The following is a 56,464-nucleotide window of genomic DNA, read 5'->3' as shown; positions in this document are numbered from 1 at the left end:
ATCTTCAATTTCAGTCAGGGGAATGCGCACCCACATCTGGCTGGCCTGGGGAGGCTGGATCCAGATGATGTAGTGATCCTGGATTTCAACTCTGACCCTGGTATCCCCTTTCAATTCGCGGCTGATGCTCTGCTCCAGATAGGGGTAGGGCTTGGAATCATTCAGCCCGTGCTGCTCCGCCTCGCTCTGGGTATAGATGTCGCTGCCAGTGGTCACATAGACCAGCGCCTCGGCATCTTCACTGAGCGCCAGCTGGTTGTTGTCCACCGGAAAGATGAGTTTGACCTGGTTTGCCAGCAGGTGGCTGATCTGCTTGACGGTCGGCGCCAGCAGGTAGTTGTAGAAGGTAACGTAGGAGACGACTTGATAGACCACCAGCACGGCAGCCAGAAACCAGAGCATACGGGAGAACATGCTGCCCACTTTCTTCATGCGTTCTCACCGTCCGGTACGAACACATACCCCAGACCCCAGACGGTCTGCAGATAGCGAGGCTGGGCCGGGTCCTGTTCCAGCAGGCGGCGCAGGCGGGAGACCTGCACATCAATGCTGCGCTCGGTGGCCGTGTACTCGCGACCACGGGCCAGGTTCATCAGCTTGTCACGGGAGAGCGGTTCGCGAGGATGACTCACCAGCACCTTGAGCACGGCGAACTCCCCGCTGGTCAGGGCAACCGGTTCGCCATCACGGCTCAGTTCACGGGTCGCCAGATTGAGCTGGTAGGCCCCGAAACTTACCATCTTCTCCGCCGCGGAAGGGGCGCCGGGCAGCTCCACGGTATGGCGGCGCAGCACGGCGCGGATCCGGGCCAGCAGCTCACGGGGGTTGAACGGCTTGGGCAGATAATCGTCGGCCCCCATCTCCAGACCGACGATGCGATCCACTTCGTCCCCCTTGGCGGTGAGCATCAAGACAGGGATCTGGTTGCCGGCCTCGCGCAGGCGGCGGCAGATGGAGAGGCCGTCTTCCCCCGGCAGCATCAGATCAAGCACCATCAGGCTGAAGTTTTCACGCGTCAGCAGGCGATCGGCCTGCTCCCCGTTGGCGACACCTCGCACTACAAACCCCTGCTCGGTGAGGTAGCGCTCCAGCAAGGAACGCAGTTTCAGATCGTCGTCCACCACCAGGACCTTGTATTGCTGACTCATTGCCACCTCTCTTTTCTGTCTCCCCTCATACTAGAGCCGCCCCCTGCAACCACAAAGCATAAATATGTTACCGGTTATTGCCCTCATTCGGCCCCGTAGCCGGGAAGGATGGATGGCCAGCTCTGCTTTTTGCTCGACAGCGCGGCGACAATGACTAAGATCCCGAGCAACCGGATGCAATTGGCGAGGGAGTGATAACTCCATGAAAACCAAACTCATTACCCGTGAAGGCTACACCAGGCTCCGGCAGGAGCACGACATGCTCTGGCGGGAGGAGAGGCCCGATGTCACCAAAAAAGTGGCCTGGGCGGCGAGCCTGGGTGATCGCAGCGAGAATGCCGATTACCAGTACAACAAGAAACGCCTGCGGGAGATCGACCGCCGGGTTCGCTACCTGCGCAAGTGCCTGGAAGAGCTGACCATAGTCGACTACTCCCCCTCCCAGGAGGGCAAGGTCTTCTTCGGCGCCTGGGTCGAGGTAGAAAACGACGAGGGTGAGACCAAGCGCTTTCGCATCGTCGGCTATGACGAGATCTTCGGCCGCAAGGATTACATCTCCATCGACTCCCCCATGGCCCGTGCCCTGCTCAAGAAAGAGGTGGGCGATGAAGCCTTGGTGCAAACGCCAGTGGGTGACGCCTGCTGGTACGTCAATGAGATCAGCTATCCCAAATAAGCCAGGCCGACCCTGACTGCCAAATCGGCTGACAAGGCCAGGAGAGACCGCAATGCTGATCAGTTAAGGATCCATTGACCGATCCTTCTGCTGTAGGACAATCCGGAACCAATCACTGGTTCCGGATTTTTTTATGTCTATTGCAAACGATCTGAACGATGTTGTTGAGGCATCTGGCGACATGCTGGCTCGGCTGGCCATTTTTGCCGACCATATTCCCGACGAATGGATTACTGCCGCTGCCGCCTTGTCTGAAAAGGCCACTATCCGCCGACGCCGCTTACCTTCTGATATGGTCTTGTGGCTCGTCGTGGGGATGGCCTTTTTCCGCAATGAGCCCATCTCCGAGGTCGCTCGGCGCCTCAACATCTGTGCAGAAGGGTTGGCCAATGATGCCTTGCTCGCGGACAGTGCCCTGTCTCAGGCCCGTCAGCGACTCGGCAAACAGCCGCTCGAGTGGCTGTTCAAACAGTGCGCCGATGTGTGGGGGCGGGAACGTTATCCTGAAGACCATTGGCACGGTTTACAGGTCTTTGCCATCGATGGGGCCCTGTTCCGAACCCAGGATATGCCTGAACTCAGAGCACATTTCGGCTCGGGTAACACCTCAACCAACCGGCAGACACCCTACCCGATGCTGCGGTTGGTCACGCTCATGAATGTCCGCTCGCATGTCATTGCCAACGCGGCCATCAGCCCGTACCGCAAAGGGGAAATCCCCCTGGCCAGCGAGTTCATTCACTCATTGCCGGACAAGTCAGTGACCCTGCTGGATAAAGGCTTCTTCGGTGCCGACCTGTTGCTGCGTATTCAGGCCGAAGACACCGACCGTCACTGGCTCATCCCGGAACGCAAGGGGCTGGTATACACGGAACTTGAGCGCTATGGCGACGGTGACCGTCTGTTGCAAATGACGGTCTCGCCTCAGGCTCGCAAGAAAAACCCGGCGTTGCCGACACACTGGCAAGTTCGCGCAGTGACCTATGAGGTGGCAGGCAAGGAGAAAACGGTCTTTACCTCCCTGCCCGTGGCGCGATTCAGTGCAGCTCAGGTGGCGACCCTGTACCACGAGCGCTGGGAAATCGAGCTGGGATACCGGGATATCAAAAGCGCGATGCAGCACAACGCCATCACGCTGAGAAGCAAGAAAGTGGACTTGGTCTATCAGGAGCTGTGGGGATTGCTGCTTGGATACAATCTGGTCAGGCGGGAGGCCAGCCAGGCCGCCGTAGCCCATCAGCGAGCGCCCAATGAGGTGAGCTTTAAGTTTGCCTGTCAGTTCATCGCGAACCAGATGGCAGTGATGGCGGGCGCGTTATCGCCAGCCCATACGCCACGGAGGTTGGCGGAGTTGCGGGGCTGCATAGGCGTCATGTTCATAGAAAAACGCCCCAGGCCATCGAGACCCAGGGCGGTGAAGATATCAAAGACCCGTTTTCCGGTAAATCGCAATGCGGCTCCGCTTAAGTGAACAGCATTGCAGGAGAGACCGAGCATGTCCGCCCACCGGGTATGAGAAACGTCATTTCTACCGGGGTGGCATCCCGCTGCCCGACCCCATATAGTGCTCACACCCGGCGCCTTGCGGCGCCAACCGGCCCGCGCGGCAGTGGCCTGGCAGGTATCTAAAGTATCGCCAGGACAGACCCCCCTGTTCGGCGACATAGCCCCACGCTGGCCAGTTAGACAGGACCCGACCAAGAGACCCTCGATGCAAAGCCACGTAATAGAACATCAGATCGCCGGTGAGCTGAATGCCCGCCCGGAACAGGTGCAGGCAGCCGTTCGCCTGCTGGACGAAGGCGCGACCGTTCCCTTCATCGCCCGTTACCGCAAAGAGGTGACCGGCGGTCTGGACGACAGCCAGCTGCGTACCCTGGAGAGCCGCCTCGGCTACCTGCGTGAACTGGCGGATCGCCGCCAGGTGATCCTGCGCTCCATTGAAGAGCAGGGCAAACTGACCCCCGAGCTGGCCCGCGAGCTGAACGATGCCGACAGCAAGACCCGGCTGGAAGACCTCTACCTCCCCTACAAGCCCAAGCGGCGCACCAAGGGGCAGATGGCCATCGAGGCGGGGCTGGAGCCACTGGCGGATTTGCTGCTGGGTGACCCCATGAAGGATCCCGAGCAAGAGGCGGTTCGCTTCCTCAATGCCGAGCAGGGGATCACCGACGGCAAGGCCGCCCTCGACGGTGCCCGTTACATCCTGATGGAGCGCTTCGCCGAGCAGGCCGATCTCCTTGAGAAGTTGCGGGACTACCTGTGGCACAACGCCACCCTGCGTGCCCGCGTGGTGGCCGGCAAGGAGCAGGAAGGGGCCAAATTCAAGGACTACTTCGAACACGACGAACCCCTGCACAAGGCCCCCTCCCACCGGGTGCTGGCCATGTTGCGCGGCCGCAACGAGGGGATCCTCAACCTGGCGCTGGTCACCGGCGAGGATGAGGGTACCAGCCCCTGCGAAGGGATCATTGCCCATCACCTCAGACTCAACCTGCAACACCGCCCGGCCGACAAGTGGCTGCAGGGGGTGGTGAGCTGGACCTGGAAGATCAAGCTCTCCCTGCAGATGGAAACCGAGCTGATCGGCCGTATCCGCGAGTCAGCGGAGGAGGAGGCGATCAAGGTGTTCGCCATGAACCTCAAGGATCTGCTGATGGCGGCACCGGCCGGCATGCGCTGCACCATGGGGCTGGATCCCGGCATCCGCACCGGGGTCAAGGTGGCGGTGGTGGATGCCACCGGCAAGCTGGTCGATCACGCGACCATCTATCCGTTCGAACCCAAACGCCAGGTTGACCAGAGTCTCAAGACCCTGAGCGAGCTGTGCCAGAAGCACAAGGTCGAGCTCATCAGCATCGGCAACGGCACCGCATCCCGGGAAACCGACCGCCTGGTGAGCGATCTGTTCGAGCGCTACCCGGCCGCCAAGGCACAGAAGATAGTAGTGAGTGAAGCGGGGGCATCGGTCTACTCCGCCTCCGAGCTCGCCTCTCAGGAATTCCCGGATCTCGACGTCTCCATTCGCGGCGCCGTCTCCATCGCCCGCCGGTTGCAGGATCCCCTGGCCGAGCTGGTCAAGATCGATCCCAAGAGCATCGGTGTGGGCCAGTACCAGCACGATGTCGGCCAGAGCCAGCTGGCCCGCCGCCTCGACGCGGTGGTCGAGGATTGCGTGAACGCGGTGGGGGTGGATGTGAATACCGCCTCGGTCGCCCTGCTCAACCGGGTTTCCGGCCTCTCCCAGACCCTGGCGCAGAACATCGTCGCCTACCGCGACGAGAACGGCGCCTTCAAGAGTCGTCAGCAGTTGCTGAAAGTTGGCCGACTCGGGCCCAAGGCATTCGAGCAATGCGCCGGCTTCCTGCGCATTCGGGGCGGCAGCAACCCGCTGGACGGCTCGGCGGTGCACCCGGAATCCTACCCGGTGGTGGAGCGGATCCTCGCCAAGCTGGAGCAGACCGTGGACAGCCTGCTCGGCAACAGCAGCCTGCTGCGCACCCTCAAGCCCACCGACTACACCGACGAGCAGTTCGGGGTGCCTACCGTCACCGACATCATCGGCGAGCTGGACAAGCCTGGCCGCGACCCGCGTCCCGAGTTCAAGACCGCCACCTTCAAGGAAGGGGTGGAGAAAATCAGCGATCTGGTGCCCGAGATGGTGCTGGAGGGTGTGGTCACCAACGTCACCAACTTCGGCGCCTTCGTCGACATCGGCGTCCATCAGGACGGGCTGGTGCACATTTCTTCCCTCACCGATCGCTTCGTCAAGGATCCCCGCGAGGTGGTCAAGGCCGGTGACATCGTCCGGGTCAAGGTGCTGGAAGTCGACGTACCGCGCAAACGCATCAGTCTGACCATGCGTCTGGATGAAAAAGCCGGCCAGCCTGCACGCAAACCGGCCGAGCCGCGTCACACCGGCAACGCCCGACCGAAACAGGCGCCCCGTCAGAGCGCTCCGACCGAGGGTGCCATGGGCAACGCCTTCGCGGCTGCCCTGTCGAAACTGAAGAAATAAGCCCCCAGAATGCAAAAAAGCCCCGAAAGGGGCTTTTTCATGCCTGCACGGAGCGGGATCAAACGTCCTGACTCAGGCTATGCGGGGAGGCTGGCCTCACCGCTTGCTGATAGTGCCTGGCAATCACCTGGTTTCGATTGTCCATATAAGCACCGAGCGGGCCTGTGGTTTCCTGCCTGAGGGTCATCAGATCCTTGCGGGCCTGTGCCTCCTTGCCAGAGGCGGCGCGGGCCACACTCATGTCTTGTGACGATGGTTCATCGGGAGCCAGTGCAGCGGCACGCACCTGCTGCATCTTGGCGATGGTCGCGGCGGGATCCCCGGGAATGGTCCCCGTGTCGATGACCACCTCCCCCCCGGTGGCATAACGCTTGCCATCCGGCCCACGGGAAAACTGGTAGGTAGGGCTCCCCGCATGCTCGCCGCCGGCTGCCTGGTGAGCCTGTTCGTGCTTGCGAACTTCGAGATCCCGTTCGACCAGCGCAGCCACCTGACGCTGCTGCTTTTGCTGCTCCTGCTGTTCACCCTCCTGACGTTGTCGACGCTCCCCCTCCTCCCCCGTTGCCTCGACAAAACGGTGCGCCACCATCACGGGGCCGGTCTGGCCGTTCTCTTTCGTGGACGAGGATGGGGCGGCGGGATTGGCCTGGGCGGCCCGGGATCTCTCTTTCTGGGAACCGACGCCGGACTCGGCGTTGGACGCCTCACTCTGGCGGCTGGGGGGCACCAGTTCTGCGCGGCGGTTGTCAGTCTGTGCCGATTCCGTCTGCGGCTGCAGTTGATTCGGAATGATGGTCGGCAGACTGACGTTGATGTTCATGTCACACCCGGATATCGATCAGGGTGCCCAGCATGTCGCTGGCCGTCTGGATCACCTTGGCGGATGCCCCGGCATGCAGCTCGGCCACCTTGAGATTCACCAGTTCATCCGGTAACTGCACCTGATCACCCGCTGGCGTATTGAGACGGGCGATCTGGCTGGAAGCCTGGCCCGCCAACTGCTCGGCCCGTTGGAACCCCTGCACGCCCGCCGTCATGGCTGATTCGATACGCATTGGCACACTCCTCTGTAGGGTTGGCTAATTATCCATCAACCTGACGAGTTATTGAAGCCTGCCGCTCAAATCTCAGTCAATGAACTGCCGCAGGAGGGTGATGAACTGCTCTGGATGGGAGATGAAGGGAGCATGGGATGCCTTCTCCAGCACCAGACTGTGGCTAGCAGGGTAACTCGCATCCAGCAAGGGAATGGCGGCCTTCGGCACCAGGGTATCCAGCCTGCCGTAAAGACGCAGCCAGGGCAGATCCAGGCCGATCAGTTCATCCCGCAGATCGACCTCGGCCAGCAGGCCCAGACCCGCCTCCAGGGCCGCAAGCCGGGGAGCGGGTCGCTCCGCCAGCCAGTGACGCAACTGGCGAATGTCGTTTCTGGCGTGCTCGCTGCCCATGGCCTGGATCGCGAGGAAGCGCTCTATGGTCTGCATGAAGTCGCCGGCCAGCATCTGGTTGAACCCCGCCAGCACCTTGGGGGCAATCCCGGGCCACTCGTCGCGGGCCATAAAGCAGGGAGAGCTGGCTACGGTAATGAGAGAGTGAAGGCGCTCAGGCATGGTCAGCGCCAACTGGCTCGCCACCAGACCACCGAGGGACCAGCCGAGCAGATGGCATTTTTCAGGCAATATGGCCGCCACCTGCTCTGCCAGCCAGGGCAGGGTGTAGTCTGTCCCTGCTTGCAGGGGGCTGTTGCCAAAGCCGGGCAGGTCCACCAGATGCAGCCGATAGTGGGCAGCCAGTTCTTGGGCAATACCGTGCCAGACGGCCCCGTTCATGCCCCAGCCATGCAACAACACCAGGTCCGGGCCCTGGCCAAACCGCTCAACCGATACGCTCATCTAGACTCAAGATCCCTGTTTATCTGCTTGGAGCCTGCATGTTAAAGCGGCTGCTCGCCAAAGCAAGTCCGATCCTTGGCACCCAGTCCGACTGGCTCGGTCTGTGCCTGCTCTGTCGCCAACCCTGTGACGAGACGCCCTTGTTGTGCTCCTGGTGCCGCCACGCCCAGCGCCAGCACGACAGACGATGCCTGATGTGTGCAGCACCGCTGCCGGAGCAACATCGCGAGAGCGAACTGCTGTGCGGACGCTGCCAGCGCAGACCCGCCCCCTGGGAGCGTTTGCAGGTGATCGGCGATTATCAGGCACCTTATCCCCAACTCATCCCCCGGCTGAAGTATTCCGGTCAGATCCTGCTCGCGCCGCTGCTTGCCCGCCTGCTGGCAGACCATCTGGACCTCGCCAACCCACCGCAGGTCATCATTCCGGTTCCCCTGCACTGGTGGCGCCAGTGGTGGCGCGGCTTCAATCAGGCAGAAGAAATCGGCCATGCCCTGAGCGCACTCACCGGCATTCCTTGCGACACCCGCGTACTGCGCCGGACAAGGTCGACCCCGCAACAGACCCGGCTCAGTGCCGGCCAGCGGCGACGCAATCTGCGTGGCGCCTTCGAAATAGAACCTCACCACTACCGGCATGTGGCACTGCTTGATGATGTGGTCACCACGGGCGCCACCGCAGGTCAGCTCACCCGGTTGCTCCATGAGCACGGCGTCACCACGGTAGAGGTGTGGGCCATCTGCCGTACCCTCCGACACCTGAAATAACCGGGCAGGGATCCGGCCCAGGAGGCCGCTGGCGGCATGATTCCGATACGCCCGGGCTCACAGGCTCGCCATCGGCACGCTACCCAAGCCCCGCCAAGCGAGTTATCATGAATACCCTAGTCGTACACTCAGGTTTATGAGGATAGTGATGATCAGCATTTCCGACACCGCCCAGGCCCACTTCCGCAAGTTGCTGGAGAAGCAGCCTGATGGCACCAACATCCGGGTGTTTGTGGTCAATCCGGGAACCCAGAATGCCGAGTGCGGCGTATCCTATTGCCCACCCGACGCGGTCGATCCGGAAGATCAGCACCTGCCCTTCAGCGGCTTCGACTGCCTGGTCGATCCCCTGAGCGCCCCCTTCCTGGTGGATGCCACCATCGACTTCGTCACCGATCAGATGGGCTCTCAGCTCACCCTGAAAGCCCCGAACGCCAAGATGCGCAAAGTGGCCGACGACGCCCCGCTGATCGACCGCATCGAGTACGTGTTGATGTCCGAGGTGAACCCCATGCTGGCCGGTCACGGCGGCAAGGTCACCCTGGTCGAGCTGACCGACGACAAACTGGCCATCCTGCAGTTCGGCGGCGGTTGCAACGGTTGCTCCATGGTCGACTACACCCTGAAAGAGGGGATCGAGAAGCAGTTGCTGGAGAAATTCCCGGGCGAACTCAACGGCGTCAAGGATGCCACCGAGCACCAGCGCGGCGATCACTCCTACTACTGATTTGCTGCCGCTGTCGCAAAGACATGCGGCAAAGAAAAGGCCCCGCCAGCTGGCGGGGCCTTTTGCATTCTGCAGCGGGCGGATCACTCGTCCTTCTTGTCTCGCGACAGCAGGGCGATGGCCGCCTCTTTCGGATTCTTGCCTTCGTACAGCACCTTGAAGATCTGCTCGCAGATGGGCATCTCGACGCCACAGCGGGCCGCCAGCAGATGCACCTCCTTGGTGTTGCGATAGCCTTCCACCACCTGGCCTATCTCGGTCATGGCGGTGTTCACATCCTTGCCGGCCCCGAGGGCCAGCCCGAAGCGACGGTTGCGCGACTGGTTGTCGGTACAGGTAAGCACCAGATCCCCGAGCCCCGCCATCCCCATGAAGGTCTTGGCGTCGGCACCCAGCGCAGCGCCCAGACGCTGCATCTCTACCAGGCCCCGGGTGATGAGCGCGGTCCTGGCGTTGGCGCCAAAACCGAGTCCGTCGGAGAGACCGGCACCGATGGCGATGACGTTCTTGACCGCCCCGCCCAGTTGCAGACCGATGAAGTCCGGATTGGTATAGACCCGGAACGAACGGCCACAATGCAGCAGGTGGGAGAGATCGTCGGCAAAGTCGTCGTGGGTCGAGGCCACCGAGATGGCGGTCGGCAGACCGGCGGCCAGCTCGCGGGCGAAGGTCGGGCCCGAGATGACCGCCAGTGGAATGGCATCCCCCAGCACCTCCCGAGCCACCTCTTGCAGCAGACGGCCGCTGTCCGGCTCCAGCCCCTTGGTCGCCCAGGCGATCCGGGTATCCGGGCGCAGGAAGGGTTTGACCCGGGCCAGTACCTGGCCGAACACATGGCTCGGCACCACCAGCAGCAGTACGGGAGCGGCTTGCACCGCCGCCTGCAGATCCGACGTCAGTTGCAGATCGGCCGGGAAGGGGACATCCGGCAAGAATGCCTTGTTGCAGCGATCCTGTTCCAGCTCGGCGACATGGGCAGGGTCGTGACCCCACAGCAGGGTCGGATGACCATTGCGCGCCAGAGAAATGGCAAGGGCGGAGCCATAAGACCCCGCCCCCAGGACCGAGATTGCGATCTGGTCGGCCATTATCAGGCTTCCGCAGTCGCCTGCTGGGCCTGTACCTGCGCCATGTGCTGGGCGAACAGGGCGTCGAAGTTGACCGGTGCCAGGTTCAGCTGCGGGAAGGAACCCTTGCTCACCAGGTTGGACACCGCTTCGCGGGCATACGGGAACAGGATGTTCGGGCAGAAGGCCGCCAGACAGTGGGCCAGTTGCGGCTCAGGCAGGTTGCCGATGGTGAAGATGCCGGCTTGCTGCACTTCGCACAGGAAGGCGGTCTCGGTTTCCAGCTTACAGGTGACAGTCAGGGTCAGCACCACTTCATAGACGCTGTCGGCCAGGACATTGGTCTTGGTGTCCATGTCCAGCTTGACGTCCGGCTGCCACTCTTTCTGGAAGATGTGCGGAGTATTCGGGGCTTCGAAGGAAACATCCTTGGTGTAGACACGCTGGATGTGGAATTCCGGTTGCACTTCCTGGTTGTTGATTTCGTCAGCCATTTCGTTTGATTCCTTTTTAAGATAATGAGTGGGCGCAGGCCCTTAAATCAGCGTTTTTTGGTCACCGGCAGATTGTCTGCACGCCATTGGGCCATGCCACCGCTGAGCACATACACCTGCTTGAAACCGGCCTTGCTCAGTTGGCGACCCGCGCCACCAGCGGTCATCCCCGACTCGCACACCACTATGATGGGGGCATCCTTGTGCTTTTCAACCGGACCCAGATTATTCGCCTGGATCTGGGCGAGCGGCAGGTGATGGGCCCCGGCCAGATGACCCTTGGCAAATTCATCCTGACTGCGAATGTCCACGACGGTGGCATTTTCACGGTTGATAAGCAGGGTAGCGGCGTGGTTGTTGACCGCCTTCACCGGAGAAAAACGAGCACGCACAGTGGTATACACCAGGGTGCCTGCCAGGCCCAACCAGGCTGCGGTCAGCAGCGGATTGCGGGCCGCGAAATCCAAATACTCTTGCATCTTCTACTATCCAGGGACCAAGACAAGGGCCCGAGTATACATGGGGCCCTGCATAAGATCAGCCATCTTGGCGGCAAAGCGAGAGCAAGCTCCCATCAGGGATGGCTGCCGATTCTTCCTCCTCCAACCGGGCCGAACGAGAGGATGCGCCATGCCGAAAAGAGGGGGGAAACAGCGGAAAACCCGCCGCGGCAGACAAGCCGGCAACATGCCTAAAACAGCGGGGTAACAGTTAAAAAGCGAGGCTGGAGAGGGACTTGGCTATCAGGTGACTATTTCGGCAGATGTAGTAATATTACGCTAGTTTCACTTCCCGCAATTCATTCCTATCCGAGAGGACATAGCCTTATGTCAACAGCTAAGAAACCGCTGGTTCTGGTCATCATGGACGGTTGGGGCTACAGCACCAAGCAAGAGTACAACGCCGTTGCTGCTGCCAAGACCCCCAATCTGGATCGCCTGGCCCGTGACTACACCAGCACCCTGATCTCCGGCTCCGGCCTGGACGTGGGTCTGCCGGACGGCCAGATGGGCAACTCCGAAGTGGGCCACACCAACATCGGTGCCGGTCGCGTCGTCTATCAGGAGCTGACCCGCATCTCCAAGGACATCCAGGACGGCGACTTCTTCCAGAACGTCGAGCTGGCCAAGGCTGTCGACGCTGCCGTGACCAAGGGCAAGGCCGTGCACATCATGGGTCTGATGTCCCCGGGTGGCGTACACAGCCACGAAGAGCACATCATGGGCATGATCGAGATGGCCGCCAAGCGTGGCGCCGAGCAGATCTACTTCCACGCCTTCCTGGATGGCCGCGACGTCCCGCCGCGCAGTGCCCAGTCCTCCATCGAGCTGTTCGACGCCCTGTTTGCCCGCCTGGGCAAGGGTCGTTTCGCCTCCATGATCGGTCGTTACTACGCCATGGACCGCGACAACCGCTGGGATCGCGTGCAGCAGGCCTATGACCTGATGACCCAGGGCAAGGGCGAATTCACCGCCGACAACGCCACCGACGCGCTGGCCGCCGCCTATGCCCGCAACGAGAACGACGAGTTCGTCAAAGCCACCCGCATCGGCGACGCTGTACCGATGGAAGATGGCGATGCGCTGATCTTCATGAACTTCCGTGCCGACCGCGCCCGCGAGATCACCCGCGCCTTCGTCGATACCGACTTCACCGGCTTCGCCCGCACCGCCACCCCGGCCCTGCACTTCGTGATGCTGACCGAATACGCGGCCGACATCAAAACCGCCTGCGCCTATCCGCCCACCGCCCTGGTCAACACCCTGGGTGAGTGGCTGGCCAAGCAGGGCAAGACCCAGCTGCGCATCTCCGAGACCGAGAAGTACGCCCACGTCACCTTCTTCTTCAACGGTGGCGAAGAGGCCTGCTTCACTGGCGAAGATCGCGAAATCGTAGCGAGCCCGAAAGTGGCTACCTATGACCTGCAGCCGGAGATGAGCTCCGAAGAGCTGACCGACAAGCTGGTTGCGGCCATCAAGAGCGGCAAGTACGACGTCATCATCTGCAACTACCCGAACGGCGACATGGTCGGCCACACCGGCGTGTTCGATGCGGCCGTCAAAGCCTGTGAAGCAGTCGACCACTGCATCGGTCGCGTCACCGACGCCCTGGCGGAAGTGGGTGGCGAGTGCCTCATCACCGCAGACCATGGCAACGCCGAGAAGATGATGGACGAAGAGACTGGTCAGGCCCACACCGCCCACACCAATCTGCCGGTTCCCCTCATCTACTTCGGTCGTAAAGCCGAGGTCGCCGAAGGTGGCAAACTGTCCGATCTGGCCCCCACCATGCTGACCCTGATGGGTCTGCCGGTGCCGCCGGAAATGACTGGCAAGCCCCTGATGATTCTGAAATAATCCTGCCCCATGCGGGGATGCGAAATTATTTCACAGAAAACCAGTCGCGTCGGCCTGTTGGCCGGCGCGCTGTTTTTTTGCCTGATCGGCGGTACCGGCACAGCCCAGGCTGCGAACCAGCAGCTAGGGGCCATGCAGTCCCAGATCAAGGAACAGCAACAGACCCTCAAGCTCAGCAAGCAGGAGCTTGCCAAGCTCAACACCCAGCTCAAGGCTGACGAGCAGGCCATTTCGGCTGCCGCCGCCAAACTCGAGCAGACCAGACAGCAACTCCGGCAGAACCAGCAGAAGCTGGCGTCCCTGCAGCAGGACAAGCTGGCACTGGAGCAACAAGCAAAACATCAGAAACAGTTGCTGGCCAAGCAGGCGGAAAGCGCCTTCCAGGCGGGCAACCACGATTACCTCAAACTGCTGCTCAACCAGCAGGATCCGGCCAAGCTGAGCCGCGCCCTCGACTACTTCGACTACCTCAACAAGGCCCGCATCGAGGCCATTGAAGCCCTGCGCGCCACCCGTGACAAGCTGGCCAAGAACCAGCAGGCCACCAGAGAGACCGAGAACCGCCTCCAGACCCTGCTCGGCGAGCAGCAGGAGCATCACCAGAGCCTGCTGGCCAGCCAGCAGAGCCGTGCCAAGGTGCGCAACCAGTTGCAGCAGTCGGTGCAGGCCGACGAGCAGAAGCTCGACAAGCTGGTCAAGGCGGAGAAGGCGCTCAAGGCGCGGCTGGAAGAGCTGCGTCGTCAGCAGGAAGAAAAGGAACGCCGCGAACGGGCCGAGCGGGAGCGCCTCGCCAAGATCAAGGCCGAGCAGGAGCGCCAGCGCCGTCTGGAGGCCCAGCGCCTGGCAGCCGAACAGAAACGCATCGAGGAGCAGCAGCGGATCGCCGCCCAGCAGCGCCAGGTCGGCGAACAGCAGCGGCTGGCGGCCCAGCAGCAACGCGTCGCCGAACAGCAGGCCAAGGTGGCGCACCAGCAAGCAGCCGCCCGCAACAGCGCCAAGGCAAGCAGCAACGGCTACGGCGGTCTGAGCACGGGTGGCAACCTGCGCTGGCCGGTGCAGGGCCCCATCCTCATCTCCTACGGCTCGCCACGTACCGCCGAGCTGAAGTGGAAGGGCACCCTGATCGGCGCCAGCGAAGGGACCCAGGTCAAGGCGGTGGCACCGGGACAGGTGGTCTACGCCGACTGGCTCGACGGCTTCGGCATGCTGCTGGTCATCGACCACGGCAAGGGCTACATGAGCCTCTACGGCCACAACCAGTCGCTGCTGCGCCAGGTGGGACAAAAGGTGGAGCAGGGTGAGCCCGTGGCCCTGGTCGGCGACAGCGGCGGACAGGAGCGCTCCGGCCTCTACTTCGAGATCCGCTATCAGGGCGAGGCCATCAACCCGACCAAGTGGCTGGCCAGACGCTAAGCCCGCCTTGTCGGTGCCCGATCGGAGTCCGCTACCTCATCCCCAGCCCTTCTCCCGCGAGGGGGGCAGGGAGCAAAAGACAGCAACACCGCGTCGTTTACCACTTCACCTGACAAAAAGTCTGCATCGCGCAGGCTTTTTGCTTGGCAGGGGAGGCACCACACCGCCCGCCCCGATGATGAAAACTTACCTCTTTTCCACCCCGCTCAGGGGAAGACCACCAGCCCGATCTGCTCCAGCAGCCCCTGCTGCTGATCTTCATTGATCTGCACCCCGGCGAGGTTGACCCGGCGCAGATCCAGACCGGGTAGATCGCACTGGCGCAGATCGCAGCCTTGCAGGTTGAAGCTGGTCCAGTCGATTTGCCCGAACTCGGAGCCGCTGAGATCCGAGCCTGCCAGGGAGGCGCCCAGCAGGTTGGCCCCCTGCCAGCGGTTGCCGGCAAGCTCGCACCGCTCCAGCAGGCAGCTTTCGAAGTTGGCGTAGCTGAAGTTGTTGCCGGTGAGGTGGGCCTCGCAGAAGTAGCTTTTGGCGGTGATCCGGTTGGCGAAGCTGGCATGGGCGAAGTTGATCCCCATGGCCTGGCAGTCGCGCATCTCCAGCCCAAGACACTGGCTGCGGCCGAAGTCCGCCAGGGTGAGATCGCAGCGCAGGAAGCTCGCCTCCCTCAGATCGCAGCCCTGAAACAGGCATCCCAGCTCCCGTTCCCTGTCATAGAAGCTGCAGTCGACGAAGCGGCTCTCCCCGAGATCGAGCCAGGAGAAGTGACAGCCGATGAAGCGGCACCCCTGGAACTGCTCCCCCTCCACCTCCTGCTGCTCGAAGTGGACCCCCTCGAAACACCTGCCCTTGATCATCCCCTGCCCCCTGTTGATGGCGTCATATGCTGACATTGCCGTGCAAAAACGGTAATGTTACGTGTAACATTTTTTGCCGGATCCCCAGATGAACGACACCCGCAAGCGCCGCCCTACCCTGCAGGACATTGCCGACCTGACCGGTGTCACCAAGATGACCGTCAGCCGCTACCTGCGCGACCCGTCCGCCGTGGCCGAAGGGACCCGCGAGCGCATCGCCGCCGCGGTGGAGGAGCTCGGCTACATCCCGAACCGGGCGCCGGACATGCTGTCGAACGCCACCAGCAAGGCGATCGGCATCCTGATCCCCTCCCTCTCCAACCAGGTCTTCTCGGCGGTGATCCACGGCATCGAGGCGGTGACCCGGCCCGCCGGCTACCAGACCCTGCTCGCCCACTATGGCTACAGCCCGGAGCGGGAGGAGGAGCAGGTCGCCTCGCTCCTCTCCTACAACGTGGACGGGCTCATCCTCTCGGACACCCAGCACACCGAGCGCACCCGCAAGATGATCGCCACCGCCGGCATCCCGGTGGTGGAGACCATGGATCTGCCCCTCTCCCCCATCGACATGGTGGTGGGCATGGATCACCGGGCCGCCGCCCGGGCCATGGTAACAGAGATGCTGCGCCGGGGACGGCGCAAGGTGATCTACCTCGGCGCCCGGCTCGACGTGCGCACCCAGCTGCGAATGGAAGGCTACTACCAGGCGATGGCCGATTTCGGTCTGACCGGCCAGCACCTGCTGACGGAGCAATCCTCCAGCTTCACCCTGGGGGGAGAGCTGCTGGCCCAGGCCATGGCGCGCTTCCCCGATCTCGACGGCCTGTTCTGCACCAACGACGACCTCGCAGTGGGGGCCCTGCTGCAATGCCAGGCCAGGTGGATCCCGGTGCCCCAGCAGGTGGCCATCGCCGGCAGCAACGCCCTCGACATCGGCCACGCCATGACCCCCAAGCTCGCCAGCATCGTCACCCCCCGCGAGACCATAGGTCGCGAAGCCGCCATCATGCTGCTGGCCCGCCTCGGCGGCCAGCCGCTGGCGACCAGGTGCAAGGACATCGGCTTCTCCCTCTATGAGGGGGAAAGCCTCGGCTGATCCCCGTCCATCATGGCGCGTTCGACCGCCATGATGGCGCCTTCTCCCCTCTCCCCTCGCCGCCCCCTGGCCTATGCTGGCTCTTCCATCCACCCTGTCAGGAGCAGACCATGCACCACACCGAACGATTGAAAGCCTGCCTGCAGCGCGTCATCTGCGATCCCGCCTTCCCCCTGTCGGAGCTCGACGCCTGGTTCACCCCCGACTACTGCCAGGAGGTGAACGGCGAGCGGCTCGACTACCCGGCGTTTCACCAGCACATCGCCACACTGCGCCGCCATCTGGCCGGTGCGAGCATCGAGTTTGTCGCCACCCTGGCGCAGGGGGAGCGGGTGCACTCGACCCATGTGGTACGGGCCACCCGCCAGGACGGCGGCACCCTGGTCTACAAGGTGAGCGGCCTCTTCACCTTTCGCGGCGATCGGATCTGCCACACCGACGAGGTGACCTGTCTGCTGGCAGGCAGCAAGGAGGATGCGGATATCGGCTCGCGGCGCTGACTGCCGGCAACCCGCAGACACCGCCATGGCGGGAAGGAAGGCAGACGACGGGCCCTCAGGCCGCCGGTTCGCGCCGAGCAAGGCGCTGGAGGGCGCGGGACAAGGCGCCGGGATCTTCGTAGCCGAGCCGATCGGCGATCTGGGCCAGCGTTAGCCCCCGGTGCTGCAACTGGCGCGCCCGTCCCAGCACCACCTGCTCCCGCCACTGGCGAAAGCTGCACCCCAGCTGCTGGAGGAAGAGCCGGTTGAGGGTGCGCACCGAGGCGCCGCAATCTGCTGCCAGCGCCGTCAGCGTCAGATGGATGGCGGGTGCCTGGCACACCCTGTCCAGCACCCGCAGCAGGCGCGGGTCCAGCTCCCCGGTGAGGGGAATGCGCGCCGCGAGCGGGTCGGCGCGCTCCAGCTCCTGGCCAAGCACCGTCAGATAGGCCCCCTTCACCTCCCCCTCGGCCAGCTCGGGCAGGCGGGCGAAGAGGCCCGCCAGCAGCGTGCTGGCCTGCAGGGGGCCGAAGGCGGTGCGGGCCGACGTCGGCACATAGAGGAGGGAGAGCCGGGAGCGGCGCAGCACGCGAAACTCGTGCTCCCACCCCGCCGGAATAAAGCAGATCTGGCCCGCCACCAGCAGTTCTCCCTCCCCTCGCCCCGTGATGATGCCGCCCCCGTCGTGCAGATAGCAGTATTGGGCATGGGGGTGGCAGTGCAGCGCGGTGAAGTGCCCTTGCGGGTAGGATGGATGCAGACAGGACATGAAGGCTCCAGGGGAGAGGGGCGGCCCCCGACCTTAAGCCAGGGCGAGGCCGGAAGCAAACGGCCCACCCCCTCCGGGGGCGGAAAAACAGCAGGCCACCCGGGGGTGGCCTGTTTAATTTTTCTAAACGATATTTGCTTATCGTTTAACCAATTCAACCGCTTCCCGGGAGAGGCGGGTCACCTCCTCCCAGTTGCCGCTCTTGACGGCGTCTGCCGGCAGCATCCAGGAGCCGCCGACGGTGGCCACACATTTCAGCGCCAGGTAGTCGGCCACGTTTTTCGGGCCGATGCCGCCGGTGGGGCAGAATTTCACCTGGGGCAGGGGCGCCGCGATGGCGGAGAGTGCCTTGGTGCCGCCGTTCGCCTCGGCCGGGAAAAATTTGAGGTGGTCGTAGCCTGCTTCCAGCGCCTGCATCACCTCGGACGGGGTGGCCACGCCCGGGATCAGCGGCGCCGTGCTCTTGGCCGCGTGGGCCAGCAGGGCCGGGGTCATGCCCGGGGAGATGACGAAGCGGGCACCGGCAGCGACGGCGGCATCAAACTGCGCGCAGTTGAGCACGGTACCGGCACCGACCATGGCATCCGGCATCGCCTTGGCGATGAGGGCGATGGCGTCCAGCGCCACCGGGGTGCGCAGGGTGATCTCGAACACCGAGATGCCACCATCCAGCAGGGCCTTGGCCATGGGCAGGGCCTGCTCCAGGTCGTTGATGACCATCACGGGTACCAGGGGGGAGGCGGCAAACACCTCGGCAGGGGTCACTTTCCAGTTCTGCATAGCTCTTCCTTAGTCAAAGATGGTGGCGCCGCACTCGGCGCTCGATACCGCGCGACGCATCACGCTGAACAGTTCACGGCCCCACCCCTCTTGTTCCAGGGTGAGGTCGATCTCGGCCTGGGTACGGCCGCTCAAATCGGTCAGGCAGTCGAGGCGGCCTGACTCGGCATCCACCCGCAGCAGGTCGCCATTGGCGAGCAGGCCGATGGCCCCGCCGTGCAGGGCTTCCGGGGTGACGTGGATGGCGGCCGGGATCTTGCCGGAGGCGCCGGAGAGGCGGCCGTCGGTGACCAGCGCCACCTTGTGACCCGCCTTCTGCAGGTTGCCAAGTACCGGCATCAGCTTGTGCAGCTCCGGCATGCCGTTGGCGGCCGGGCCGTTGTGGCGCACCACGATGACGGCGTCCTGGTTCAACTCACCGGCCTTGTAGGCCGCCTCCACCGCATGCTGGGAGGAGAAGACCCGGGCCGGGGCCTCGATGACCCGATACTCGGGCGCGACGGCGGAGACCTTGACCACGGCGCGGCCCAGGTTGCCCGCCAGCAGCTTGGTGCCGCCGGTGGCCTGGAACTCGCTGCCAGAGGGAGAGAGCACGCTCGGATCCGCGCTCTCGCCCACCGGTTGCCACACCAGCTTGCCATCCACCAGTGCCGGACGGCTGAGGTAGTCCTGCATCTCGCCGAAGACCGGGGTAGCATCCATGTGGATCAGCCCCTCTTCGGCCAGACGACGCATCAGGCCGGGCACGCCCCCCGCCTGTTCGAAGGCGTTGACGTCCGCCGGGCCGTTCGGGTACATGCGCACCAGGAGCGGCACCACGTCGGAGAGATCGCTCAGGTCGTCCCAGGTCAGCTCCAGCCCGGCGGCACGGGCCAGCGCCACCATGTGGATGCTGTGGTTGGTGCTGCCGCCGGAGGCGAGCAGGGCCACCAGGCCGTTGACCAGGGCGCGCTCGTCGATCACCGCACTCAGGGGGCGATAGGCCGGGGAGCCCGGGATCATGGCGCTGATGCGGCGGGCCGCTTCCTCGGTGAGGGCGTGGCGCAGCTCGCTGTGCGGATGCACGAAGGCGGAACCCGGCAGCATCAGGCCCATGGCTTCGAACACCAGCTGGTTGGTGTTGGCGGTGCCGTAGAAGGTGCAGGTGCCCGCCGCGTGGTAGGCGCCGCACTCCATCTTGAGCAGGGCGTCGCGGCCCACTTCACCGGCAGCGTACTGCTGGCGCACCTTCACCTTCTCGTCGTTGCTGATGCCGCTCGCCATGGGACCGGCAGGCACGAAGGCGGTGGGCAGGTGGGCGTGGGAAAGCGCCCCCATGATCTGGCCCGGGGCAATCTTGTCGCAGATGCCGAGCAGCAGGGTGGCGTCGAAGGTGTTGTGGGAGAGGGAGACCGCGGTGGCCTGGGCGATGAGATCCCGGGAGAAGAGGGACATGTCCATCCCCGGCTGACCCTGGGTCACGCCGTCGCACATGGCGGGCACGCCGCCGGCGACCTGGGCGCTGTGGCCGAGCTCGGCCAGGGCGCCCTTGATGATGTCCGGGTAGCCCTGATAGGGCTGATGGGCACTCAGCATGTCGTTGTAGGCGGTGACGATGGCCACGTTGGCGCGGGTCATGTCGAGGATCCGCCCCTTCTCGTCACAGCTCGAGGCGGCCACGGCGTGGGCCAGGTTGCCGCAGGAGAGGGAGGCGCGGGTCTTGCCCTGATCGGCCTGGCGCTGGATGCGGGCCAGGAAGCGGGCACGGCGGGCGGTGCTGCGCTCGCGGATGCGGTTGGTCACCTGGGTGATCACGGGATGGGTCATAGCTTTCTCTCCAACTCTATATACGGGCGCGGTCGGCCGCAGCCGGGCGCGCGACATGGCTCATTGCGCCTGCGTCAGCGCGGTGACGGCACGGTCGACCACCTGTTCGAAGGTCCCGTCGATATCGATGCGAAACACGCCGGGCTCGCCATCCGGTCGCTCCAGGGTATCAAACTGGCTTTGTACCATGGCTTCGCGCATGAAGTGGCCCTGCCGTGCCCGCATCCGTTCGAGAATGAGGGACTGGCTGCCATCCAGAAACAGGAAACTCACCGAGTCGTTGCCCTCGCGGATCTGGTCGCGGTACTGCTTCTTGAGGGCCGAGCAGACGATGACGCCGAGCTCGTTCTTGCGCTCCAGGCTGTAGGCCGCATCGCGGATCCGCTCCAGCCAGGGGGCCCTGTCTTCGTCGTTGAGCGGGTTGCCCGCCGCCATCTTCTGGATGTTCGCGCGAGGGTGCAGATCATCGCCGTCGATGAACTTGGCCCCCAGGGCATTGGCCACCTTGAGGCCGATGCTGGACTTGCCGCTGCCACACACACCCATCACGATAATGCACTTGCCCGCCATTATTTGACCTCTCTCTCACTTTTCAAAAAACGTTCGCCTGATGGGTTCTAAGCTACCACGTTACCGGTAACATGTTACCGGTAACGTTTCGCAATGTGAAGTGCAGCACAGAAATGTGCAGAACAACAACTAGAACCATTTGAGGACAATTTTATGGACGGAGCAATGAACACACCCGATGTCGCCTATCTGCTCTCGGTAGCGGGCGGAGCCATTGTCATGTTGCTGGTGCTGATCATGCGATTCAAGGTACATGCCTTCGTGGCATTGACCCTGGTCAGCATGCTGACGGCCCTGGCCACCGGAGTCACCTATGACCAGGTGATCCCCACCATGCTGACCGGTTTCGGCGGCACCCTGGCCTCGGTCGCGCTGCTGGTCGGCCTCGGCGCCATGATAGGCCGGATCCTGGAGATGACGGGGGGCGCCAAGGTACTGGCCGATACCCTGATCAACCGCTTCGGCTCCCACCGCGCCCCCTTCGCGCTGGGTGTGGCCTCCCTGCTGTTCGGCTTCCCGATCTTCTTCGACGCCGGCCTCATCGTCATGCTGCCCATCATCTTCAGCGTGGCGAAGCAGTTCGGCGGCTCCGTCCTCAAGTATGCCCTGCCCTCCGCCGGCGCCTTCGCGGTGATGCATGCCTTCCTGCCGCCCCACCCGGGCCCGGTGGCCGCCAGCGAGCTGCTGGGTGCCAACATCGGTCTGCTCACCGTCGTGGGCCTGCTGGTCGCGCTGCCCACCTGGTATCTGGGTGCCTACCTGTTCGGGCTCTGGTCCGGCAAGAAGTTTGAGCTGCCCCTGCCCCCGAGCTTCACCGCCAGTGCCGAGCAGATCTCCGACAAGGCGCCGAGCTTCGGCCAGGTGATCTCCATCCTGCTGCTGCCGCTGGTGCTCATCTTCATGGATACCGGCCTCAATACCCTGGGCGTCATGGGCGTCATCGACAAGGGTGCGGACTGGGTCAACGTGCTGCGCATGGTCGGCAAGACCCCGGTCGCCCTGCTCATCACTGTGCTGTACGCCCTCTGGATGTTCCGCCAGAGCCAGGGCAAGGTGCAGCTCGAGAAGTTCTGCAACGACGCCCTGGCCCCGGTCTGCGCCGTCATCCTGGTCACCGGTGCCGGCGGCATGTTCGGCGGCGTATTGCGGGCGAGCGGCATCGGCACCGCGCTGGCCGACGTGCTCTCCGATACCGGCATGCCGGTGATCCTCGCGGCCTTCCTGGTATCCGCCGCGCTGCGGGTTGCCCAGGGTTCCGCCACCGTGGCCCTGACCACCACCGCCGCCCTGATGGCGCCGACCGTGGCCGCCACCACCGGCCTGAGCGAGCTGGACCTGACCTTCATCGTCATCGCCATCGCCGGGGGCGCCACCGTGCTCTCCCACTTCAATGACTCCGGCTTCTGGCTGGTCAGCCGCTTCCTCAACATGGACGAGAAGACCACCCTCAAGACCTGGACCGTGATGGAGACCCTGCTCGGCACCATCGCCTTCCTCATCGTGGCCACGGCCAGCGCCATCCTCTGACGGAAACACATCGGGGCCGCATCCGTCGGCCCCGATGTGATATTGCACCGACTTTTTACGGATTCTTGCTTGGGCCCATCGCCACAGATTGCTAGAATTGCCTATTCTTCGCCCCGAGTGGAACGCTTCATCCCGTGATTTCAGGCTTCTCTATGCATTCATCGGCACATTATCGACAGCTGCTGACCCGCTTACCCCAGATCGCGGTTGCCGCGGATCAGTTCCAGATACTCAGCAGCGCCAAAGACTTCAAGAGCCGGATCCTGTCGCTCATCGCCCATGCGACCCAGCGCATCTATCTGATCGCGCTCTATCTGCAGGATGACGAGGCGGGACGGGAGATCCTCTCCGCCCTCTATGCCGCCAAGCAGCGCAATCCCTCTCTCGACATCAAGGTGTTCGTCGACTTCCACCGCGCCCAGCGCGGCCTGATCGGCAAGGGCAAGCAGGGGGGCAACCACCTGATGTACCAGGCCATGGCCGCCAGCCACCAACACCAGATCGAGATCTACGGCGTGCCGGTCAAGGGCCGCGAGCTGCTCGGGGTGCTGCACCTCAAGGGCTTCATCTTCGACAACACCCTGCTTTACTCCGGCGCCAGCCTCAACGACATCTACCTGCACCAGCAGGAGCGCTACCGCTTCGATCGCTATCACCAGATCCACAGCCCGGCACTGACCCGCAGCATGGTCAACTACGTGGATGACGTCTTCCTCGGCAGCGAGGCCGTCCAGCGGCTGGATCGCACAGGCATCCCCGGCGCCAAGCAGCTCAAGGGACCGATCCGCCGCTTCAAGCAGCGCCTGCGCCTCTGCCAGTACCGCTTCGAGAGCATCCAGCCCAACGATCGGGAGATCGCCGTGACCCCCATGGTGGGCCTGGGCAAGCGGGGCAACCAGCTCAACCGGATGATCCGCAACCTGGTGCGGGCCACCGAGCGGGAGATCTTCATCTGCACCCCCTACTTCAACCCCCCCAAGGAGTTGAACAAGGACGTGGAGGCGCTGCTCAAACGCGGCTGCAAGGTGACCATCGTCGTGGGCGACAAGACCGCCAACGACTTCTTCATCCCCCCGGAGGAGAAGTTCTCCACCATCGGCGGTCTGCCCTATCTCTACGAGACCAACCTGCGCAAGTTTGCCGAGCGCAACCAGCACCACATCGACAACGGCCGGCTCAACCTCATGCTCTGGTGCTGCGAGAAGAACTCCTATCATCTCAAGGGGATCTTCGTGGATGAGGAGTGGGCCCTGCTCACCGGCAACAACCTCAATCCCCGAGCCTGGGCGCTGGATCTGGAGAACGGCCTGCTGGTACACGACCAGCACCATCACCTGCGCGAGCAGTTCAGTGCGGAGCGGGAGAACATCCTGGCCCACACCCGCCGCATCAGTCACTTCGACCAGATAGAGCAGATCAAGGATTACCCGGATCAGGTGCGCAAGCTGCTGGCCCGGATCCACAGGGTCAAGGCTCACCTCCTGCTCAAGCGCATCATCTGACCGCCAGGGCGCCCCGTCAGTGAAAAGGCCTGCCGTTTCCGGCAGGCCTTTTTCATGGATGACCCTCCCTCTGCTCCCTTGCCCACCAGCCCGGAACGGCACAACGCGGCTTGCATCGAGGCCGCAACACCCCCTATCATCTGGACATATTTACAGTGTTTTCGGGCATCTAATTGATGAAATTGGATAAAATCTCCCTCGACAGCCTCAAGGGTGTCGGCAGCAAGATGCTGGAGAAACTCGAGCGGCTGGGGCTGGCCACGGTACAGGACCTGCTGTTCCACCTCCCCCTGCGCTACGAGGACCGCACCCAGGTGTGGCCCATCGGCGATCTGCCGCCCGGACTGCACGGTGCCGTCGAGGGCGAGATCCAGGACACCCAGCTGGTGATGGGGCGCCGCCGCATGCTGGTGTGCCGTATCAGCGACGGCACCGGCAGCCTGACCCTGCGCTTCTTCAATTTCACCGCTGCCCAGAAAAACAGCCTGGCCCAGGGCCGCCTTATCCGCTGCTTCGGCGAGACACGTCCCGGCAAGTACGGCCTGGAGATGGCCCACCCCGAGTACAAGCTGCTCGGCGAGGAGCAGGCCGGCCAGACCGAAGAGGCCCTCACCCCCGTCTACCCCACCACAGAGGGGCTGCGCCAGCTCACCCTGCGCAGCCTCACGGATCAGGCCCTAGCCCAGCTCGACCTCTACGGGGTCGAGGAGCTGCTGCCTGCCGGCCTCTATCCCCAGCAGATCGATCTTGCCGCCGCCCTGAAGCTGCTGCACCGCCCGCCTCCCTCGGTGGCGCTGGCCCTGCTCGAGAGCGGCCAGCACCCGGCACAGCAGCGGCTGGTACTGGAAGAGCTGCTGGCCCACAACCTCTCGGTCTTGAAGGTGCGGGCCCAGGCACAGACCCAGCTGGCCCGTGCCCTCAAACCCGCTCCCGAGCTGGTCCGGCAGCTGCTCGGCGCCCTGCCGTTCACCCCCACCGGCGCCCAGAGCCGGGTGGTGGCGGAGATAGCCAGGGATCTGCAACAGAGCCACCCCATGATGCGGCTGGTGCAGGGGGACGTGGGCTCAGGTAAAACGCTGGTCGCGGCGCTGGCCGCCCTGCAGGCCATCGGCAACGGCTGCCAGGTGGGGCTGATGGCCCCGACCGAGCTGCTGGCCGAACAGCACGCCATCAACTTCGCCAGGTGGCTGGAGCCGCTCGGCATCAAGGTGGGCTGGCTGGCGGGCAAGCAGAAGGGCAAAGCGCGGGAAGAGGCGCTGGCCGCGATCAAAGATGGCAGCGTCAAGATGGTGGTGGGCACCCACGCCATCTTCCAGGAGCAGGTGGTGTTCCAGCGCCTCGCCCTGGTCATCATCGACGAACAGCACAGATTCGGCGTGCATCAGCGCCTCGCCCTGCGGGAAAAAGGAGAGCGGGAAGGGGTGCATCCCCATCAGCTCATCATGACCGCCACCCCCATCCCCCGCACCCTGGCGATGACCGCCTATGCCGACCTCGACACCTCGGTCATCGACGAGCTGCCGCCGGGCCGCACTCCCATTACCACGGTCGCCCTGCCGGACAGTCGCCGCCAGGACGTGATCGAGCGGGTGAGGCTCGCCTGCGAGGAGGGCAAGCAGGCCTACTGGGTCTGCACCCTGATCGAGGAGTCGGAGGTGCTGGAGTGCCAGGCCGCCGAAGACACTGCCGCCGAGCTGCAAACCCTGCTGCCCGGCCTGCACATCGGCCTGGTACACGGCCGGATGCTCCCCGTCGAGAAACAACGGGTGATGGAGGAGTTCAAGACGGGCATACTGCAACTGCTGGTCGCCACCACCGTCATCGAGGTGGGGGTGGATGTGCCCAATGCCAGCCTGATGATCATCGAAAACCCGGAGCGACTGGGGCTGGCCCAGTTGCACCAGCTGCGCGGCCGGGTCGGGCGGGGGTCGGTGGCCTCTCACTGCGTGCTGCTCTATCATGCCCCCTTGTCCAAGACCGCCCAGAGCCGCCTCGGGGTACTGCGGGAGACCAATGACGGCTTTCTCATCGCCCAGCGGGATCTGGAACTGCGCGGCCCAGGCGAGCTGCTCGGTACCCGCCAGACCGGCCTGGCCGATCTCAAGATCGCCGATCTGGTGCGCGACCAGCCGCTCATTCCCCAGGTGCAGAAGATGGCGCGCTTCCTGATGGACAAACACCCGGCTCATGTCGAGCCCCTGATCCGCCGCTGGTTGGGCCTGCGGGACCACTACTCCAATGCTTGACCAGGGCAGATGCAGAAGAGGGTCACCTTGCCTGATGGATAAACACCCGAGCCATGTCGAACCCTTGATACGATGCTGGCTCGGTCTACGGGATCACTACTCGAATGCCTGACCAAGCAACAGAAACAGGAGGAAAGCACTGATGAATTCCTGGCTGCGCGGCCTGCTCTACACCTTTGCCTTCCTGCTGCTCTTTGTCTGGGTCGGTCTCGGCCTGTTCGATGCCGAGCGCGCCAAAGGCCCCATCGCCAACTGGCTCAGCCAGCAGACCGGGGTGCCCGTCACCATAGGCCGGCTGGTGTTCAATCCGCTGCACCCCTACACCCTGCTGGCGGAACAGGTGCGCTATGGGGATGCGGTACAGCTGGAAAAACTCTATCTGGAGATCGAGCACATCGACTGGTTGAACCGGGATGTGCGCATCGCCCACCTGGACCTCATCCGTCCCGTCATCAAGCTGCCGCTCCCCAACCAGTTGCCAAGCCTGCCGGTTCACTCCCTCACCATCAGCGACAGCACCATCGACAACCTGAGCCTGCAGAGCGAGGCCCTGACCCTGCGCGGCCTCAGTGCGTCCCTGAGTGACTGGGAACTGATCGACCCGAGACGCCAGCCCCAGGCCAACCTCACCCTGGGCATCAACCAGCTGGAGACCCCCATGTTCACCCTGGCCCGTCTCAGCCTCAAGGGGCGGCTGGAGGGGCAGGTGCTCAGCACCGACAGACTGAGCACCAACCTGTTCGACGGCCTGCTCGAGACCGGCATGGTGCTGAACTGGCCAGAGCGCAGCCTGCAACTGCACGATCTCAAGGCCCGCGCCATGCGCCTCGAGCTTGGTGACATTCCCCCTGGCGAGCTCCCCCTGCGCCGCATCACCCTGGACAGGGGTCAGCTTGCCCAGATGAGCATCAATGCCATCGATCAGGAGCTCTCCCTCAACAACTTCAACGGCCAGCTCACCGCCTTCGACTGGCAGGCGGGCAGCCAGCCCAGCGGCTATCTGGCGGGCACCCTGGGCGACATGGGCCGCGGCCTGTTCCAGCTTGAGGCCGTCGAGGGCAAGCTCGCCTTCTCCCCCCGGCAGCTGGATGCCGAGCTGCGGGGCAAAGCATACGAAGGGGAGTTCAACGTCGAGCTGGCCCTCGACACCCAGCAGCAGAAGCTGACACTGAAGGATCTGGCCCTGAGCGGTATGGACATCAGTTTGCCCCAGGGGTGGTGGCAGGATTGGCAGGGCTGGCGCCCGCAACAGATCGACATCCGCAAACTGGCCTTCGACAAGCTCAAGGTGCTCTCTTTCGACGACACCCTGCCCCTCTCCCTGACCGGCTGGCAACTCTACCTGAACGATCTCGCCCTACGGGGCAACCAGCCAGGCCCCCTGCTGGGGCGAGCCCGCATCGAGAGCAAGTGGTTCGAGCTGGTGTGGGACGGTCTCAGTGCCCGCAACGGCACCCTGGATGGCGAGCTGACCCCCAGCTCCTGGCAGCTAAACACCCTCGCCACCTCCCTGCCCGACGAGGGCTCCCTCAACCTGAGCGGCCAGTGGGGCAGAACGCCCGGGCAGGAGAGCCGTATGCAGTTGCAGGGCAAGCAGCTGGATCTGGAGCAGTGGGGCAAGTTGCTGCACTCCCCCGTCTCCTTCGCGGGCAAGGTGGATCTGGCAGCAGATCTGCAGGCCGACCTCAACGGGCAACCCGGCGAGCAGACGGCCAACTGGCGCCGGACCCTTCAGGGCAGCCTGAGCCTGGAGAGCAAGGATCCCTTCTGGGACAAGGTCGGCATCGACCCCCTGCTGGATGACTGGTTCAGGGAGCAGACCCCCCCCGATCTGACACCGCAGACGCTGTGGCAGGCGATGCAACGCGGAGACACCCCCTTCTATCAGATCAGGCTGGATGCCAGGGCGGAGCAGGGCAAGGTGCGGATCGAGCAAGGCGGTGCCTCCACCATCACCCACCTGCTGGCACTGCAAGGGGGTGTCGACCTGGCCGCAGACCAGTGGCAGCTCGACCTCGGGGTCCTGAACAAGGGACGCTGCGCCGAGCTGCTCGCCCGCTGGCGCGGCCCCCTCAATGCGCCCGACCTGGGCTGGAGTTTCCCCACTGGACAGGACGCCTGTGGCTGGGAGGCGGGTGTGCGCTACCCCGCCCAGGGACGAAGCGGCCCGCTCTGGCGCCCCCGGCCCCCGGCCCCTGCCGCCCAATAACGAACAAGGCCTCGCGAAGAGGCCTTGTTGCTGTGAACATCAGAGATCAGCGTGCGCCGCGCTTGATGGGCAGTACCACATACTGACCGACAAACTCCACCGCCAGCTTGCGGCCGCTGAACAGCTGCACCCGCAGGCTGAACTTGGCGGATTCTCCGCCCCTCAGCGGCTCGAGCACGGCGGGCATGCCCTCCCGGGCCACCCGCGCCTCCGGCTCTTCGCTCACCGGCCGGTAATACTTGATGTTGCCCTCGGCCAGCACGGTATCCCCTCCCAGCCCTGCCTCCTTGAGCTGCAACCAGATGAGACCCCAGCCCGCCAGCACACACTGGCTGTAAATGCTGCCGGCGAACATGGTGTCGTGGACGTTGAGATTGGCCGCAAGGTTGGCCTTGAGGTGGAAGGTCTGGCCATCGTAGTGGGTGATGTGCACCCCCATCTTCTCGCTGATGGGAATGCCCCGCGACCAGCGGGTGGTGAGATCCTGGCACCACTCCGGACGGTACTGGATGGTCTGCATGGGACTCAGGGACTTGATCATCTGGCGGTGAGGGATGCGGCCGAAGGAGACGGGGCCTTCCCCAACCTCGAGGAAGCCGCAGCGGCGATAGAACTCCACCGCCTCCTGGCGGGCGTTCATCACCAGCCGTTTCACCTTCTCGTCGCGGGCAAGCTGCTCGAGATCCTCCACCATGCGGGCGCCCAGCCCCTGGCCGCGAAATTCGGGTCGCAGCGCCATAAAGCGGATCTGGGCTTCATCGCCGCCCACAAAGAGGCGACCCACGGCGATGGGCGTTCCGTCGGGGGAGAGCATCAGCCGATGAATGGCGACGGTATCGTACTCGTCACGCTCGGAGCCCAGGGGCAGATTGAAGGGTTTGCGCAGAAGTTCCCAGCGCAACTGATAGTAAGCATCCAGCTCCGCTGGTGTTTCTGGGGTGACTACCCGGTACATAAAGCGATCCTTGAGTGTGCGCCGACTGGCAGATGGAAGGACTGACGCAACCATTTCTCCCGGCGCAGCCTGTAGTAGGTATCCAGCTCGGCTGCCGTTTGGGGGGTGACCACCCGGTACATAACAACATCCTTGAGTTACACTGGTCGAAAGCCATCTTGCCGTGCAAATTCATGGACTTCAATCTGCAAGCGTACCAAGCCGATCACTTATTGCACCTCAGTGCCAAACCCGAACGCCGCGTTTCGGTGCTTGAAAATGCCCGTCATCGCTGGCTGGAAATGGACGGCGTGGTGCAATCCGCCATGAGCCTCCACCAACCGGCCCGCCTCTGTCTGCCTCATCAACGGAGCATCGCGGAGCAGTTGCCAAAGCAGGCAAGCCGGATCCTGGAGCTGGGGTTGGGCGGAGGGGATCTCACCCGTCACCTGGCGGCACGCTGGCCCGATGCCCACCACGACTGCGTGGATCTGGATGCCGAGATCCTCACCCTGTTCCAGCAGTTCTTCCTCCCCTCGTCAGGGGGCTCGCCTCGGCTGCATCACGCCGATGCGCTGCACTTCCTGCACCAGAGCCAGGAGAGCTACGATCTGGTGCTGCTGGATTTGTTCAGCCAGGACGGCAACCCCCTGCTGCTGTTCCAGGCTCCGCTCTATCAGGCGCTGGCCAGCCGCCTGAGCGGCACCCTCATCATCAATCTGCTGCCCCGCACCCGGCTCGAACAGGCACAGGCTCTGCGATTGGCAGAGGAGTGGATAGGCCAGACCCACGTCCACGACGTGCCCGGCTACCGCAACGTCATCCTGCACGCGACCCGTCAGCTTAGCCTGGGCGGGCGAGCACCGGCAGGGTGAAGAACCTGCGAAGTGTGCAGGCATCGCGTCCTGCCCTCCGGTGAGTCCTGACCTGCCCGCCACCCTTATACCTGCAGCCAGAAGGTGACGGGGCCGTCGTTGAGCAGCCTGACCTTCATGTCGGCGGCGAAGCGGCCGGTTTCGGTCGGCACGCCGCTCTCCCTGGCGCGGGCCACGAAGTACTCATAGAGTCGCTCGGCATCTGCGGGATGGGCGCCACCGGAGAAGCTGGGTCTCATCCCCTTGCCGGTATCCGCCGCCAGGGTGAACTGGGAGACCACCAGCAGGCTGCCACCCACCTGACTCACGTTGAGGTTCATCTTGCCGTTCTCGTCAGAGAAGATGCGATAGCCGCTCACCTTGTGCAGCAGCTTGTCGGCCTTGGCCTCGTCATCCCCCTGCTCCACCCCGAGCAGCACCAGCAACCCCTGGCCGATGGCCCCAGTCACCTCTCCCTCTACCGTTACGCTGGCCTCGCTGACCCGCTGAATCAGTGCAATCACATCCCTCTCCTCTCAAAACAGCACGACCGCCCATCCTGCAGGATGAGCGGTCGTCGATGCTACCAATAAATGCCCTGCCCGGGCCAACGTCTTTGTGCCGGGATCCGGTGTGATGGCCGGCCGGCGTCAGGCCAGCTCCTCTGCACCGGGCTTCTCGTACTCCCCGAGGCAGGCGGTGGTCTCGGCCCCCAGCAACACCACCAGCCAGCTCAGATACACCCAGACGAACAGGATGGGAATGGTCGCCAGGGCGCCATAGATGGCCTGGTAGGAGGGGAAGTTGGTGATGTAGATGGCAAAGCCGCGCTTGGCCAGCTCGAACAGGGTGGCCGCCACCAGGGCACCGATGAAGGCGTGGGTCAGCCGCACGCGGCAGTTGGGCACCACGGTATAGATCAGCAGGAAGGTGAGCACGGAGAAGAGGAACGGCAGGCTGCGCAGCAGCAGATAGCCGATACCGAACAGGCTGTCAGCCGCGAACAACCTGAGCGAGAGAATGTAGGAGGAGATGGCGATGCTGGCACCGATGAGCACGGGGCCCAGGGTCAGGATCATCCAGTACATGGCGAATGCCTGGGCCAAGGGCCGGCTTCGGGTGGATCGCCAGATGTAGTTGAGGTTCTTGTCGATGGCCGAGATGAGCATCAGGGCCACCACGATCAGGGCACCGATACCGACGGCCGTGGTGTTGGTGGCGTTGGCCACGAAGCCGTCGATGTACTCCTTGAGCATCTCGCCGGCGGTGGGGACGAAGTTGTGATAGACGAACTGCTCCATCGCCTGCTTCAGGCTCTGGAACACCGGAAAGGCCGACATCATGCCGAACACCACGGCGATCATGGGCACCAGGGAGAGCAGGGTGACATAGGCCAGGTAACCGGCAGTCACCGTCAATCTGTCCTGCTGGAAGCGGCCCCAGACAAACTGGGCGAAGTGGGCACCATCGTGGCGCAAGAAGGAGAGTGCATGGGCCAGACGGCCGCGGATCTGCTGCTGCATCTTGTTTCTCGTAAGCGTGATCATGCAGACATTGTGTCAGATAGGGTGGTCATTTGGCCACCCGCAGACCGGCCGGATGCGCCGCCATCGAGCTCAAACCCCATGCGCCCTCATGTCGAGCCCATAAAAAAAGAGGCCATAAGGCCTCTCTTTGGTCTGTCGATGAACAGCTATCGATCAAGCACGACCGGCGCGCTTGCGATCCATCTCGGTCAGCAGTTTCTTGCGGATACGGATGGCTTTCGGGGTGATCTCCACCAGCTCGTCGTTGTCGATGAACTCGAGAGCCTGCTCCAGGGTCATGCGGATCGGCGGAGTCAGCACCTGGGCTTCGTCGGTACCGGAGGCACGCATGTTGGTCAGCTGCTTGCCTTTCAGGCAGTTGACGGTCAGGTCGTTGGAGCGGGAGTGGATCCCGATGACCTGGCCTTCGTACACTTCGGTCGCGTGACCGATGAACAGACGACCGCGGTCTTGCAGACCGAACAGGGCGAAGGTCAGGGCCTTGCCGGTGGCGTTGGAGATCAGCACGCCGTTCTGACGCTCACCGATGCTGCCACCCTTGTGCGGACCGTAGTGGTCGAAGGTGTGATACAGCAGACCGGTACCAGAGGTCATGGTCAGGAACTCGGTCTGGAAGCCGATCAGGCCACGGCTCGGGATGATGAAGTCCAGACGGACGCGACCCTTGCCATCCGGGGTCATGTTGGTCATCTCGCCTTTACGCAGGCCGAGCTGCTCCATCACGGAACCCTGATGCGCTTCTTCCACGTCCACAGTAACGGTTTCGAACGGTTCTTGCAGTTCGCCGTCCACGGTACGCAGGATAACTTCCGGACGGGATACCGCCAGTTCGTAACCTTCGCGACGCATGTTTTCGATCAGGATGGAGAGGTGCAGTTCACCACGGCCGGAGACGCGGAACTTGTCCGGATCTTCGGTCTCTTCCACGCGCAGGGCCACGTTGTGGACTAGTTCCTGGTTCAGACGCTCCAGAATGTTGCGGGAGGTGACGAACTTGCCTTCTTTACCGGCGAACGGCGAGGTGTTGACCTGGAAGGTCATGTTCACGGTCGGCTCGTCAACGGAGAGCGGCGGCAGGGCTTCGACGGCACTGTTGTCACAGATGGTGTCGGAGATCTTCAGCTCGCCCAGACCTGTGATGGCGATGATGTCGCCCGCTTGCGCGTCGGTCACTTCGGTACGGGACAGGCCCAGGTAGCCCAGCACCTGACCGACCTTGCCGGTACGCGGTTTGCCGTTGGCACTGACGATGGTGACCTGCTGGTTGGTCTTGACGCGACCACGAGTGATGCGGCCGATACCGATGACGCCCACGTAGGAGTTGTAGTCCAGCTGGGAGATTTGCATCTGGAAGGCACCGTCAACGTCGCCCTTCGGGGCTTCCACGTTGTCGACGATGGCCTGGAACAGGGGTTCCATGTTCTCGGACGGGACGTCCTGATCCAGGGTGGCCCAACCGTTCAGTGCAGAGGCGTAAACAACCTTGAAGTCCAGTTGCTCATCGGTGGCACCCAGGTTGTCGAACAGATCGAAGACCTGATCCATTACCCAGTCAGGACGAGCACCCGGACGGTCGATCTTGTTGATGACCACGATGGGCTTCAGACCCTGGGCGAACGCCTTCTGGGTCACGAAACGGGTCTGCGGCATCGGGCCGTCAACGGCGTCGACCAGCAGCAGCACGGAGTCAACCATGGAGAGTACGCGCTCAACTTCACCACCGAAGTCGGCGTGACCCGGGGTATCCACGATGTTGATGCGGTAGTCGTTCCAGCGGATCGCAGTGTTCTTGGCGAGAATGGTGATGCCACGTTCCCGTTCCAGATCATTGGAGTCCATGATCCGTTCCTGACCTTCGCTGGTGCGATCCAGAGTGCCGGATTGCTGCAGCAGCTTATCAACCAGAGTCGTTTTGCCGTGGTCAACGTGCGCAATAATCGCAATATTGCGTAAATTCTCTAACATTCTCGCCTCAAATCACCGGGTAAAATTGGGCGCTAATTGTACTCTCGCCTTTGTGATCTGCCTAGCAGAATTGCAACACATTCACACACAACAAAGGATCAGGATCATGGACCCCGCGGCAAAAGGCTGCTTAGATGGCCTGGATACGCTGGCGCACCATCTCGGTGCACCAAAACGATCCAAGGTTGCACCACTTTAATGCAGCAACCGGCATGAGAACGGGTTTCTCGGCAGCCTGAAACGGTGCAAGTGCCCTGAAATCAAGCTGTCACAAACTTGGCACGATACTGGCTTATGTGAATGTGACGACGCATTCACCCAAAGAGTTTTAACACCGGAGGTTACTTAGCATGTCAGCCCAGAACGTTTTGGCCCTGATCCAGGAACACGAAGTCAAGTTTGTTGATCTGCGTTTTACCGACACCAAGGGTAAAGAGCAGCACGTATCCATCCCTTCCCACCAGGTTGACGAAGACTTCTTCGAAGACGGCAAGATGTTCGATGGTTCCTCCATCGGCGGCTGGAAGGGCATCAACGAGTCTGACATGGTGCTGATGCCGGACCCGGCTTCCGCCAAACTGGACCCGTTCACCGAAGAGACCACTCTGAACATCGTCTGTGACGTGCTTGAACCCGCCACCATGCAAGGCTATGACCGTGATCCGCGCTCCATCGCCAAGCGTGCCGAAGATTTCCTGAAGTCCAGCGGCATCGCTGACACCGTGCTGTTCGGGCCGGAGCCGGAATTCTTCATGTTCGACAACATCACCTTCTCCAACACCATGGGCCACAGCTTCGTGAAGATCGAATCCGAAGAAGCTGCCTGGAACTCCGGTACCGACTACGAGCACGGCAACAAGGGTCACCGTCCGTTCGTCAAGGGTGGTTACTTCCCGGTTGCCCCGGTTGACTCCTCCCAGGACATCCGTGCCGCCATGTGCCTGGTGCTGGAAGAGATGGGCCAGGTCGTCGAAGCTCACCACCACGAAGTGGCGACTGCCGGTCAGAACGAGATCGCAACCCGCTTCAACACCCTCACCCTGAAGGCTGACGAAGTGCAGGTCCTGAAGTACGTGATCCACAACGTGGCCCACGCCTACAACAAGACCGTCACCTTCATGCCGAAACCCATGTTTGGCGACAACGGCTCCGGCATGCACTGCCACCAGTCCCTGGCCAAAGACGGCGTCAACCTGTTCGCAGGTGACCTGTATGGCGGTCTGTCCGAGATGGCACTGCACTACATCGGCGGCATCATCAAGCACGCCAAGGCCATCAACGCCTTCGCCAACCCGACCACCAACTCCTACAAGCGTCTGGTGCCGGGCTATGAAGCACCGGTCATGCTGGCCTACTCCGCCCGCAACCGCTCTGCCTCCATCCGTATCCCGGTCGTGCCGAGCCCGAAAGCCCGCCGCATCGAAGTACGCTTCCCGGATCCGGCTGCCAACCCGTACCTGGCCTTCGCTGCCCAGCTGATGGCCGGTCTGGACGGTATCATCAACAAGATCCATCCGGGCGATGCCATGGACAAGAACCTGTACGATCTGCCGCCGGAAGAAGCCGCCGAAGTGCCGACCGTTGCCGGTTCCCTGGACGAAGCGCTGTCCGCACTGGATGCAGACCGTGAGTTCCTGACCCGTGGTGGCGTGTTCAGCGATGACTTCATCAACTCCTACCTGGAACTGAAACAGCAGGATGTTGACCGCGTGCGCATGACCCCGCACCCGCTGGAGTTCGAGCTGTACTACTCCGTCTAATCCGCCTTCCCATGACAAACCCGCCATCTGGCGGGTTTTTTTTCATTCTGGCAACGGAAATACCGCCGAACGGGCACGATCGTGCAGAAAGATGATCCCATTCACGGAGCCGTACCACCCTCGGCTGTTCACACCCCGACCCCGTGGTTTTTCTCTGATAGGATTAAGGTGAACCCCGTCAAGGAGAGATGGATGAACACTGTACCCTGGCTGCTGAGCCTCCTGCTGATGGCCTCCTGTTCCGCACAGGCCGCCCGCGTCTACTCCTGGGTCGATCCCCAGGGGGTGACCCACTACACCGATGCCCCTCCTCCCGGCAAGAGCGCAAAAGAGGTGGACCTGCGGGTCTCGCCGCTCATCGGCACAGCCCCCCACTCGGTCCAGGTGGACAACTTCAACAGCCTGACCGGTGTCGATGCCAGGAAAGCCCTGGAAGCGGCTCCCCTGGAGATCGATCTCATCTCTCCGGAACCGGGCAGCACATTGCGCGACAATACCGGCAACATCGTCTTCCAGGGCGAGATCTCTCCCCAGGTCCCGGTGCAATACGATGTGCGCCTGATCCTGAACGGCAAGGCGGTGCCCCTGGTTCACAACAGCCTGGCCATACGGGTGGAAAACCTCGATAGGGGCGCCTATGAGGCACGGCTCGAGTTGCTCGCCAAAGACGGTACGATCCTTGCTAAATCTAAGCCAACCACCTTTTACCTGCACAGGGCGTCGGTGAATCAGGCTCCCAGAGCCGCCCCCAAGGCCAATTAGGGGTGATGTGACGCACCGATGCGGGTAAACTTGATGCACTATATTGGTGCATTCTAGGTGTACAGCACCGTTTTAGGGAGAAACCTGTGCCAACCCGCTCGGACAACGCCAAGACACTCTTGGACAATCTGCTGACCGCCGTCATTCTCATGGATGAACGTCTCTGCATTCAATTCGTCAACCCGGCGGCAGAGCAGCTGCTTTCCCTCAGCGAACGACGACTGATCGGCATCGAACTGCCCCACCTGCTGGAACACATCTCTCTCGATCTGCAGCGTTTCAAACAGTGCCTCATTTCGGGGCAGGGCTTCACCGACAGCGAAGTCACCCTGGTGGTGGAGGGGGAGCCCAGGCTGGTAGAGATCAGCGTCAGCCCCATGGCCGATCATGAACAGCGACTGATGGTGGTAGAACTGCGCAAGATCGATCAGCAGAAGAAGATCAGCCAGGAGCTGCAGCAACACGCCCAGCAGCAGGCCGCCAAGGAGCTGGTGCGCGGCCTGGCGCACGAGATCAAGAACCCCCTAGGGGGATTGCGCGGCGCGGCCCAACTGCTGCAAAAAGAGTTGCCCGACCCGGCCTTGCGTGAATACACCGGCATCATCATCGAGCAGGCCGATCGCCTGCGGGTGCTGGTCGACAGGTTGCTCGGTCCCCAGCGTCCCGGCCGTCACCAGATGCACAATGTTCACTCCGTGCTGGAACAGGTGCGCCGTCTGGTGGACCTGGAGCTGCCGCCGCAGATCCGCATCGAGCGGGACTACGACCCCAGCATCCCCGAATTCGAGATGGAATCGGACCAGCTGCAACAGGCGTTCCTGAACATAGTGCGCAACGCCGCCGAGGCCCTTGGGGATCAGGACGGCCTCATCCGCATCAAGACGCGCACCGCCTTCCAGATCACCATCCATGGCCAGCGCTATCGCCTGGCGGCCGAAATCAAGATCATCGACAACGGCCCCGGCATTCCCGACGCCATTCGCGACACCCTCTTCTACCCCATGATCACCGGCAAGGAAGGGGGAACGGGCCTGGGCCTCTCCATCGCCCAGAACCTGATCGATCAGCACAAGGGTCGCATCGACTGCATCAGCTGGCCGGGCCACACCGAATTCACCATTTATTTACCACTTCGCAAGTAAGGGAACCTCATGACAGCAAAAGTGTGGATCGTCGATGACGACAGCTCCATCCGGTGGGTTCTGGAGCGCACCCTTGGCAGCGAAGGCTTCGAATGCGAAAGTTTCGCCGACGGCGAAGCCCTGCTGAGTTCACTGGAGATGCGCTCACCGGACGTGATCCTCTCGGATATCCGCATGCCGGGCATCGACGGCCTGAGCCTGCTGGAGCAGATCCATCGCCGCCAGGCCGATCTGCCCATCATCATCATGACGGCCCACTCGGACCTCGACAGCGCGGTCAACGCCTACCAGCGCGGTGCCTTCGAATACCTGCCCAAGCCGTTCGACATCGACGAGGCGGTCACCCTGGTACGCCGAGCCGAGAACCACCTCAAGGAGCAACGTACCAAGCGCAAGGCTCGCCAACAGGAAGCCACCACCACCCCGGAGATCATCGGCGAAGCCCCTGCCATGCAGGAGGTGTTCCGCGCCATCGGCCGGCTGTCGCGCTCCAGCATCTCGGTGCTCATCAACGGTCAAAGCGGTACCGGCAAGGAGCTGGTTGCCCATGCCCTGCACAAGCACAGCCCCCGGGCCCACAAGAACTTCATCGCCCTCAACATGGCGGCCATCCCGAAAGATCTCATCGAATCCGAGCTGTTCGGTCATGAGAAGGGAGCCTTCACCGGCGCCAACAACATTCGTCACGGCCGCTTCGAACAGGCCGATGGTGGCACCCTGTTTCTCGACGAAATAGGCGACATGCCGCTGGACGTGCAGACCCGGTTGCTGCGGGTTCTGGCGGACGGGCAGTTCTACCGGGTTGGTGGCCACCAACCGGTGCAGGTGGATGTGCGGATCATTGCCGCCACCCACCAGAATCTGGAGAAACGGGTCGCCGACGGCGAGTTTCGGGAAGACCTGTTCCACCGCCTCAACGTCATCCGCATCCATATTCCGGCCCTCAAGGAGCGCCGGGAGGACATCCCCCAGCTGGCCCAGCACTTCCTGCTGCGAGCCGCCAAGGAGCTGAACGTGGAGGCCAAGAGCCTGCACCCGGATACCCAGACCTACATCAGCCGTCTCCCCTGGCCGGGCAACGTGCGCCAGCTGGAGAACGTCTGCCGCTGGCTGACGGTGATGGCCTCGGGCCAGGAGGTGCTGGTAGGCGATCTGCCCACCGAGCTGCTGACGCCCATCACCAGCACCGCCGAGCCGGGCCAGCCCGCCCTGACCGGTGGCTGGCAGCAGCAGTTGCAGGACTGGGTGGCCGCCAAGCTGGCGCTGGGGGAGACCGATATCCTGGCGGATGCCATGCCCCAGTTCGAACGGATCATGCTGGAGACGGCACTGGATCACACCCATGGTCACAAGCAGGAGGCAGCCCGCCTGCTCGGCTGGGGCCGCAATACTCTGACCCGCAAGCTCAAGGAGCTCGACATTCCCTGAGCCTGCGGGAAAAACGATTCCCATCACGCCTTGAGGGAAAGCCTGACCAATCACACCCCGTTTGCTTGCAAACGGGGTATCTTTTTCAGGCGTCCCGCCTAGAATGGCAGGCTTTCCAACCCGACTCGCAGAAGGTGCCCCATGATTGACAGATCCCTCCCCCTGACCGACCTGCATCGCCATCTGGATGGCAACATCCGCCCGCAGACCATTCTCGAGCTGGGACGTCAGCACAACTTCCGACTGCCGGCCGATGAGCTGGAAGCCCTGCGCCCGCACGTGCAGATCGTCGAGAACGAGCCGAGTCTGGTGGCCTTCCTGAAGAAACTGGACTGGGGCGTGGCCGTGCTGGCCGACTACGATGCCTGCCGCCGGGTCGCCTACGAAAACGTGGAGGATCTGCTGCGTGCCGGGATCGACTATGCCGAGCTGCGCTTCAGCCCGGCCTACATGGCGATGACCCACAAACTGCACCCGCAGGGCGTGGTCGAAGCCATCATCGACGGCGTGGCCGCAGGCAGCCGTGACTTCGGCATCAAGACCAACCTCATCGGCATCATGAGCCGTACCTTCGGCACCGAGCAGTGCAAGCAGGAGCTGGATGCCTGTCTGGCTCATCGCGATCGCCTGGTCGCCATCGATCTGGCCGGCGACGAACTGGGCTTCCCGGGCGATCTCTTCACCGACCACTTCCGCCGGGTGCGGGATGCAGGCATGCGGGTCACCGTGCACGCCGGTGAAGCCGCCGGCCCCGAGAGCATGTGGCAGGCCATTCGCGAGCTGGGAGCCGAGCGCATCGGCCACGGGGTCAAGGCCATCCAGGATCCGGCCCTGATGGCCTATCTGGCCGAACACCGCATCGGCATCGAGTCCTGCCTCACCTCCAACCTCCAGACCACCACGGTGGCGAGTCTGGCCGATCACCCGATCCGCCAGTTCCTGGCCGCCGGCGTGCTGGCCTGCCTCAATACCGACGATCCGGCGGTGGAGGGGATCGACTTGCCCCATGAATACGAGGTGGCGGCCTCGGCTGCCGGCATGACGGTGAGCGAGATCCGCACCGCCCAGCAAAACGGCCTGACCCTGGCCTTCCTGAGCGAAGCCGAGAAGGCCGAGCTGAGTGCCCGTGCGGCTCAACGCTGAGCAGGGGTAAAACCCAATAAAAAAACCGCCGAAAGGCGGTTTTTTTATTGTCCCACGACATTGCCCGGCCTAGATCACCCGGGAGAACTGCTGCTGGCGCGCCTTGTTGCGCAGGTAGACATCGAAGCACATGCAGATGTTGCGGATCAGCAGCTGACCGGTGGAGACCACCTCCAGCCCCTCTTCGGTCATGCGCACCAGACCGTCGTCGATGAAGGTCTGCAACAGCTTGAGATCCTCGGCAAAATACTCCTTGAACACCAGGCCGTGGGCCTGCTCCACAGCGGCGAAGTTCAGGGAAAAATCGCAGATGAGGCGCTTGATCACCTCACGACGGATCAGATCGTCCCGATTGAGGGAGCACCCCTTCCACTGGGCATGGCCCAGTGACTCGACCTGGGCGTAGTAGGTTTTGAGATCCTTCTGGTTCTGGGAATAGGCATCCCCCATCATGCTGATGGAAGAGACCCCCAGCCCCAGCAGATCGCAATCCCCCTGGGTGGTATAGCCCTGGAAGTTGCGATGCAGCTTGCCCTCGCGCTGGGCGACGGCCAGCTCGTCATCGGGCTTGGCAAAGTGGTCCATGCCGATGAACTGATAACCCTGGCCGGTCAGGAAGGCAATGGTGTCCTGCAGCATGGCCAGCTTCTCCTGCGGCGCCGGCATGTCCGCTTCTTTCAGCTTGTGCTGGGCGGCAAAACGGCTCGGCAGGTGGGCATAGTTGAAGATGGAGAGGCGGGCCGGGTCGGTCTTGAGCACCTCTTCCAGGGTGTGATGGAAGCTCTCCCGGTTCTGGTGCGGCAGACCGTAGATGAGATCCAGATTGGTGGAGCGGAACCCCAGCTCGCGGGCACGGACCAGCATGGCGCGGATGAAGTCGTTGTCCTGCTCCCGATTGACCGCAACCTGGACCGCCTTGTTGAAGTCCTGAACGCCAAGGCTGATGCGGTTGAAACCGAGCTCCCGCAGCACATCCAGCATGGACAATTCGATCTCGCGGGGATCCACCTCGATGCTGATCTCCCCCTCCTCGGCGAAGTGGAAGTGCTCCCGCAACATGGCCATCAGGCGACGAGTCTGGGGTTCGCTCAGATAGGTGGGTGTGCCGCCACCCCAGTGCAGCTGGGTGACCAGTCTCTCCTTGAACAGGGGGGCCTGGGCCTTGATCTCCTGTTCGAGGTAGTCGAGGTATTGATCTGCCTTGTGCTGGTGCCGGGTGATGACCTTGTTGCAGCCGCAGTAGTAGCAGAGCTTGTGACAGAAGGGGATATGCACGTAGAGCGACAGATTGCGTGCAGGATACTGGCCCGCAGCCTGGACGAAGTCCGGATAGCCGAACCCCTCGTTGAACTCCAGCGCAGTGGGATAGGATGTGTAACGCGGACCACTGTAGTTGTATTTTTCGATCAGGGCCTGATCCCACACAATCTGTTCTGCTTGCACGCTTGCTTCCTCTGTCTTTGTCATGGGCTCACCGGCTTAACTGAAAATCCTTCAGTCTGGCGACATCCTCAAGGATCTGCGCCTCCAGCTCGGCCTCGTAGCCACTGCGTTCGAGATCCATCTTCATCACTTCATTGCGCTTGAGTGCCCGCCTCGCCTCATGGGTCGGCATCTCTTTCACCTTCTCATAGAGGCCGTAGAGCCCCGGGAACTCGGTGGCAAAGGCGCGGCCCCCCTTTATTTGCAAGGCATCCAGCAGATTGGTCAGCCGGATGGCACCTTCCGAGTAGTCGCACTGACCATCTCGTACCGCGTGGGCGATCACCCTGACACTCTCCAGGATCCGCTCGTTGCGGGCCGTAATGGCGTGCTGCTGCATCTCTTGCTGGCGTTTGAGACGCGCCATCAGGGTGCCGGCATAGACGGCCAGCCCCAGCAAAATCAGGCCACCCAGCAGGGCGGCCAGCATCCATCCACTCATCACTTTTTCTTCGGCTCGGGTTTGGCTTCAGGCTGGTAGTCTGCCTGAGAGAAACGTTCCCACAGCTCCTCTTCGGAGGCAGGCTGACTCGGCTCGTCAAAATCGGCATCATCAAAATCCATGTCGCCATCTTCGTCATCGTCGTTGTCGATGATACCGAGCTCGTCCATCAGCTCCTGATAACGGTCAACCCGCTGATCGACCCATGCCTGCTCTGCGGCCTCCAGGGTTTCACCGGCATCCAGACGATCCAGCAAGGCATTGAGGCGATCATCATTCTCGATGGACGCCAGCTCCTGCTCGGGGGTCATCACCACCCGCTTCTCTTTCGCAGGCTTGGTCGCCACCGGCTTGCTGCCCTTCTCGTCGGCAATCAGCGCGATGGGCTTGCGAGAGCCGATGCGTGGATCCTTGGCCTGCTTGGAGCCGCTCTTTTTGCCCGCCTGCTCGACCTGTTGGCGGGAGCCCGCCTTCAGGCCCTTGCGCTTGGCGGCGCGCTTGCGCTCACGACCTTCCTGAGCACTGGCATCTGATTCTTTGCGCTTGCCGGTAGGCTTGCGGTTGGGTTGTTTGGCCGACATGAATGACTCCGACAAATAACTGAATGGAAACCCCCGGAGCGTGTCGTCCGGGGAGGATGCTGAAGCGGGGAACAGTAAATATGGAACAAGAGTGGGATCCCGCACCAATTCGACCACTTTGGGCCGCTGAACACCGCAGGATCGGCATCCTCTGGGCATGTTGCTGGTATTTTGACACAGAATGTCTTGGCGGGTTAATGACCCAATAGAAAAAAGGCAGCCGAAGCTGCCTTTTTCCATCATGCGAGTGCCATTCCCTGGTAGCCAATCGCCTTATCCTTGGGCGAACCACGGCGCATCATTTCGTTGGATCATCCTGATCCTTATTGACCAGTCCTGAGTGTGCGTGTGTTTGTTTGTCTAACCCAAACCGGCGACATCCTGCCTCCCATCGGGGTGGTTGCCTCCCGCAGCCCCGCTCATCCCTGGCGGTCACCATCCTGGCTTTTTGCATCTATTGCTCATCGCATGCTCCGAGCCGACATCCTGTCAAACCGAAGACGGGTCTTGCACCCTCTCTCCGGCCAATCCTGATTGCCTACTGTAACTTCTTCGCTGGATGACTCAATCAACCAAAGCACATTTCGAACTGGTACAAAGTAATGTTCTATTTCTTAATTCATTGAAAAAAAAATAAAATAATATACGTGAGCAATCTTTCAGACGCGACCAGCCCCGTATATAGAAGATCTCTTACAGCAAAGCAGGCTGTTTACGGGCGATCGCTACAACCTCAAAAAAGAACAGGGAACACAATGGTTCCCTGTTCTTTTCAACAAGATAACTAACAGGCTATATCAGTGAAGCCCCGCCACATACTTGGAGAGCGCCTCGATGTCCTGATCCGTCAGCTTCTTAGCCACATCCCGCATCATGCCATTGGGATCGTTGTCGCGGGTCGCCGAACGAAAAGCAGTAAGCTGGGCCTTGATATAGGCGGGATGCTGCCCTGACAAGCTGGGGTACTTCGCTTGCTCGACGCCGGAACCCCGTGGGCCATGACAGGCGGTACAGGCGGCCAGGCCTCGCTCCATTTCTCCCCCCATATAAAGCGCCTTGCCTGCGGCAACCACATCATCGGGCACGGCAACCGGCGTCACCTTCTGGCTGGAGAAATAGGCGGCAAGATCGTCCATATCCTGCTCGGACAACGGCAACGCCATAGGTCCCATGACGGGCGCAACCCGACCAGTTTGGCCAGAAGCTGCAGCCTTCAGTTCAACTAATTGTTTTTTGATATATGATGCGTGCTGACCAGCAATCTTGGGATACATGTCGACTGGGCTGTTGCCGTCCGGTCCATGACAGGCCGCACAGACGGCAGCCTTGGTTTGTCCCGCAGCGGCATCGCCCTTGGCTTGTGCCATCCCAGTTACGCCAACCATCAGAGCAAGTGTAATGACTAGGTTCTTCATGGCGTTCCAACTTTCTCGTTATTAGGCTTCCAGATCCCATGCCGCTGAAGGCATGTTAAAATAAACGCGTTCAAGCGACGCCATTTTACACTATTTCACAAAAAAGTAACTCTATAACCCTCTATCTCTATGGGGAATTTACGTTGGAAACACAAACTCTGAATTTCAATAAGGTGCATTTTGTGACCAGCGCACCCGACATCCGCCACCTGCCAAATGATGGGGGTGTCGAGATTGCGTTTGCCGGTCGTTCCAACGCTGGCAAATCGTCTGCATTGAATACCTTGACCAAGCACAAGAACCTGGCACGTACCAGTAAGACCCCTGGCCGTACTCAGCTTATCAACCTGTTTGAACTGGAGCCGGGCAAACGCCTGGTCGACTTGCCCGGCTATGGATATGCCCAGGTTCCGCTGGAAATGAAGCTCAAGTGGCAAAAGTCACTGGCTGAATACCTGCAACGACGGGAGTCCCTGAAAGGGCTGGTGATCCTGATGGACATCCGCCATCCGCTCAAGGAAACCGACATGAACATGCTGGAATGGAGTTCACACCGTGAACTGCCGGTGATGCTGTTGCTGACCAAGGCGGACAAGTTAAGCCCGGGGCCCCGCAACAACCAGGTGATCAAGGTTCGTCAGGCGGTGGCAGAACTGGGCCCGCAGATCCAGGTTGAAGCATTCTCTTCTCTGACCAATATCGGCGTCGAGAAGCTGGCCCAGACCCTGAGCGGCTGGTACCTGTCCGAAGCAGACAACGCCCAGGCAGACGACGAAGATCATCAGAACGAGGAGTAAACGACTCCTCTCCCTGGCTGCAATTGGCGGAGTTGGACCTCCGCTGATTGAAAGACTTTCATGATCCCCCCATCTCCGAGCCCTCCCTCCCCGCCTTCGCCACCTCTGAAGAAAAATCTAAAAAAATATATTTAAATCATACCGATAGCATGTTTAGACGCGAAAAGAATTAACTAATCATCAACCTGATACCGTTTTCATGAATATCGAGTAGAAAATCAGAATTGAAGGCTGTAACAAACGAAACTGAAATTTAATTACACAATGAGGCAATATAGGGATAAAAATGAGGCCGGTATTGTCATTGCAAACCGGCCTGAAGAAATGAGTTCAAAAATTTGGGAAAAAGTGAGTTCTCGAGAACAAAGACGATTGGTTTTCCTCAAGAAGCGCCTTCATTCTAACAAAGAACGGCAACAATTAAAGCATTTACTCTAAATGTTGCGCATAAAAAAACGCCCCGACGATGACTCATCGGGGCTGCTATTCAGCCACATTCAATTACGTGAAATAAAAGGTCTGAAAGATAGAACATCTTACCTCTGTACCCTACGCCGACAACTGTACAGCAAAGCAGCAGAAAGTGAAAGTAATTTATGTAATTTAGTTTCAAAGATAGGGAAGAGAAAAAATATTCATAATTTTCATGCAGATAAAAAAATCCCCAGTACGAATACCGGGGAGTTATAAAGGTGACTAGCTAGCACTTCCTCAACTATCCAGTTAGTCAGCAGTCCGTTACAGAAGTTCCGCTGCTTTGAGAAAAAACTCAAAAAAATTCTGCGAGTGACGGCAAAGTAAAAGTAACTTATTGTTACGCAATGGTTTTATAAAAATGGCACCTGTTCTGCCACACACCCACCGCAGAACGACCGTTTCACATCACACGTGCCGTGCCGCATCACGAGAGAGCCCTTATCCAGAGATGCAGAATCTCTACATCAGATCTGCAGATCTGCCAACAGCCCAATAGAGCGCACAAGCTGGTTCACACGACGCCCAGATTGCGCTGCAACTCTCTCAATACCTGCTTGGTGCCGGGCCGGATCCCTCGCCATACGGTAAAGGCCTCAGCAGCCTGCTCGACCAGCATGCCCAATCCATCCATGGTATGGCGCGCACCATGTTGCTTGGCCCAGCCGATGAAGGCTGTATCCGTTGCGCCATACATCATGTCGTAGATCGCGATGTCCGGGTGGATAAGGGTTGGCGCCAAAGGTGGCAACTCTCCTTGCAGACTCGCTGAGGTGGAATTGATGATGAGATCGAACGGCCCCACCAGCTGTTCATAGGATTGAGCCGTGATGCTGCCCAGATCCCTGAACTCCACAGCCAACTGTTCCGCCTTGGCATGGGTACGGTTGACCACGACAATCTCGCCCAGCGCTTCCGCCAGCAGGGGGGCCAGGGCGCCACGAGCAGCGCCACCGGCCCCCAGAAGCAGGATCCTGCTACCGGCAAGGTTCACTCCGTGAGCCTTGAGATCGGCGACCAGCCCGGCGCCGTCGGTATTATCACCCAGCAACACGCCATCATCAGTCAGTTTGATGGTGTTGACCGCTCCCGCCCGCTTGGCCCTGGGGCTCAGCCGCTCCACCAGCACGAAGGCTTGCTCCTTGAAAGGTACGGTCACGTTGCACCCCTTCCCTCCTTCGGCGAAGAAGTGGTTCAGAGCGCTGGCAAACTCATCGACAGCCGGTTCTGCCAGACCATACTCCAGCTCTTGCTGGGTCTGCCTGGCAAACAGGGTATGAATGAAGGGAGATTTGCTGTGGCGCACGGGGTGGCCAAAAACCAGATAACGATCCATCAAGGCGTTCCTTTTGAGGGCAATATCCCGATTTAACGGGTTTTCTCATGAAGGAACAAGCCGAATATCGGCCAATAAGAAGAGGCCATCATGGCCCCTCTGGTCACAACCACTCGCGCGGTTTGAGGTAGTCGCTGTAGAGCAATGCCTCCGGGCTGCCAGCCTCCGGCTGCCAGTCGTACTCCCAGCGCGCCAGCGGCGGCATCGACATCAGGATGGATTCGGTGCGCCCCCCCGTCTGCAGTCCGAACAGGGTCCCGCGGTCGTAGACCAGATTGAACTCCACGTAGCGGCCACGGCGATAAAGCTGGAACGCCCGTTCCCGCTCCCCATAAGCAAGCTCCTTGCGTCGCTCGACAATCGGCAAGTAGGCCGCGAGGTAACCCTCACCCACTGCACGCATGAAGGCAAAGCAGTCGGCAAAGGGCCAGCGGTTCAGGTCATCGAAGAAAAGACCACCCACCCCGCGCGTCTCGCCCCGATGCTTGAGGAAGAAGTAACGATCGCACCAGGATTTGAACTCGGGATAAATGTCGGTGCCGAACGGCTGACAGAGCTCATGGGAGACCTGGTGCCAATGCCTCACGTCCTCTTCGAACGGATAGAAGGGCGTCAGGTCGAAGCCGCCACCAAACCACCAGATCGGCTCCTCCCCCTCTTTCTCGGCGATGAAAAACCGCACATTCGCATGGCTGGTCGGTACATAGGGATTATGCGGGTGGATCACCAGCGATACCCCCATGGCCTCAAACCTGCGGCCAGCCAGTTCGGGACGATGTGCGGTCGCGGATGCCGGCATGGCATCGCCATAGACATGGGAGAAGTTGACCCCACCTTGCTCGATCACCGCCCCCTGACGCAGCACCCGTGTTCTACCGCCACCACCACCTTCGCGACTCCAGGCATCTTCCACAAAGCGCCCGCATCCATCGGCCTGCTCCAGGCCACGGCAGATATCATCCTGCAATTGCAGCAGGAAGGCTTTTACCTGGGCCACATCCGGTTTGCTCATTTTATCTCCTGTCAGACAGGCATCATGCATGCACTGCCTGCACTTCTCGTATTGTCATGACCTCATCGCACAACCTGCATGAAACAGGGTCGTGCCCAACTCAGGATGGGCGAATGATGGCCCCGGTGCGGGCGTCCTTGATTTCGGACGGGTTGGCTTGCCCCCCGACTTCGCCGGGCAGAATGTAAGCCAGCTGGCTTGCCAGCAGATCGCCAATATCAGCCACCCGGCGAGCTGGTTCCTCACCGGTTAGATTGGCACTGGTGGACACCAGCGGTTTGCCAAATGCCCGGCAAAGCCCTTGCACCTGGGGATGGCCTGTGACCCGCACCGCCAGGGTCTCGAACTGACCGGTCAACCAGGACGGCGTCGTCGCGCGAGCGGGCATGATCCAGGTGAAGGGACCAGGCCAGCTCGCCTGCACGCGAGCAAGCTGCTCATCGCTGAGCTGGCTCAGGTCGATGTAGTCCTGCAATTGCGCCAGATCTGCCGCGATCAGGATCAATCCCTTCTCCACCGGCCGCTGCTTGATGGCCAGCAGCCGCTGCACGGCGGCTTCGGAATCAGGATCACACCCCAGACCAAACACGGCTTCGGTGGCATAGGCGATAACCCCTTCTCCTTGAAGGGCGGCAACCGCTTGTTCAAATTCATTTGGCATAAGCACATGCGACAGCCACGCTGCCGCCTCTCATCACTGGATTGTATGTTGAACCGACATGACGGCATCGGGGCCATCACTGCTGCGATATGGGCTATATCCCTGCTCCTCTTCAGTCATGCATTTCGGCTCAGACGCTTGCGTGCATCAGTGAACCGAACAACCGCAGGGAGCTTGAGATGGCGATCAGGAGCAGGGCGACTTGGGCGATGCGCATCGGCTCACAACCTCACTCTGACCAGCAATCCGCCTGCCTGATCACGGGCGGCGAGATTATACCCGCTCAATCTGGTGGGAGCATTTCTTTTGCGGGCAGACCCAGCGCAGGTTTCCCCGCACCTTCTTCTCGACCATGATGCCCCAGCCACACTCGGGACAGGGTATGGGAACCGGCTTGTCATTCACCACATACTTGCAGTGAGGATAGGCGTCACACGAGTAGAACTGTTTGCCATAACGGGATGTGCGGCTCACCAGATGACCTTTGCCACACTCCGGGCAGAGGATCTGGGTATCGTCACTCTCCTGAAGGGATTCGATATGCTGACAGGCCGGGTACTGGGTACATCCCACAAACAGACCGTAACGACCCTTCTTGATGGCCAGTGGATGGCCACAATCCGGACAGGACGACCCCTCGAGCACTTTCTCTATGTCGCGGCCAGAGGGGGTGAGGGAGCGAATGTAATCGCAAGCGGGATAGGCTGAACAACCAAGGAAGGGACCGTGCTTGCCCTGGCGGATCACCAGTTCAGCACCACACTGCGGGCACGGCTCGCGCTCGAAGGCATGTTCGTGGGCAGAGAAGAGGTGGTGATCGATCTTTGACATGGGCCGCGCCTTGAAATCCAGATGGCCTGAATTCTACCAGCGCGGCACCGGGCTGTCAGTGGATGACGCCGTCCGACTCGTCAAACACCAGCTCTTCCATCTGCTGGTAGGCGTTTTCGCTGCCTGGCACATTGAACAGCACCATCATGACGACCCACTTCAGATCGTCCAGCTCGATGTCCGGCTTGTCCAGCTCGAGCAACCGTTCGATGCAGATTTCACGGGTTTCGGCATTCAGCACTTGCGCCTGCTCCAGGAACAGCAGGAAACCGCGACATTCAGTACTGAGGCGAACCAGCTCCTGCGGCGCATAGATCCGCATAGAGCCCTGCTGGCTTGCTGTGACATAGACTTCCCGCTCGCTGTCGTGCAGGTTGGCCAGTCGCTCCAGCCAGTTGAGCGCTTTCTCGATCTCGTCCTTGTCAAAACCGGCCCGGCTCAGTTCGTCGGTGAGTTCATCCTGCTCGACCATCACATCTGCATCGCTGTGGATGTAGGTCTCGAAAAGGTACATCAATACATCAAACATGATTCGCCCTCCTCGCTCTGACGTATCCACCGGCTACCGCCATCACTGCACCAACCAGCTCCAGCTCTACCAACCTGCCCAGTACGACATCGACAGGAAGCCGGGCCCGTTCGGCAACGGTATCCACGCTCGTGGTCTCATAATCTACGTTATCCAACAAATCGGCATAAGGCAATTCGCTATTATGCTGCGCCTCGGAAGAACCGTTGGCGGGTCCAGGGGACAAGACCAGCCTTGGAAACTCTTCCAGGATATCGGCGGCATTCAAGACCAGCTTGGCACCCTGTTGAAGCAGACGGTTGCACCCTGCTGCCTGTGCATTTTGCGGGGCGCCGGGAACGGCAAAGACCTCGCGGCCCTGCTCAAGCGCATAACGGGCCGTGATGAGCGAACCACTCTGTTCTGCCGCTTCCACCACCAGTGTCCCCAGCGACAGACCACTGATGATACGGTTGCGGCGAGGGAAGTGTTCAGCCAGGGGGCCTTGCTGGGGCGCCAACTCGGAGACAAGCAGACCTTCCTGCTCGAGGATCTGCATCGCCAACCCCTGATGACGCTTGGGGTAGAGACAATCCAGACCGGATCCCAGCACCGCCAGGGTGATTCCGCCCGATGCCAGCGCCTGCTGATGGCAGACTCCATCGATGCCCAACGCGAGGCCGGAGGTGATCGCCAGACCACAGCCCACCAACTCGGCACACAAGCGTGTCGCATTGTCTTTGCCGGCATAGGTGGGGTGGCGGGTACCCACCATCGCCAACTGTGGCAGGGAGAGGGATGAGACGTTCCCGCGGCAGTAGAGCAAGAGCGGGGCACCGGGGATCTCTTTGAGCAGGGCAGGATATGCGGGGTCATCGGGACAGAGGAGGTGATTGCCGGGCTCGGCGGCCCAGCTCAATCCCTGCTCCACGACAGGAAGAGGCCATCTCATCTGCTGAATCTGGGCACTCTGCAGACCAAGAGCTCGCAGGGCGCCATCATCTGAGTCAAACAGAGTTGTGATGTCACCACCCACATGAGCCAACAGGCGAGCGGCGGTGACCGGGCCTATGCCTGTAACGGCATCCAGCGTCAGCCATAGCGACAACCGCTCCAGTGGCAAGGACACGTCAGAAATTACTGACCTGATAACCAGAGCCGACCAGATCCTGACTCTGCAGGATAAGACCGTAACTCAATTTGTCGTAGACCTTGAACAGCATGACTCTGGCAACGGCCTCGGCAGGCAGCGATGACTTGCCGGCAGAATAGAACGCCTTGTCATAGACGGATGAATATTCCCGGTATGACACCTTGCCATTCTTGTCCACCATCTCGGCTCCCGGGCGCAGGATCTCGAGCACATCGCCCGGGGCCACCTGATCACGCTCCCCCTTGTTGATGAGTACCACATCAAATTTGCCCCCACCATGTACCTTGCTCGGCAGCTCGATCACATAGCCGGGAGAAATTGAGGGTGCCGCCTTTGGCATGAACACGGCAGAGATGCTCTCCTGCGACGGCAGCGGCATCACCTTGTCGCCCTGATACACCTCACGCCGGTTATGGGTCAGCGTCACTTTGGTGGTGTCGTGGGCAAGGTACTCCTCTGCCCGCACCGTGCCGACAAAAATCGCCTCCTGACCAAGCGACTCGCCAGTATGCTTGTCCTTGTATGCCACCCCCGGGCGATAGAGGCCATAACTCTGACCCGGGTTCAAGGCTCCTTTCACATAGAGAATGTCGCCCTCCAGCATCCCGACATGCTTGTCATTGTTGCCGAGCACATAGGGCAGGTCCTTGCTCTGCTGGCTGTTGGCCAGAATGTGGTCGGTCTGCAGGAAGGGCGCTATCTCGCTCAGAGGCAGGGTCGGTATGGGATTGGCCTTGTTTTCATAGCGGTTCTTGGGCGAGAGACGGATGACCTGCTTGCCCCCCTGACTGGCTTTGCCGAGCCGAGGCTCACCATTGACCCAGCTCAGGTGCAGCACGTCACCGGGATAGATCCAGTGGGGATTGGCGATCTGCGGATTGATGTTCCAGAGGCGTGGCCAGAGCCAGGGTTCGGCCAGATACTGGCCCGAGATATCCCAGAGGGTGTCCCCTTTTTGCACCACATAAGTCTCGGGGTAACCGGATTTGAGCGTCAACTGCTGTGCCATGGCGCCACCGGCCAGGGCTGTCGCCAGGCAGGCGACGACGATTTGCTTCAGATACATAACACTCCCTGTTACTTCTGCACGCAAAGTGTTGCTGTTTTTTGTCGGCGTAAATGACTAGAATTACGTCAATATTGACTGCGTTTATATGAAACTAAAGAAAAAATTATGGCCATTCTAGATGTATTGCGTTTCCCCGATGAGCGTCTGCGCACAGTCGCGGCCCCTGTCGAAGCCTTTACACCCGAGTTACAACACATTGTAGATGATATGTTCGAAACCATGTACGCGGAGGAAGGCATCGGCCTGGCTGCGACCCAGGTCGACATTCATCAGCGCATCATCGTCATCGATGTCTCCGAGAACCGCGAAGAACAGCTGGTGTTGATCAATCCGGAGATCCTGGAGCAGTCCGGCAGCACCGGCATCGAAGAGGGCTGCCTCTCCGTGCCCGGCAACCGTGCTCTGGTTCCGCGCGCCGAGTGGGTCAAGGTCAGGGCGCAAGATCGCCACGGCAACACCTTCGAGCTGGAAGCGGACGATCTGCTCGCCATCTGCATACAACATGAGATGGATCATCTGGTCGGCAAGCTGTTTGTGGATTACTTGTCCCCGCTCAAGCGCCAGCGCATTCGTCAGAAGCTGGAAAAGATGGCCCGTGAAGATCGCAAAGTCCTCTGAGGATCCGCTCCATTGAACAAGCTGAAACTGATTTTTGCCGGTACCCCCGACTTCGCCGCCCGTCATCTGGCGGCGTTGTTGTCTTCCGGCCACGAGGTCGTCGCCGTTTATACCCAGCCGGACAAGCCCGCCGGTCGCGGCCAGAAGCTCACTGCCAGCCCGGTCAAGGAGCTGGCGCTGGCCCACGATCTGCCGGTCTATCAACCTGCCTCCCTGCGCAATGAAGCGGCGCAAGCCGAACTGGCCGCTCTGGGTGCCGATCTGATGGTCGTCGTGGCTTATGGCCTCATCCTCCCCAAGGCGGTGCTCGATACGCCGCGTCTGGGTTGCATCAACGTGCACGGCTCCCTGCTGCCGCGCTGGCGCGGTGCCGCCCCGATTCAACGCTCCATCTGGGCGGGGGATGCCGAAACCGGCGTCACCATCATGCAGATGGATGTGGGGCTGGATACCGGCGCCATGATCCGCAAGGTAACCTGCCCCATCGCCAGTGATGAGACCTCTGCCAGCCTCTATGACAAGCTGGCTGGTCTGGGCCCGCAGGCACTGGTCGATACCCTGGACGCCATGGCTGCCGGCGACACCGCTGCCGAGCCCCAGGACGATGCGCTGGCCAACTACGCCGAGAAGCTCTCCAAGGAAGAGGCCCGCATCGACTGGTCGATGGACGCCGTTGCCATCGAGCGCTGCATCCGTGCCTTCAACCCCTGGCCCATCAGCTGGTTCGACGTCGCCGGACAGACCGTCAAGGTGTGGCAGGCCGAGGTCGTCGCACAGGATCACGGCCAGGCAGCCGGCACCCTGCTCAAGGCCGACAAGCAGGGGATCGAGGTTGCCACCGGTCAGGGCGTGCTGCGCCTGCTGACCCTGCAACCTCCCGGCAAGAAGGCCATGTCCGTTTCGGATCTGCTCAACTCTCGCCGCGACTGGTTTGAACCCGGCACGCAACTGATTTGATCTGGATTGAATTGACACAAGCGGGGCCCTGGCCCCGACTTGTGCATCTAAGGTAACGCTATGAAAACACGCGCACAGGCTGCTCTCGTCATTCAACAGGTGCTGGATCAGGGTCAATCTCTCTCCGCCGTTCTGCCTGCTGCCCAGGAGAAGGTCGCCCCTCGCGATCGCGCCCTCCTGCAAGAACTCTGCTACGGCACCCTGCGCTGGCTGCCCCGCCTCGATGCGGCGGTCAGCGAGATGATGGACAAGCCGCTCAAGAACAAGAGCCGCATCTTCCACTACCTCATCCTGGTCGGCCTCTACCAGCTCATCTATACCCGCATTCCGGCTCACGCCGCCGTGGCCGAGACCGTCAACGCCGTCAAGCTGCTCAAGGGTTCTTCCCTGCGCGGCCTCATCAACGGCGTACTGCGCAACTTCCAGCGCAGCGCCGAAGTGATCCTGCTGCGCATCGACCGCGTTCCCAGCGTCCGCCTCGGCCACCCCGAATGGCTCACCAAGCGCCTGCGCCAGGCCTATCCCGATGACTGGGAGTTCATCATGGAGGCCAACAACCAGCGCCCGCCCATGTGGATCCGCAACAACAGCCAGCGCCAGAGCCGCGAGGCCATGCTGGCCCGCATGAGCGAGGCGGGCATCCCGGCCATGGCCGGTGTGGAAGGGGAAGATTGCATCCTGCTGGAGCGCCCCTGCGACGTGACAAAGCTGCCCGGCTTCGAGCAGGGTGACTGCTCGGTGCAGGACGGTGCCGCCCAGCAGGCCGCCGCCCTGCTCGATCCCCAGCCGGGAGAGTGGGTGCTGGACGCCTGCGCCGCCCCCGGCGGCAAAACCGCCCACCTACTGGAACGCCAGCCGGCCCTTGCCGGCGTGGTTGCCGTCGACGCCGACGACAACCGCCTCAAGCGGGTGCAGGAGAACCTGGATCGCATCGGCCTTCAGGCCCAAGTGATCCACGGTGATGCCAGCACGCCGGATCTGTGGTGGCCACAGGGGCAGTTCGACCGCATCCTGCTGGATGCCCCCTGCTCCGCCACCGGCGTCATCCGTCGTCACCCCGACATCAAGTGGTTGCGCCGGGATCAGGACATCCGCGAGCTGGCCGAGCTGCAACGCCGCATTCTCGATGCCCTCTGGGGCAAGCTGAAGCAGGGCGGCACCCTGCTCTACGCCACCTGCTCCGTGTTGCCGGAAGAGAACCGGGAGCAGATCCGCGCCTTCCTGGCCGATACCCCGGATGCCCGCCTGGTGCCGTTGCATGCAGAAGACACCCCGGCCTGTCCGGGTCGCCAGTTCCTGCCCGGCGAGGCGGAGATGGACGGCTTCTACTATGCCAAGCTCATCAAGCTGTAGGCCGAACCGGCGGATGGCAGGCCCGGTGACGGGCCGCCTCATTACGAAGCAACAACCTTGAGTAAGATGGCCTTATGAAAATCATCATTCTGGGCGCAGGTCAGGTGGGTGGCACCCTGGCCGAGAATCTCGCCGGCGAGAACAACGACATCACCATCGTCGACACCGATAGCGAGCGCCTGCGCGAACTGCAGGACAAATTCGACCTGCGGGTGGTGAATGGCCACGGCGCCCATCCCAGGGTGCTGCGCGAAGCCGGCGCCCAGGATGCCGACATGCTGGTCGCCGTCACCAACAGCGACGAGACCAACATGGTCGCCTGCCAGGTCGCCTACTCCCTGTTCAACACCCCGAACAAGGTGGCGCGCATTCGGTCCCCCGCCTATCTGGTGGAGCGGGATCGCCTGTTCCTGCCCGAATCCGTCCCCGTGGATCACCTGATCGCCCCCGAGCAGCTGGTGACCGACTACGTGCGTCGCCTGATCGAGTATCCGGGGGCGTTGCAGGTGGTGGATTTTGCCGACGGCAAGGTGGGCCTGGTGGCGGTCAAGGCCTATTACGGCGGCCCCCTGGTGGGCAATGCGCTCTCCACCCTGCGGGAACACATGCCCAACATCGAAACCCGGGTCGCCGCCATCTTCCGCCAGGGGCGCTCCATCCGCCCCCAGGGCACCACCATCATCGAAGCCGATGACGAGGTGTTCTTCGTGGCCGCGGCGGGCCATATCCGCGCCGTGATGTCGGAGCTGCAACGCCTCGAGAGCCCCTACCGGCGCATCATGATCGTCGGCGGCGGCAACATCGGCGCCGGCCTTGCCCGCCAGCTAGAGAAGCGCTACAGCGTCAAGCTCATCGAGCGCAACCAGAAGCGGGCGGAGCAGCTCTCAGAACACCTGGAACACACCATCGTCTTCTGCGGCGATGCGGCGGATCAGGAGCTGCTGGCGGAGGAGCACATCGACCAGATCGACGTCTTCATCGCGGTGACCAACGAGGATGAGGCCAACATCATGTCGGCCCTGCTCGCCAAGAAGATGGGGGCCAAGAAGACCATGGTGCTGATCCAGCGCGGCGCCTACGTGGACCTGGTACAGGGCGGCTCCATCGACATCGCCATCTCCCCCCAGCAGGCCACCATCTCGGCCCTGCTGACCCATGTGCGCCGTGCCGACATCGCCAACGTCTACAGCCTGCGCCGCGGGGCGGCCGAAGCCATCGAGGCGATCGCCCACGGGGACGAGAACACCTCCAAGGTGGTGGGCAAGACAGTGGGCGAGCTCAAGCTGCCCCCGGGCACCACCATAGGCGCAGTGGTGCGCGGTGATGAGGTGCTGATCGCCCACGATCGTACCCAGATACAGCAGGATGACCACGTGGTGATGTTCCTGGTGGACAAGAAGTACATCCCGGAAGTGGAGCGTCTGTTCCAGCCCAGTCCCTTCTTCCTGTAAGCCGGCCATGTCTCTGGCAACGGTATCCGGACCCGGCCCCTTTTCTCAGGAAAGGTCCGGGTCTTTTTTCAATCAACGACCAGGTTTTCTTGCATGATCAAGCTGCATCCCATCGTCTTCACGCTCGGGCTGGTGCTCTCCAAGCTGGCGCTCTTCATGTGGCTGCCCACCCTGCTGGCCCTGCTGACCGGTTCGGAAGGTTTCGTCGAATTTCTCAAGTCGGTCTTGATCACCCATGGTGCCGCCCTGCTCTGCCTCCATTACGGTCGCAAGGCAGAGTTTCACCTCGGCGTGCGGGAAATGTTCCTGCTCACCACCTCGGTCTGGGTGGTCGCTTGCGTCTTCGGGGCCCTGCCCTTCGTCTTCATCACCCATATCGACTTTGCCGA

Annotated in this window: 53 protein-coding genes (2 of these 53 running past the window's edge); 25 read left to right on the top strand and 28 right to left on the bottom strand. The window is 61.8% G+C overall.

The features are described from left to right. Both envZ and ompR read right to left on the bottom strand, forming a co-directional pair. Positions 1 to 432, bottom strand: the beginning of a protein-coding gene (gene envZ / locus C2U30_RS15805; RefSeq protein ID WP_010672557.1) for a two-component system sensor histidine kinase EnvZ. It extends 879 nt beyond the left edge of the window; 432 of the gene's 1,311 nt are visible here — the first part of the coding sequence; its start codon is at positions 430 to 432; the stop codon falls past the left edge of the window. Then, positions 429 to 1,148 carry an osmolarity response regulator transcription factor OmpR gene (ompR, locus tag C2U30_RS15800; protein WP_010672556.1) on the bottom strand — a complete coding sequence of 240 codons (720 nt, stop codon included), beginning with the start codon at positions 1,146 to 1,148 and terminating at the stop codon, positions 429 to 431. The genes envZ and ompR overlap by 4 nt, the downstream gene beginning before the upstream one ends. Positions 1,149 to 1,350: 202 nt before the next feature. Between ompR and greB the strand changes: the two genes are divergently transcribed. From greB to C2U30_RS15785, 3 genes are all read left to right on the top strand, one after another. After that, positions 1,351 to 1,824, top strand: a complete 474-nt coding sequence (greB, locus tag C2U30_RS15795; protein ID WP_045522388.1) for a transcription elongation factor GreB — start codon at positions 1,351 to 1,353, stop codon at positions 1,822 to 1,824. Between the two features lie 133 nt (positions 1,825 to 1,957). After that, complete coding sequence (locus C2U30_RS15790; RefSeq protein ID WP_041205253.1) at positions 1,958 to 3,295, top strand: IS4-like element ISAeme15 family transposase; 1,338 nt, start codon at positions 1,958 to 1,960, stop codon at positions 3,293 to 3,295. A 240-nt stretch (positions 3,296 to 3,535) separates the two neighbouring features. After that, the gene (locus C2U30_RS15785; protein WP_103244086.1) at positions 3,536 to 5,842 is read left to right on the top strand and encodes a Tex family protein; all 2,307 of its coding nucleotides are present in this window, start codon (positions 3,536 to 3,538) and stop codon (positions 5,840 to 5,842) included. 58 nt (positions 5,843 to 5,900) lie between these two features. Here C2U30_RS15785 and C2U30_RS15780 read toward each other — a convergent pair whose 3' ends face one another. From C2U30_RS15780 to bioH, 3 genes are all read right to left on the bottom strand, one after another. Beyond that, positions 5,901 to 6,662, bottom strand: a complete 762-nt coding sequence (locus tag C2U30_RS15780) for a putative metalloprotease CJM1_0395 family protein (protein ID WP_103244085.1) — start codon at positions 6,660 to 6,662, stop codon at positions 5,901 to 5,903. A gap of 1 nt (position 6,663) precedes the next feature. Next, positions 6,664 to 6,897: a hypothetical protein gene (locus C2U30_RS15775; RefSeq protein WP_010672552.1), complete on the bottom strand. Its 234-nt coding sequence runs from the start codon at positions 6,895 to 6,897 to the stop codon at positions 6,664 to 6,666. A gap of 72 nt (positions 6,898 to 6,969) precedes the next feature. Next, entirely contained in the window at positions 6,970 to 7,734 is a 765-nt protein-coding gene (gene bioH / locus C2U30_RS15770) for a pimeloyl-ACP methyl ester esterase BioH (RefSeq protein ID WP_103244084.1), read from the bottom strand. Between the two features lie 38 nt (positions 7,735 to 7,772). Here bioH and C2U30_RS15765 point away from each other — a divergent pair, with 38 nt between their 5' ends. Further along, positions 7,773 to 8,501: a ComF family protein gene (locus C2U30_RS15765; protein ID WP_103244083.1), complete on the top strand. Its 729-nt coding sequence runs from the start codon at positions 7,773 to 7,775 to the stop codon at positions 8,499 to 8,501. A gap of 148 nt (positions 8,502 to 8,649) precedes the next feature. Further along, complete coding sequence (gene nfuA, locus C2U30_RS15760; RefSeq protein WP_010672549.1) at positions 8,650 to 9,228, top strand: Fe-S biogenesis protein NfuA; 579 nt, start codon at positions 8,650 to 8,652, stop codon at positions 9,226 to 9,228. 83 nt (positions 9,229 to 9,311) lie between these two features. Here the strand turns inward: nfuA and gpsA are convergent, their stop codons facing one another. From gpsA to C2U30_RS15745, 3 genes are read right to left on the bottom strand one after another with little or no spacing between them, the layout of a single operon-like run. Further along, complete coding sequence (gene gpsA, locus C2U30_RS15755; RefSeq protein WP_045522395.1) at positions 9,312 to 10,316, bottom strand: NAD(P)H-dependent glycerol-3-phosphate dehydrogenase; 1,005 nt, start codon at positions 10,314 to 10,316, stop codon at positions 9,312 to 9,314. A 2-nt stretch (positions 10,317 to 10,318) separates the two neighbouring features. Then, on the bottom strand, positions 10,319 to 10,789 hold the full coding sequence (secB, locus tag C2U30_RS15750) for a protein-export chaperone SecB (RefSeq protein WP_010672547.1): 471 nt from the start codon (positions 10,787 to 10,789) through the stop codon (positions 10,319 to 10,321). Positions 10,790 to 10,836: 47 nt separating this feature from the next. Then, the gene (locus tag C2U30_RS15745) at positions 10,837 to 11,268 is read right to left on the bottom strand and encodes a rhodanese-like domain-containing protein (protein WP_010672546.1); all 432 of its coding nucleotides are present in this window, start codon (positions 11,266 to 11,268) and stop codon (positions 10,837 to 10,839) included. A gap of 348 nt (positions 11,269 to 11,616) precedes the next feature. Here C2U30_RS15745 and gpmM point away from each other — a divergent pair, with 348 nt between their 5' ends. After that, on the top strand, positions 11,617 to 13,146 hold the full coding sequence (gene gpmM, locus C2U30_RS15740) for a 2,3-bisphosphoglycerate-independent phosphoglycerate mutase (protein ID WP_103244082.1): 1,530 nt from the start codon (positions 11,617 to 11,619) through the stop codon (positions 13,144 to 13,146). Positions 13,147 to 13,155: 9 nt separating this feature from the next. Next, on the top strand, positions 13,156 to 14,559 hold the full coding sequence (locus C2U30_RS15735) for a peptidoglycan DD-metalloendopeptidase family protein (protein ID WP_103244081.1): 1,404 nt from the start codon (positions 13,156 to 13,158) through the stop codon (positions 14,557 to 14,559). A 206-nt stretch (positions 14,560 to 14,765) separates the two neighbouring features. Here the strand turns inward: C2U30_RS15735 and C2U30_RS15730 are convergent, their stop codons facing one another. Beyond that, on the bottom strand, positions 14,766 to 15,416 hold the full coding sequence (locus C2U30_RS15730; RefSeq protein ID WP_041212172.1) for a Qnr family pentapeptide repeat protein: 651 nt from the start codon (positions 15,414 to 15,416) through the stop codon (positions 14,766 to 14,768). Positions 15,417 to 15,504: 88 nt separating this feature from the next. On the opposite strand from C2U30_RS15730, the gene C2U30_RS15725 reads away from it, so the two are divergent. Both C2U30_RS15725 and C2U30_RS15720 read left to right on the top strand, forming a co-directional pair. Next, on the top strand, positions 15,505 to 16,512 hold the full coding sequence (locus C2U30_RS15725; RefSeq protein WP_039039499.1) for a substrate-binding domain-containing protein: 1,008 nt from the start codon (positions 15,505 to 15,507) through the stop codon (positions 16,510 to 16,512). A 110-nt stretch (positions 16,513 to 16,622) separates the two neighbouring features. Then, positions 16,623 to 17,012, top strand: coding sequence for a nuclear transport factor 2 family protein (locus tag C2U30_RS15720; RefSeq protein ID WP_103244080.1), 390 nt, complete (start codon positions 16,623 to 16,625; stop codon positions 17,010 to 17,012). Between the two features lie 55 nt (positions 17,013 to 17,067). Here C2U30_RS15720 and C2U30_RS15715 read toward each other — a convergent pair whose 3' ends face one another. The 4 genes from C2U30_RS15715 to C2U30_RS15700 all read right to left on the bottom strand — a co-directional run bounded on the left by C2U30_RS15715 (position 17,068) and on the right by C2U30_RS15700 (position 20,916). Then, positions 17,068 to 17,760, bottom strand: coding sequence for a helix-turn-helix domain-containing protein (locus C2U30_RS15715; protein WP_103244079.1), 693 nt, complete (start codon positions 17,758 to 17,760; stop codon positions 17,068 to 17,070). Positions 17,761 to 17,898: 138 nt separating this feature from the next. Further along, on the bottom strand, positions 17,899 to 18,540 hold the full coding sequence (locus C2U30_RS15710) for a bifunctional 4-hydroxy-2-oxoglutarate aldolase/2-dehydro-3-deoxy-phosphogluconate aldolase (RefSeq protein ID WP_039039502.1): 642 nt from the start codon (positions 18,538 to 18,540) through the stop codon (positions 17,899 to 17,901). A gap of 9 nt (positions 18,541 to 18,549) precedes the next feature. After that, positions 18,550 to 20,346 carry a phosphogluconate dehydratase gene (gene edd / locus C2U30_RS15705; RefSeq protein ID WP_103244078.1) on the bottom strand — a complete coding sequence of 599 codons (1,797 nt, stop codon included), beginning with the start codon at positions 20,344 to 20,346 and terminating at the stop codon, positions 18,550 to 18,552. A 60-nt stretch (positions 20,347 to 20,406) separates the two neighbouring features. Continuing rightward, positions 20,407 to 20,916 carry a gluconokinase gene (locus tag C2U30_RS15700; protein ID WP_039039504.1) on the bottom strand — a complete coding sequence of 170 codons (510 nt, stop codon included), beginning with the start codon at positions 20,914 to 20,916 and terminating at the stop codon, positions 20,407 to 20,409. A gap of 165 nt (positions 20,917 to 21,081) precedes the next feature. Between C2U30_RS15700 and C2U30_RS15695 the strand changes: the two genes are divergently transcribed. The 4 genes from C2U30_RS15695 (at position 21,082) to C2U30_RS15680 (ending at position 28,400) form a co-directional block, all read left to right on the top strand. Beyond that, positions 21,082 to 22,443, top strand: coding sequence for a GntP family permease (locus C2U30_RS15695; protein WP_223919610.1), 1,362 nt, complete (start codon positions 21,082 to 21,084; stop codon positions 22,441 to 22,443). 152 nt (positions 22,444 to 22,595) lie between these two features. Further along, on the top strand, positions 22,596 to 23,945 hold the full coding sequence (gene pssA / locus C2U30_RS15690; protein WP_161957705.1) for a CDP-diacylglycerol--serine O-phosphatidyltransferase: 1,350 nt from the start codon (positions 22,596 to 22,598) through the stop codon (positions 23,943 to 23,945). Between the two features lie 176 nt (positions 23,946 to 24,121). Continuing rightward, entirely contained in the window at positions 24,122 to 26,191 is a 2,070-nt protein-coding gene (gene recG / locus C2U30_RS15685) for an ATP-dependent DNA helicase RecG (protein WP_199767284.1), read from the top strand. Between the two features lie 142 nt (positions 26,192 to 26,333). Further along, positions 26,334 to 28,400: an AsmA-like C-terminal region-containing protein gene (locus C2U30_RS15680; RefSeq protein WP_103244074.1), complete on the top strand. Its 2,067-nt coding sequence runs from the start codon at positions 26,334 to 26,336 to the stop codon at positions 28,398 to 28,400. A 46-nt stretch (positions 28,401 to 28,446) separates the two neighbouring features. On the opposite strand, the gene C2U30_RS15675 is transcribed toward C2U30_RS15680, so the two are convergent. After that, positions 28,447 to 29,355 (bottom strand): bifunctional GNAT family N-acetyltransferase/hotdog fold thioesterase, encoded by a 909-nt coding sequence (locus C2U30_RS15675; protein WP_010672532.1) that lies wholly within the window; start codon positions 29,353 to 29,355, stop codon positions 28,447 to 28,449. A gap of 173 nt (positions 29,356 to 29,528) precedes the next feature. Between C2U30_RS15675 and C2U30_RS15670 the strand changes: the two genes are divergently transcribed. Next, the gene (locus C2U30_RS15670; RefSeq protein ID WP_103244717.1) at positions 29,529 to 30,209 is read left to right on the top strand and encodes a spermidine synthase; all 681 of its coding nucleotides are present in this window, start codon (positions 29,529 to 29,531) and stop codon (positions 30,207 to 30,209) included. Positions 30,210 to 30,274: 65 nt separating this feature from the next. On the opposite strand, the gene dtd is transcribed toward C2U30_RS15670, so the two are convergent. The 3 genes from dtd to typA form a co-directional block, all read right to left on the bottom strand. Continuing rightward, complete coding sequence (dtd, locus tag C2U30_RS15665) at positions 30,275 to 30,712, bottom strand: D-aminoacyl-tRNA deacylase (protein ID WP_039039510.1); 438 nt, start codon at positions 30,710 to 30,712, stop codon at positions 30,275 to 30,277. A gap of 126 nt (positions 30,713 to 30,838) precedes the next feature. After that, positions 30,839 to 31,711 carry a virulence factor BrkB family protein gene (locus C2U30_RS15660; RefSeq protein ID WP_039039511.1) on the bottom strand — a complete coding sequence of 291 codons (873 nt, stop codon included), beginning with the start codon at positions 31,709 to 31,711 and terminating at the stop codon, positions 30,839 to 30,841. Between the two features lie 177 nt (positions 31,712 to 31,888). Continuing rightward, a complete protein-coding gene (gene typA, locus C2U30_RS15655) occupies positions 31,889 to 33,700 on the bottom strand; it encodes a translational GTPase TypA (protein WP_043153538.1) in 1,812 nt (603 codons plus the stop codon). A 350-nt stretch (positions 33,701 to 34,050) separates the two neighbouring features. On the opposite strand from typA, the gene glnA reads away from it, so the two are divergent. The 5 genes from glnA to add all read left to right on the top strand — a co-directional run bounded on the left by glnA (position 34,051) and on the right by add (position 39,935). Then, on the top strand, positions 34,051 to 35,460 hold the full coding sequence (glnA, locus tag C2U30_RS15650; protein WP_010672526.1) for a glutamate--ammonia ligase: 1,410 nt from the start codon (positions 34,051 to 34,053) through the stop codon (positions 35,458 to 35,460). 192 nt (positions 35,461 to 35,652) lie between these two features. After that, positions 35,653 to 36,222, top strand: coding sequence for a DUF4124 domain-containing protein (locus C2U30_RS15645; RefSeq protein ID WP_010672525.1), 570 nt, complete (start codon positions 35,653 to 35,655; stop codon positions 36,220 to 36,222). A gap of 86 nt (positions 36,223 to 36,308) precedes the next feature. Beyond that, positions 36,309 to 37,364: a nitrogen regulation protein NR(II) gene (gene glnL, locus C2U30_RS15640; RefSeq protein ID WP_010672524.1), complete on the top strand. Its 1,056-nt coding sequence runs from the start codon at positions 36,309 to 36,311 to the stop codon at positions 37,362 to 37,364. 9 nt (positions 37,365 to 37,373) lie between these two features. After that, on the top strand, positions 37,374 to 38,792 hold the full coding sequence (glnG, locus tag C2U30_RS15635; protein ID WP_010672523.1) for a nitrogen regulation protein NR(I): 1,419 nt from the start codon (positions 37,374 to 37,376) through the stop codon (positions 38,790 to 38,792). A 141-nt stretch (positions 38,793 to 38,933) separates the two neighbouring features. Then, complete coding sequence (gene add, locus C2U30_RS15630) at positions 38,934 to 39,935, top strand: adenosine deaminase (protein ID WP_103244073.1); 1,002 nt, start codon at positions 38,934 to 38,936, stop codon at positions 39,933 to 39,935. A gap of 69 nt (positions 39,936 to 40,004) precedes the next feature. Here the strand turns inward: add and hemN are convergent, their stop codons facing one another. The 4 genes from hemN to C2U30_RS15610 all read right to left on the bottom strand — a co-directional run bounded on the left by hemN (position 40,005) and on the right by C2U30_RS15610 (position 43,855). Next, a complete protein-coding gene (gene hemN, locus C2U30_RS15625; RefSeq protein WP_041212163.1) occupies positions 40,005 to 41,378 on the bottom strand; it encodes an oxygen-independent coproporphyrinogen III oxidase in 1,374 nt (457 codons plus the stop codon). Between the two features lie 28 nt (positions 41,379 to 41,406). Then, complete coding sequence (locus C2U30_RS15620) at positions 41,407 to 41,847, bottom strand: DUF2489 domain-containing protein (RefSeq protein ID WP_043153541.1); 441 nt, start codon at positions 41,845 to 41,847, stop codon at positions 41,407 to 41,409. A gap of 11 nt (positions 41,848 to 41,858) precedes the next feature. Beyond that, complete coding sequence (yihI, locus tag C2U30_RS15615) at positions 41,859 to 42,440, bottom strand: Der GTPase-activating protein YihI (RefSeq protein WP_039039515.1); 582 nt, start codon at positions 42,438 to 42,440, stop codon at positions 41,859 to 41,861. Positions 42,441 to 43,237: 797 nt separating this feature from the next. Further along, positions 43,238 to 43,855, bottom strand: coding sequence for a c-type cytochrome (locus C2U30_RS15610; RefSeq protein ID WP_103244072.1), 618 nt, complete (start codon positions 43,853 to 43,855; stop codon positions 43,238 to 43,240). Between the two features lie 143 nt (positions 43,856 to 43,998). Between C2U30_RS15610 and yihA the strand changes: the two genes are divergently transcribed. Beyond that, positions 43,999 to 44,652, top strand: a complete 654-nt coding sequence (gene yihA / locus C2U30_RS15605; RefSeq protein ID WP_103244071.1) for a ribosome biogenesis GTP-binding protein YihA/YsxC — start codon at positions 43,999 to 44,001, stop codon at positions 44,650 to 44,652. A 988-nt stretch (positions 44,653 to 45,640) separates the two neighbouring features. On the opposite strand, the gene aroE is transcribed toward yihA, so the two are convergent. From aroE to C2U30_RS15565, 7 genes are all read right to left on the bottom strand, one after another. Further along, positions 45,641 to 46,462, bottom strand: a complete 822-nt coding sequence (aroE, locus tag C2U30_RS15595) for a shikimate dehydrogenase (RefSeq protein ID WP_103244069.1) — start codon at positions 46,460 to 46,462, stop codon at positions 45,641 to 45,643. 103 nt (positions 46,463 to 46,565) lie between these two features. Continuing rightward, entirely contained in the window at positions 46,566 to 47,474 is a 909-nt protein-coding gene (gene hemF / locus C2U30_RS15590; RefSeq protein ID WP_103244068.1) for an oxygen-dependent coproporphyrinogen oxidase, read from the bottom strand. A gap of 100 nt (positions 47,475 to 47,574) precedes the next feature. Then, entirely contained in the window at positions 47,575 to 48,135 is a 561-nt protein-coding gene (locus C2U30_RS15585) for a Sua5/YciO/YrdC/YwlC family protein (protein ID WP_039039520.1), read from the bottom strand. Positions 48,136 to 48,408: 273 nt separating this feature from the next. Next, a complete protein-coding gene (locus C2U30_RS15580) occupies positions 48,409 to 48,966 on the bottom strand; it encodes a DNA topoisomerase family protein (protein WP_080769941.1) in 558 nt (185 codons plus the stop codon). A 55-nt stretch (positions 48,967 to 49,021) separates the two neighbouring features. Next, a complete protein-coding gene (locus C2U30_RS15575; RefSeq protein ID WP_010672510.1) occupies positions 49,022 to 49,495 on the bottom strand; it encodes a DUF494 family protein in 474 nt (157 codons plus the stop codon). Then, positions 49,488 to 50,603, bottom strand: coding sequence for a DNA-processing protein DprA (gene dprA, locus C2U30_RS15570; protein WP_103244067.1), 1,116 nt, complete (start codon positions 50,601 to 50,603; stop codon positions 49,488 to 49,490). The genes C2U30_RS15575 and dprA overlap by 8 nt, the downstream gene beginning before the upstream one ends. 1 nt (position 50,604) lies before the next feature. Beyond that, entirely contained in the window at positions 50,605 to 51,693 is a 1,089-nt protein-coding gene (locus C2U30_RS15565; RefSeq protein ID WP_041214093.1) for a LysM peptidoglycan-binding domain-containing protein, read from the bottom strand. 108 nt (positions 51,694 to 51,801) lie between these two features. Here C2U30_RS15565 and def point away from each other — a divergent pair, with 108 nt between their 5' ends. The 5 genes from def to C2U30_RS15540 form a co-directional block, all read left to right on the top strand. After that, positions 51,802 to 52,314, top strand: coding sequence for a peptide deformylase (def, locus tag C2U30_RS15560; protein WP_010672507.1), 513 nt, complete (start codon positions 51,802 to 51,804; stop codon positions 52,312 to 52,314). 12 nt (positions 52,315 to 52,326) lie between these two features. After that, positions 52,327 to 53,271 carry a methionyl-tRNA formyltransferase gene (gene fmt, locus C2U30_RS15555; RefSeq protein ID WP_042015233.1) on the top strand — a complete coding sequence of 315 codons (945 nt, stop codon included), beginning with the start codon at positions 52,327 to 52,329 and terminating at the stop codon, positions 53,269 to 53,271. Positions 53,272 to 53,331: 60 nt separating this feature from the next. After that, positions 53,332 to 54,624, top strand: coding sequence for a 16S rRNA (cytosine(967)-C(5))-methyltransferase RsmB (rsmB, locus tag C2U30_RS15550; protein ID WP_010672505.1), 1,293 nt, complete (start codon positions 53,332 to 53,334; stop codon positions 54,622 to 54,624). 74 nt (positions 54,625 to 54,698) lie between these two features. Beyond that, the gene (gene trkA, locus C2U30_RS15545; RefSeq protein WP_010672504.1) at positions 54,699 to 56,075 is read left to right on the top strand and encodes a Trk system potassium transporter TrkA; all 1,377 of its coding nucleotides are present in this window, start codon (positions 54,699 to 54,701) and stop codon (positions 56,073 to 56,075) included. 93 nt (positions 56,076 to 56,168) lie between these two features. Further along, on the top strand, positions 56,169 to 56,464 hold the 5' portion of the coding sequence (locus C2U30_RS15540; RefSeq protein ID WP_010672503.1) for a TrkH family potassium uptake protein. 1,147 nt of this gene lie beyond the right edge of the window; 296 of the gene's 1,443 nt are visible here — the first part of the coding sequence; its start codon is at positions 56,169 to 56,171; its stop codon lies off the right edge, out of view.

The sequence above is a fragment of the Aeromonas sp. ASNIH5 genome (assembly GCF_002902865.1).
Lineage (GTDB): Bacteria > Pseudomonadota > Gammaproteobacteria > Enterobacterales > Aeromonadaceae > Aeromonas > Aeromonas caviae.
This window is presented reverse-complemented; position numbering and strand designations above follow the sequence as displayed.

Excerpts from the sequence above, each read along its gene's own strand:
- ompR (WP_010672556.1), bottom strand. The coding sequence starts at position 1,148 with ATGAGTCAGCAATACAAGGTCCTGGTGGTGGACGACGATCTGAAACTG.
- greB (WP_045522388.1), top strand. The coding sequence starts at position 1,351 with ATGAAAACCAAACTCATTACCCGTGAAGGCTACACCAGGCTCCGGCAG.
- C2U30_RS15790 (WP_041205253.1), top strand. The coding sequence starts at position 1,958 with ATGTCTATTGCAAACGATCTGAACGATGTTGTTGAGGCATCTGGCGAC.
- C2U30_RS15785 (WP_103244086.1), top strand. The coding sequence starts at position 3,536 with ATGCAAAGCCACGTAATAGAACATCAGATCGCCGGTGAGCTGAATGCC.
- C2U30_RS15780 (WP_103244085.1), bottom strand. The coding sequence starts at position 6,662 with ATGAACATCAACGTCAGTCTGCCGACCATCATTCCGAATCAACTGCAG.
- C2U30_RS15775 (WP_010672552.1), bottom strand. The coding sequence starts at position 6,897 with ATGCGTATCGAATCAGCCATGACGGCGGGCGTGCAGGGGTTCCAACGG.
- bioH (WP_103244084.1), bottom strand. The coding sequence starts at position 7,734 with ATGAGCGTATCGGTTGAGCGGTTTGGCCAGGGCCCGGACCTGGTGTTG.
- C2U30_RS15765 (WP_103244083.1), top strand. The coding sequence starts at position 7,773 with ATGTTAAAGCGGCTGCTCGCCAAAGCAAGTCCGATCCTTGGCACCCAG.
- nfuA (WP_010672549.1), top strand. The coding sequence starts at position 8,650 with ATGATCAGCATTTCCGACACCGCCCAGGCCCACTTCCGCAAGTTGCTG.
- gpsA (WP_045522395.1), bottom strand. The coding sequence starts at position 10,316 with ATGGCCGACCAGATCGCAATCTCGGTCCTGGGGGCGGGGTCTTATGGC.
- secB (WP_010672547.1), bottom strand. The coding sequence starts at position 10,789 with ATGGCTGACGAAATCAACAACCAGGAAGTGCAACCGGAATTCCACATC.
- C2U30_RS15745 (WP_010672546.1), bottom strand. The coding sequence starts at position 11,268 with ATGCAAGAGTATTTGGATTTCGCGGCCCGCAATCCGCTGCTGACCGCA.
- gpmM (WP_103244082.1), top strand. The coding sequence starts at position 11,617 with ATGTCAACAGCTAAGAAACCGCTGGTTCTGGTCATCATGGACGGTTGG.
- C2U30_RS15735 (WP_103244081.1), top strand. The coding sequence starts at position 13,156 with ATGCGGGGATGCGAAATTATTTCACAGAAAACCAGTCGCGTCGGCCTG.
- C2U30_RS15730 (WP_041212172.1), bottom strand. The coding sequence starts at position 15,416 with ATGATCAAGGGCAGGTGTTTCGAGGGGGTCCACTTCGAGCAGCAGGAG.
- C2U30_RS15725 (WP_039039499.1), top strand. The coding sequence starts at position 15,505 with ATGAACGACACCCGCAAGCGCCGCCCTACCCTGCAGGACATTGCCGAC.
- C2U30_RS15720 (WP_103244080.1), top strand. The coding sequence starts at position 16,623 with ATGCACCACACCGAACGATTGAAAGCCTGCCTGCAGCGCGTCATCTGC.
- C2U30_RS15715 (WP_103244079.1), bottom strand. The coding sequence starts at position 17,760 with ATGTCCTGTCTGCATCCATCCTACCCGCAAGGGCACTTCACCGCGCTG.
- C2U30_RS15710 (WP_039039502.1), bottom strand. The coding sequence starts at position 18,540 with ATGCAGAACTGGAAAGTGACCCCTGCCGAGGTGTTTGCCGCCTCCCCC.
- edd (WP_103244078.1), bottom strand. The coding sequence starts at position 20,346 with ATGACCCATCCCGTGATCACCCAGGTGACCAACCGCATCCGCGAGCGC.
- C2U30_RS15700 (WP_039039504.1), bottom strand. The coding sequence starts at position 20,916 with ATGGCGGGCAAGTGCATTATCGTGATGGGTGTGTGTGGCAGCGGCAAG.
- C2U30_RS15695 (WP_223919610.1), top strand. The coding sequence starts at position 21,082 with ATGAACACACCCGATGTCGCCTATCTGCTCTCGGTAGCGGGCGGAGCC.
- pssA (WP_161957705.1), top strand. The coding sequence starts at position 22,596 with ATGCATTCATCGGCACATTATCGACAGCTGCTGACCCGCTTACCCCAG.
- recG (WP_199767284.1), top strand. The coding sequence starts at position 24,122 with ATGAAATTGGATAAAATCTCCCTCGACAGCCTCAAGGGTGTCGGCAGC.
- C2U30_RS15680 (WP_103244074.1), top strand. The coding sequence starts at position 26,334 with ATGAATTCCTGGCTGCGCGGCCTGCTCTACACCTTTGCCTTCCTGCTG.
- C2U30_RS15675 (WP_010672532.1), bottom strand. The coding sequence starts at position 29,355 with ATGTACCGGGTAGTCACCCCAGAAACACCAGCGGAGCTGGATGCTTAC.
- C2U30_RS15670 (WP_103244717.1), top strand. The coding sequence starts at position 29,529 with ATGGACTTCAATCTGCAAGCGTACCAAGCCGATCACTTATTGCACCTC.
- C2U30_RS15660 (WP_039039511.1), bottom strand. The coding sequence starts at position 31,711 with ATGCAGCAGCAGATCCGCGGCCGTCTGGCCCATGCACTCTCCTTCTTG.
- typA (WP_043153538.1), bottom strand. The coding sequence starts at position 33,700 with ATGTTAGAGAATTTACGCAATATTGCGATTATTGCGCACGTTGACCAC.
- glnA (WP_010672526.1), top strand. The coding sequence starts at position 34,051 with ATGTCAGCCCAGAACGTTTTGGCCCTGATCCAGGAACACGAAGTCAAG.
- C2U30_RS15645 (WP_010672525.1), top strand. The coding sequence starts at position 35,653 with ATGAACACTGTACCCTGGCTGCTGAGCCTCCTGCTGATGGCCTCCTGT.
- glnG (WP_010672523.1), top strand. The coding sequence starts at position 37,374 with ATGACAGCAAAAGTGTGGATCGTCGATGACGACAGCTCCATCCGGTGG.
- add (WP_103244073.1), top strand. The coding sequence starts at position 38,934 with ATGATTGACAGATCCCTCCCCCTGACCGACCTGCATCGCCATCTGGAT.
- C2U30_RS15620 (WP_043153541.1), bottom strand. The coding sequence starts at position 41,847 with ATGCTGGCCGCCCTGCTGGGTGGCCTGATTTTGCTGGGGCTGGCCGTC.
- yihI (WP_039039515.1), bottom strand. The coding sequence starts at position 42,440 with ATGTCGGCCAAACAACCCAACCGCAAGCCTACCGGCAAGCGCAAAGAA.
- C2U30_RS15610 (WP_103244072.1), bottom strand. The coding sequence starts at position 43,855 with ATGAAGAACCTAGTCATTACACTTGCTCTGATGGTTGGCGTAACTGGG.
- aroE (WP_103244069.1), bottom strand. The coding sequence starts at position 46,462 with ATGGATCGTTATCTGGTTTTTGGCCACCCCGTGCGCCACAGCAAATCT.
- hemF (WP_103244068.1), bottom strand. The coding sequence starts at position 47,474 with ATGAGCAAACCGGATGTGGCCCAGGTAAAAGCCTTCCTGCTGCAATTG.
- C2U30_RS15585 (WP_039039520.1), bottom strand. The coding sequence starts at position 48,135 with ATGCCAAATGAATTTGAACAAGCGGTTGCCGCCCTTCAAGGAGAAGGG.
- C2U30_RS15580 (WP_080769941.1), bottom strand. The coding sequence starts at position 48,966 with ATGTCAAAGATCGATCACCACCTCTTCTCTGCCCACGAACATGCCTTC.
- C2U30_RS15575 (WP_010672510.1), bottom strand. The coding sequence starts at position 49,495 with ATGTTTGATGTATTGATGTACCTTTTCGAGACCTACATCCACAGCGAT.
- C2U30_RS15565 (WP_041214093.1), bottom strand. The coding sequence starts at position 51,693 with ATGTATCTGAAGCAAATCGTCGTCGCCTGCCTGGCGACAGCCCTGGCC.
- def (WP_010672507.1), top strand. The coding sequence starts at position 51,802 with ATGGCCATTCTAGATGTATTGCGTTTCCCCGATGAGCGTCTGCGCACA.
- rsmB (WP_010672505.1), top strand. The coding sequence starts at position 53,332 with ATGAAAACACGCGCACAGGCTGCTCTCGTCATTCAACAGGTGCTGGAT.
- trkA (WP_010672504.1), top strand. The coding sequence starts at position 54,699 with ATGAAAATCATCATTCTGGGCGCAGGTCAGGTGGGTGGCACCCTGGCC.